Here is a 56,265-nt window from a genome sequence, read left to right on the forward strand (position 1 = left end):
ACCCGGCGGGCAAACTGCTGCGCGACGCCCGCGTGATGACCCTCTACGAGGGCACCAGTCAGATCCAGAAGCTGCTCATCGGCCGGGCGCTGACGGGGGTTTCCGCGTTCTGAGTACCGACCTGAGTACCACGGCGGATGTGGCACGGGCCACGTCCGCCGAAGCTTGTCCCCATGAGTGACACATCGGTCAAGCAGCAGAGCACGGCCGCGTTCTACGGCCAGGCCGTCGCCTCCTTCGCGCTCGCCATGATGGCGACCACCGTCGGCATCTTCCGTCTGGATGCCAACGCCTGGGTGCGGGGTTTCCTCGGCATCGCCGTTCTCTACCTGGTCACCTCCGCCTTCACGCTCGCCAAGGTGATCCGGGACCGCCAGGAGGCCGGGCAGATCGTGAGCCGGGTGGACCAGGCCCGGCTGGAGAAGCTCCTCGCCGAGCACGACCCTTTCGAGAAGCTCTGAGAAGCTCTGGATGGGGCCCTGAGAAGCCCCGAGCGGGCACACTAAGCGCTCGCTCAGCTTCGGCGGTATGGTGGAGCTCCTGTACCGAGAGGGGCGAGCGAGCGATGAGTACGGCTCAGGAGACGACCGGCGGCGAGATCGAGCCGTGGGAAGAGGTCACCCCTGACGCGGCACGGCGACTGCTCGTCGCCGCCGTGGAGGCCTTCGCCGAGCGCGGCTACCACGCGACGACGACCCGCGACATCGCCGGCCGCGCGGGCATGAGCCCGGCCGCGCTCTACATCCACTACAAGACGAAGGAAGAGCTCCTTCACCGCATCAGCCGGATCGGCCACGACAAGGCCCTGGAGATCCTGCGCACGGCGGCCCGGGGCGAGGGCAGCGCCACGCAGCGGCTCGCCGAGGCGGTGAGTTCCTTCGTGCGCTGGCACGCCGGACGGCGGACGACCGCCCGGGTCGTGCAGTACGAACTGGACGCGCTCGGGCCGGACGCCCGCGCCGAGATCCTCGCGCTGCGCCGCCAGGTGGACGCGGAGGTGCGCGGGATCATCGACGAGGGTGTGGCGTCGGGCGAGTTCCAGGTGATCGACGTGCACGGCACCACCCTCGCGGTGCTGTCCCTGTGCATCGACGTCGCCCGCTGGTTCAACGTGGACGGTCCCCGCACGCCCGAGCAGGTCGGCGCGCTCTACGCCGACCTCGTGCTGCGGATGGTCGGGGCCGGGTAGGACAGCCCGGCCCGCTCAGAGGTAGTAGCGGGACACCGACTCCGCGACGCAGACCGGCTTGTCGCCGCCCTCGCGCTCCACGGTGAAGCCCACGGTGACCTGGACGCCGCCGGTGACGTCCTCGACGCCGGTGATCTGCGCGGTGGCGCGCAGCCGGGAGCCGACGGGTACGGGGGCGGGGAAGCGGACCTTGTTCGTGCCGTAGTTGACGCCCATCTTCACGCCCTCGACCTTGATCAGCTGGGGGCCGAAGAGGGGCAGCAGCGACAAGGTCAGATACCCGTGCGCGATGGTCGTCCCGAACGGGCCCGCGGCGGCCTTCTCCGGGTCGATGTGGATCCACTGGTGGTCGCCGGTGGCGTCCGCGAAGAGGTCGATCCGCTTCTGGTCGACCTCCAGCCAGTCGGTGTGGCCCAGCTGCTCGCCCACGGCCGCCTTCAGCTCGTCGGGGGAGGTGAAGATCCTCGGTTCCGCCATGTCCAGGGCCTCTCGCGTCACGGTGTCGATGGCATGCCTAAGCGACTGCTTAGCATGGTCGGTGCGGGGGTCGATGTCAACGACAGGCGGTCGGTAGGGTCGGCGGGGTGCCCCAGATCCCCGAGAAGATCCACGAGCTGACCGTCGGCCAGTTGTCCGCGCGCAGCGGTGCCGCCGTCTCCGCCCTGCGCTTCTACGAGTCCAAGGGCCTCATCAGCAGCCGGCGCACGCCTGGCAACCAGCGCCGCTACACCCGCGACGCGCTGCGCCGCGTCGCCTTCGTGCGTGCCGCCCAGCGCGTCGGCATCCCGCTGGCCACGATCCGCGACGCCCTCGCCGAACTCCCCGAGGAGCGCACCCCCACCCGCGAGGACTGGGCCCGCCTCTCCGAGGCCTGGCGCTCCGAACTCGACGAGCGCATCACACACCTGAGCCGCCTCCGCGACCACCTCACCGACTGCATCGGCTGCGGCTGCCTCTCCTTCAGCGCATGCGTCCTGTCCAACCCGAACGACACCTTCGGCGAACGGCGGGCGGGTTCCCGGCTGCTGGTGGAGTCTCCCCAGGGCTGAGGAGGGCATGGGCCGGGGCCGCCCGCGTGGCCGCGGGCCGCCGACCTGCTCACTCGTACTCCGTCCCGCCCTTCCGTGTCAGATAGGCCGGGCTGACCGCCTTGGCGATCGCCCGTCCCCCGGTCACGGGGCTGTACCGCTCGACCGCGGGCCGGATCACGACTCCCTCCCGCAGGTGCAGCTCCCGCCTCGACACGGTCTCCCGTCCGCCGGCCAGCTCCAGCACCCGCTCGATGTCGTACGCCCCCTCGAACAGCCGTGGCACCAGAGGCAGTTCCCCCTCCAGCAGCTCCACCGCGTCGAGCCAGCGCACCGCCCCGTCGACCTCGGCCGACACGTCGAACACCGCGTACCCGAGCGTCTCGCGCCGCCCGTCGGCCCCGTACGTCAGGTCCTGCACGCCCGCGCCGTACACCTCCCCGAAGATCCCGATCCGCCGCGCCCCCAGCCGCCGGGCGAGCCCCGCGGCTGCCTCGGCGACGCCGTGTCCGCGCACGGCCCGCCAGTACAGGTTCCGCGGGTCTTCCTTGAGGGCCAGGGACTTGGCTCCGAAGCCCTTGGAGGACACGTACACCCGGTCGTCGTCGGCCACGTACGTCAGCAGGCAGGCCGAACCGTGCAGCTTCTCGGTGAGCACCACCGGCTCGCCCGGCGTGAAGATGTCCGGATAGCGCTGGATGTTCTCGATATCCACCCAGGGCAGCAACTCGGGCGCGGACTCCACATCGCCGTCCATGGTGGGCGGCACCGGCGGCACCCACTTGGTGATGCCGAGCAGCTCCGCGAAGTCGGTGCCCTCGGCCGCGGCCCGCGCCAGATCGACGCCGGTCAGCGCCTTGGGCCGGCACACGATGCCCTGCGACACCTCCCCGCGCAGCCGCACCGCCTTGACCCGGTCGTGGTCGCCACCCGCGAGCCGCCCGGTCAGTCCCAGCTCCTCGATCAGCGGGGCCGGGAGCACGGACTGCTCGGGGATGTACACGGCGGCCTCACCGGTGCGGTACGCGCCCTTGGCGACGACGGCCCGGTACAGGCCCACCTGGGCCAGCTCGAGCGCGTCGGCATTGGGGTGCTCGTGGACGGTCAGCACTTCGGCGGTGACGCGGTGGGGGTCCCCCCGCTCGAGCGAAGTCGAGAGTGGGGGAGTCGACATGGGGACTCCTGGGGTGCTCAGAAGGATTTCATCGACCCCAACTGTCCCCACGGCAAAGGGGTGGAGCGACCGGATTTGGGACTGCTAGGGTCCCGGCCCCGACGCCCCCCCCCGCCACCGACCTGGCGTAGACGGGGGTGCGGCATCCCCTGCGCACCCCGCTTGGGTCAGGCCGATATGAGCAGTCGTCCGCGCCTGACGTACGCCAGGGACTCGGGGGTGAGGACGGGTCGGGGGACGAGGATGCCGCAGTCCGTGCAGACCGGGCCCGACGAGGGTTCGTGGTCCAGGTCGTACCTCCAGACGAGGCGTTCCCCGTCGCACACCGGGCAGGCCGAGCCCGGTTCGCGCTCCAGGGCGGCGATCAGGCGCCGCAGCACCTCCGCGAGGGGTTCATCCGGGTGGACGCGGGGGTCGTCGCACCAGGCGACCCCGAAGCCGCCCCAGGTCAGCCGGTGCCAGTCGTCCACGCTGCCCGGCCGGCGCAGCCCGTCGTGCTTCTCCTTCTTGCGGCGCTCGGCGAACTCCACCTCGTAGGCGAGCCAGACCGCCCGGGCCTCCTCCAGCTCCTCCAACGCGGCCACGAGCCGCGCCGGATCGGGGGAGCGGTCCTCGGGACCGAACCCGGCCCGGGAGCACAGATGGTCCCAGGTCGCCCTGTGCCCGTAAGGCGCGAACCGCTCAAGGCACTTGCGCAGCGAGTAGCGCCGCAGCGCCAGATCGCACCGCGGATCGCGCACCTGTCTCGCCAGACTCCGGAAACCGGCCATCGCCCTGCACCTCCGTCACACCTGTACCTGTACTTCGGTCACTTCGGCGTCGTCGTACGGAGTCCTCGTACCGACGTCGACGAGTAGACGTATCGACACGCCATCCGGCTCCATACGTTTTCCGATGCCCTCCCATAAGACGCCCCGGGTTGACTGCCCGGCCAAACCCGAAAGCCTCTGTAAAAAGTGACGCATGTTCATCTTCACTCCCGGGGATACCGGCGGTAACGTCTGCGCACCCCCACTCCCCAGGAGCTGCCATGGTCCGGCGCGTCCCACGCACCACACTCGACAGACTGAGAACTCCCCGCAGGTTCTCCGGGTTCCTGAAGTCGGCATCGATATGCGTCCTCATCGCCGGTCTTCTGTCTCCGCTGACCCAGGTGACCGCCAGCGCGGCCACGGCCTCCAACGACTACTGCGGCGGCCAGTGTTCCGACATCCTGCCGCCCGGCGAGAACGGCAACGCCACCCTCGCCCAGGTACTGCTCAACCAGGCGTTCGGCACCCAGCCCAGCCATGCCGAGGACCAGCTCGGCCCCTACGCCAACCTCGCCACCGGCTACTCGACCCTCACCGACTCCACCATCAATACGTTCTTCAACGACGCTTCGTTCGGCGTGCCCTCCGACCAGGTCGCCTCCACCGAGAAGCCGGCCGGCCGCGGCGACGTGACGATCGTCCGCGACAAGAAGACCGGTGTGCCGCACATCACCGGTACCACCAGATACGGGACCGAGTTCGGTGCGGGCTATGCCGCCGCCGAGGACCGGCTGTGGCTCATGGACGTCTTCCGGCACGTCGGCCGCGGGCAGCTGACCACCTTCGCGGGCGGCGCCGCGTCCAACCAGGGCCTCGAGCAGGAGTTCTACCGCAACGCGCCCTACACCGAGGCCGACCTCCAGGCGCAGATCGACAACGCCGTCGCCAAGAACGGCGCCCGCGGCCAGCAGGCCCTCGCCGACGCCAACGCCTATCTCGCCGGCATCAACTCCTACATCGACGCCTCCGACAGCGGCCGTTATTTCCCCGGCGAGTACGTCCTGACCGGCCACAAGGACTCCATCACCAACGCCGGCACCATCGACCACTTCAAGATCACCGACCTGGTGGCGCTGGCCTCGGTCATCGGTTCGCTGTTCGGCTCCGGCGGTGGCGGCGAGGTCAACAACGCCCTGTCCCTGATCGCCGCCCAGTCCAAGTACGGCGTGGAGGAGGGCACCAAGGTCTGGGAGTCCTTCCGTGAGCGCAACGACCCCGAGGCCGTCCTCACCGTCCACAACGGCGAGAGTTTCCCGTACGCGTCCAAGCCGGACGACGCCCAGGGCGAGGCACTGCCCGACGCGGGCTCGGTGACCCAGGAGCCCCTGGTCTACGACCGGACCGGCAGCGCGGCCACCGCCAGTGCCACCAGCACCTCCGCCACGGCGGCGAAGACGACCCTGAGCTCCGCCAAGCGCGGCATGTCCAACGCCCTCGTGGTCAGCGGCAAATACACCAAGAGCGGCCACCCGATCGCCGTGTTCGGACCGCAGACCGGCTACTTCGCCCCGCAGCTGCTCATGCTCCAGGAGATCCAGGGCCCGGGCATCAGCGCCCGCGGCGCCTCCTTCGCGGGCTTGAGCATGTACGTCGAACTCGGCCGCGGCCAGGACTACTCCTGGAGCGCGACGACCTCCGGCCAGGACATCATCGACTCCTACGCGGTCGAGCTGTGCCAGGACGACTACCACTACCTGTACCACGGCACCTGCACCGCCATGGACAAGGTGGAGCAGGCGAACGCCTGGAAGCCGACGACCGCCGACGGCACCGCGGCCGGCTCGTACACGATGCGGGTGTGGCGGACCAAGTACGGGCCGGTGGAGTACCGGGCCACGGTCGGCGGCAAGAAGGTCGCCTACACCACCCTGCGCTCCTCCTACCTGCACGAGGCCGACTCGATCATCGGCTTCCAGATGCTGAACGACCCCGACTACGTCAAGGGCCCGGCCGACTTCCAGAGCGCGGCCCAGCACATCAACTACACCTTCAACTGGTTCTACGCCGACTCCCAGCACACCGCGTACTACAACAGCGGCGACAACCCGGTGCGCGCGAGCGGAGTCGACGCCGAGTTCCCGGTGTGGGGACAGGCGGCGTACGAGTGGAAGAACTGGGACCCGGCCACCAACACGGCCGACTACACCCCGGCCTCCGCCCACCCCAACTCCGTCGACCAGGACTACTACGTCTCCTGGAACAACAAGCAGGCCAAGGACTACACCACCGCCTCCTGGGGCGACGGGTCCGTGCACCGCGGCAACCTGCTCGAGGACCGGGTGAAGAAGCTGGTCGCGGCGGGCGGGGTGACCCGTACCGCGCTGGTGAAGGCCATGGCGGACGCGGCCCTCGCCGATCTGCGGGCCGAGGACGTGCTGCCGAAGCTGCTGAAGGTGGTCAACAGCAGTACGGTCACGGACTCCACCGCGGCCGCGGCGGTCAGCAAGCTGCAGGCCTGGGTGACCGCGGGTGCCAAGCGCACGGAGACCTCGGCGGGCTCCAAGACGTACGGCAACGCCGACGCCATCCGTATCCTCGACGCCTGGTGGCCGCTGCTGGTCAAGGGCGAGTTCCAACCCGGCCTCGGCAGCGACCTCTACACCGCCGTCACCAACAACCTGCCCGTCGACGAGGCGCCGTCCGCCGGGCACGGCCCCACCGGTTCGCACGCCGGCAGCTCCTTCCAGTACGGCTGGTGGAGTTATGTCGACAAGGACATCCGGGCGGTGCTCGGGGAGTCCGTGCAGGGCGGCCTCGCGCAGAAGTACTGCGGTGGCGGCAGCCTCAGCTCCTGCCGGGACATCCTCATCAGCACGCTCAAGACGGCGGCCGGAATGACCGCGGCCCAGGTCTACCCCGGCGACGACCAGTGCTCGGCGGGCGACCAGTGGTGCGCCGACTCGATCGTCCAGCGCACCCTGGGCGGCATCAAGCACGGCAAGATCAGCTGGCAGAACCGCCCGACCTTCCAGCAGGTCGTGGAGTACACCTCTCACCGGTGACACCGGGGTGCCGGCGGCGGGGTCAGGTGACGCGCCCCGCCGCCAGCACCACCCGGGCCAGCTCCGGGTGCACGATGTCGCTGTGCGCGCCGGCCGGCGGGCCGCCGTTCCGGACGACCGCCGCCGCGTCGACGTTCACGCATCCCGAGCCGGGCAGCCGGCCGCCCAGCGCCTCGGCCAGCGTCAGCGCGCGCGTGCCCGGCACCGCCTGCACCCCGTCGTGGCCCATCGCGCCCCACTCGGGGCCCAGTACGTGCCCGATGTCGAAGCACGCCACCGACCGCGGATCGTCCGCCATGCGGGAGGCCAGCGGGTAGAACGTGCCCAGGGCCGCGTCGTAGTGCGAGTAGCAGCACACCACCGGTCCGTCGACGCGCCGGTGCAGATCCCGCAACGCCCCGGCCGCACGCGGGTCGTGCGGCAGCTCGGCCGCGAAGGCGTAGTGCGAGAAGGCCCCCTGGAGCAGCGTCACGGACTTCACCGCCCGCACCCCCTGGGGCAGTCCGCGCAGCGCGAAGGACACCAGCCGGCCGCCGAAGCTGTGCCCCACCAGGTGCACCCGCACCCCGGGCGCCGCACCGGCCAGCCGCCCGATGGCCGGGCCAAGGCCGTGCTCCCCGACGGTGCCGGCCCGCCGCTTCATCGCGTAGTACGTCGCCTGGCGCAGCAGCTCACGTGCCCCGTGCCACGGGTTGGGCAGCGAGAACCCCTCGGCCGGGCCCGGGGACTCGAGCGCCGCCAGGGCCTGCCCGAACTCCTCGCAGGCCGCCGCCGTGTCCCCGCAGAGCATGCCGGGCTCGCCGTCCGCGGCGGTGTCCGTCGCGCACCGCGCCTGCGGCCCATCCGGGGCCACCTCGACCAGGAGCCGCACCAGCCGCCCGAACTCCTCCAGCGCCGCCTCCTCGGGTGGCTGCCGGTCCAGCAGCCCCGCGATCCGGTCGACCACGGTGGTCCGGTCGGGGAAGGTCCGCAGCAGCGCCTGCCGGGTGTCCTTGTCGAGCGCGGGGCGCGGCGCGGCCTCGGCCTCCACAGCTGCCACGGACCTGGGGAAGTCCGGGATCGGCTCGTCCGAGAACCGCATCGAGGGCCACACCACACCCACGTACCCGATCCGGGCCTGCGGCGCGAGCCCGGGGATCGGTGCGAAGAAGCGGCGGTAGAGCGCGGTCGCCTCCGAGCGGTCGTTGTTCCAGCCGTGCGAGAAGACGATCAGGTCGTGGACGCCGTGGCCCGGGACCTCCCTGAGCAGCCGGTCCCGTTCCCGGCCGTCCACGTCCCCGTCCGCGTCGAAGGTCAGCTCCCAGTAGGGAGTCACACTCATCGCAGGATCCGCCATGACAGGCCCCCTCGTCCCCCGAAGTGGTGCGATGTGGACGCATCGTCCTACCGGGGGACGGAGTTGGCCATACGTCGCGTCTCACCGGTAGCGGAGGTACTCCTTCCGGATCTGTCGGAACGCCGCCAGTTCCTCCTGCCAGGCACCGGCGACCTCGTCCGTGCCCGCGCCGGCGTCGATCATCGTGCGGACCCGCGCGGAGCCCGTGAGCTTGTCGATCCAGTTGTCGGAGCGCCAGCCGAAACCGCTCCAGACCCGCTTCGCGGTCGCCAGGAGCGCGATCCCGGTGCGTACGGGGTCGTACGCGGCCCGGTCGTGCACATGGATCTGCACCCCGCCGACGGTCTTCCCCTGGAACTTGGAGAACGTCGGCGCGAAATACGCCTCCCTGAAGCGCACCCCCGGCAGCCCCAGCCCGTTCACCGCCTCGGCCCACCGCCCGTCGATGCCGTCCGCGCCCAGCAGCTCGAAGGGCCGGGTCGTGCCGCGCCCCTCCGAGAGGTTGGTCCCCTCGAACAGGCAGGTCCCCGAGTACACCAGCGCGGTGTCCGGTGTCGGCATGTTCGGGCTCGGCGGCACCCAGGGCAGCCCGGTGGCGTCGAAGAACTCCGGCCGCCGCCAGCCCGTCATGAGTACGGTCTCTGGCGCGACCCGGCCGCCCAGGAACTCCGCGTCGAACAGCAGCGCGAGCTCGGCCACCGTCATCCCGTGCGCCTGCGCGATCGGCTGCCGGCCGACGAAGGTGGCGAACTCCCGGTGCAGCACCGGCCCGAGGGCCGACCGCCCGGTCACCGGGTTCGGCCGGTCCAGTACGACGAACCGCTTGCCCGCGAGCGCGGCGGCCTCCATGCAGTCGTACAGGGTCCAGATGTACGTGTAGAAGCGCGCCCCGGCGTCCTGGATGTCGAAGACGACGGTGTCCACACCCGACGTGGTGAAGACGTCGGCCAGCGGCTGCCCGCTCTTGAGGTAGGTGTCGTAGACCGGCAGCCCGGTCGCCGGGTCGTCGTAGCGGCCCTCGGAGCCGCCGGCCTGCGCGGTGCCCCGGAACCCGTGCTCGGGCCCGAAGACCGCCGTCAGCCTGACGCGGGGGTCGGCGTGCATGACGTCGACGATGTGGCGGACGTCCCGGGTGACGCCGGTCGGGTTGGTGACGATGCCGGCCTTCTGGCCGGACAGGAGGGTGTAGCCGTCGGCCGAGAGGTGGTCGAATCCGGTTCGCACACGCTTGCCGGGTTCCGTCGTCGCGACGGGTGCCGCGGGCACTGCTGCCATCGTGGCCGATGCGAGAAGACTCCGTCTGGCCAGGCGCATGGGGGACCTCCGTGAGTGTGGAAGGCGCATGCCGAGTGTGGCCGGGTCACCCTTCCTTTTACACATACCGACTGGTTAGTCTGGCGAGGCAGAGCCGAGTCGCGTCGTGTCGAAGGAGACCGTGGTGGAAGCCGTGCAGGATGCGGGAGTGGTCGTCACCGGGGCGGGTGGCGGCATCGGGGCCGCGCTGGCCCGCAGGTTCGCCGCCGAGGGGGCCAGGGTCGTGGTCAACGACCTGGACGCTGGGCGGGCCGAGGCCGTCGCCGAGGAGATCGGCGCGATCGCGGTGCCGGGTGACGCCTCCGGAACCGTCGGCGACGCCCGGGACGCGCTCGGCGGCACGATCGACGTCTACTGCGCCAACGCGGGCGTGGCGTTCGAGGACGCGGGCGCCGGCGAGCCCCTCGACGAGCGGTCCTGGGCGCTGTCCTGGGACGTCAACGTGATGGCCCACGTCCGCGCGGCCCACGCGCTGCTGCCCGACTGGCTGGAGCGCGGTCACGGCCGGTTCGTCTCCACCGTCTCGGCCGCCGGTCTCCTCACCATGATCGGCGCACCCTCCTACAGCGTCACCAAGCACGGTGCGCTGGCCTTCGCCGAATGGCTGTCGCTCACCTACCGCCACCGGGGCCTGAAGGTGCACGCGATCTGCCCGCAGGGCGTCCGCACCGACATGCTGGCCGCGACCGGCAGCGCGGGCGACATCGTCCTGAAGCCCACCGCGATCGAACCGGATGACGTCGCTGACGCCCTGTTCAAGGGCATCGAGGAGGACCGCTTCCTGATCCTGCCGCACCCCGAGGCGGCCGACTACTACCGGGCACGGGCCACCGACCCCGACCGCTGGCTCCGCGGCATGAACCACATCCAGCGCCAGTGGGAGGAGACCCGGTGACCGAGTCCCGTTACGCGGCCAAGCCCTGGCTCGGCCTCCTCGACGACGCCCAGCGCGCCCCGATCCACCCCGACGCCTCCCTCGTGCACGCCCTGCGCCGCGTGGTCACCGAGACCCCGGACCGCACGTTCCTGACCTACTTCGACGGCCGCCTGACCTACCGCGAGGCCGACGAACTCAGCGACTCCCTCGCCGGGCACCTCGCCGCCCGCGGCCTCGTGCGCGGCGACCGGGTCGCCATCCTGCTGCAGAACTCCCCGCACTTCGTGCTCGCCCTGCTCGGCGCCTGGAAGGCGGGCGCGACCGTCGTCCCCGTCAACCCGATGTACAAGTCCGGCGAGGTCTCCCACGTCCTGCGGGACGCCGAGGTGACCGCACTGGTCTGCGCCGACCGGGCCTGGGAGTCGTACCTGCGGAACACCGCCGCCGGCTCCACCGTGCGGATCGTGCTCACCGCCTGCGAGCTGGACCTCCAGACCCGCGACGACGCACGCGTGCTCTCCTTCGAGCGGCTGCCCCAGGCCGCGGACGCCGACGACCTCGCGACCGTCGCCCGGCAGGGCGACAAGGCACCCGACAACCGTGCCCCGGCCCCGGACGACACCGCCCTGATCAGCTACACCTCGGGCACCAGCGGCACCCCCAAGGGCGCCACCAACACGCACGCCAACATCATGTACAACGCCGAGCGCCAGCGGACCGGCCTCGACCTGCCCGACGCGCCGGTCTACTTCGCGCTGGCACCCCTGTTCCACATCACCGGGATGGTCTGCCAGCTCGGTGCCTGCCTGGACAGTGCGGGCACGCTGGTGCTGGCCTACCGCTTCGAACCCGGGGTCGTCCTGGACGCGTTCGCCGAGCACCGGCCGCACTACACGGTCGGCCCCTCGACCGCCTTCATGGCGCTGACCGCCCAGCCGGCCGTCACCCCGGACCACTTCTCCTCCTTCCGCGTCATCTCCTCGGGCGGCGCGCCCCTGCCGCCCGCGCTGGTGGAGAAGTTCCGGGCGGGCTTCGGGCCTTACATCCGCAACGGCTACGGGCTGACGGAGTGCACCGCGCCCTGTGCGAGCGTGCCGCCCGGCCGGGAAGCACCCGTCGACCCGGTCTCCGGGACGCTGGCGGTCGGCGTGCCCGGCCCCGACACGGTCGTACGCATCGTCGACGACCAGGGCGCGGAGGTGCCCTTCGGCGAGCAGGGCGAGATCGTCGTACGCGGCCCGCAGGTCGTACCCGGCTACTGGCGCCGGCCCGACGCCACCGCCGAGACCTTCCCCGGCGGCGAACTGCGCACCGGCGACATCGGCTTCATGGACGAGCAGGGCTGGCTGTACGTCGTCGACCGCAAGAAGGACATGATCAACGCGTCCGGCTTCAAGGTGTGGCCCCGCGAGGTCGAGGACGTCCTCTACACCCACCCCGGAGTGCGCGAGGCGGCCGTGGTCGGGGTGCCGGACGGCTATCGTGGCGAAACCGTCAAGGCGTACATCAGCCTCCGTCCCGGCGCGGAGGCGGACCCGGACGCACTGGCCGCCTACTGCAAGGAGAGACTGGCGGCCTACAAATACCCGCGCCAGGTGGAGATCCTGCCCGACCTGCCCAAGACGGCAACTGGCAAGATCCTGCGTCGGGAACTGCGCTCCCGCGCGCACGACAGTCAGTAGAACTACAGAAAGGCAGGTGGCGGCAGTGCCCAGGACGACGGACTCAGACGGCACCCCCGTCCCCCAGCGGTTGCTCGCCGCCGCCACCCGGCTCTTCGCCGAGCACGGCTATGACCGCACCTCGGTGCAGGAGATCGTGGAGGCGGCCGGCGTCACCAAGGGGGCGCTGTACCACTACTTCGGCTCCAAGGACGACCTCCTGCACGAGGTGTACTCGCGCGTGCTGCGCATCCAGCAGGAGCGCCTCGACGCCTTCGCGAACGCCGACGAGCCCATCGAGAAGCGGCTGCGGGGGGCGGCGGCCGACGTGGTGGTCACCACCATCGAGAACCTCGACGACGCGATGATCTTCTTCCGCTCCATGCACCACCTGAGCCCGGAGAAGAACAAGCAGGTGCGCGCCGAGCGCCGGCGCTACCACGAACGCTTCCGTGCGCTGATCGAGGAGGGGCAGCGGGAGGGCGTCTTCTCCACGGCCACCCCGGCCGACCTCGTGGTGGACTACCACTTCGGTTCCGTCCACCACCTGTCGACGTGGTACCGCCCCGACGGGCCGCTCAGCCCCCAGGAGGTCGCCGACCACCTCGCCGACCTGCTGCTGCGGGCGCTGCGCCCCTAGCAGCGCACTGGTAAGGGGCGGCCGCCCTGGCGACCGCCCCTTACCCATGCCTGGTGCCTTACAGGTACTTCTTCAGTTCCCGCCGCGCCAGCGACCGCTGGTGCACCTCGTCGGGGCCGTCCGCGATCATCAGGGTGCGGGCGCTCGCGTACAGCTCGGCGAGCGGGAAGTCCTGGCTCACACCGCCCGCGCCGTGCAGCTGGATCGCACGGTCGATGATGTCCACGACCGCACGGGGCGTGGCGATCTTGATGGCCTGGATCTCCGCGTGGGCGCCCTTGTTGCCGACCGTGTCCATCAGCCAGGCCGTCTTGAGCACCAGCAGCCGCAGCTGCTCGACCGTCACCCGGGCGTCGGCGATCCAGTTGTGGACCACGCCCTGCTGGGCGAGCGCCTTGCCGAAGGCCGTGCGGGAGACGGCCCGCCTGCACATCAGCTCGATCGCCCGCTCCGCCATGCCGATCAGCCGCATGCAGTGGTGGATACGGCCGGGACCGAGCCGGGCCTGCGCGATGGCGAAGCCGCCGCCCTCCTCGCCGATCAGGTTGGACACCGGCACGCGCGCGTGGTCGAAGATCACCTCGGCGTGGCCGCCGTGGGAGTGGTCCTCGTAGCCGAACACCTGCATGGCCCGCTTGACCGTGACACCAGGCGTGTCGCGCGGGACCAGCACCATGGACTGCTGGCGGCGGATGTCCGGCCCGTCCGGGTCGGTCTTGCCCATCACGATGAAGATCTTGCAGTCCGGGTTCATCGCCCCGGAGATGTACCACTTGCGGCCGGTGATGACATACTCGTCCGCACCGTTGGAGGCTCGCTCGATGAGCGTGGTGATGTTGGTGGCGTCCGAGGAGGCCACCTCCGGCTCGGTCATCGCGAACGCCGAGCGGATCTCACCGGCGAGCAGCGGCTCCAGCCACTGCTTCTTCTGCTGCTCGTCGCCGAACTGCGAGAGCACCTCCATGTTCCCGGTGTCCGGCGCCGCGCAGTTCGTCGCGGTCGGCGCGAGGTGCGGGGAGCGGCCGGTGATCTCGGCGAGCGGCGCGTACTGGAGGTTCGTCAGCCCCGCCCCGTACTCGGCGTCGGGCAGGAAGAGGTTCCACAGGCCCTGCCTGCGGGCCTCCGCCTTGAGCTCCCCGACCACGGCCGGGGTGTCCCACGGCGAGGCCAGCGCGGCCCGCTGCTCCTCGGCGACCGGCTCGGCCGGGTAGACGTACTCGTCCATGAAGGCGAGGAGCTTGGCGCGCAGTTCCTCCGTGCGCGCGTCGAACGCGAAGTCCATGCCGGTCAGCCTTCCTGAAGAGTGGTCAGTCCGTGGTGGATGAAGACGGGGACGAGCTCGCCGATCCGGTCGAAGCCGCGCCCGACCGTCTGGCCCAGTGTGTACCGGTAGTGGATGCCCTCCAGGATCACGGCCAGCTTGAACCAGGCGAACGCCGTGTACCAGGAGACGGCCGAGACGTCCCGGCCCGAACGCGCGGCGTACCGCTCGATCAGCTCGGCCGGGGACGGGTGCCCGGGAGCCTCGGCGGTGGTGGAGACCGGCGACTCGGGCATGCCCAGCGGCTGGCTGTACATCACCAGCAGGCCCAGGTCGGTGAGCGGGTCGCCGAGGGTGGACATCTCCCAGTCGAGGATCGCCTTGATCTGGTCGTCGGCGCCGATCAGGACGTTGTCGAGGCGGTAGTCGCCGTGCACGACGGTGGGCGCGGGGGAGTCCGGCAGCCGCCGGCCGAGAGTGGCGTGCAGCTCGTCGATGCCGGCCAGTTCGCGGTTGCGCGAGGCGTCCAGCTGCTTGCCCCAGCGGCGCAGTTGCCGGTCCAGGAAGCCCTCGGGCCGGCCGAAGTCCGCCAGGCCCACCTCGGCGGGGTCCACCGCGTGCAGCTCCACCAGGGTGTCGACGAGGGACAGCACGGCGTTCCGGGTACGCTCCTCGCCCAGCGGGGCGAGCTGGTCCGCGGTGCGGTAGGGGGTGCCCTCGACGAACTCCATCACGTAGAACGGGGACCCGAGTACGTCCTCGTCCTCGCACAGCAGCACCGGGCTCGGCACCGGTACGTTCGTCGGGTGCAGCGCGCTGATCACGCGGTGCTCGCGCTTCATGTCGTGCGCGGTGGCCAGTACATGGCCGAGCGGGGGCCGGCGTACGACCCACCGGGAGGTCCCGTCGGAGACCGCGTAGGTGAGGTTCGACCGTCCGCCCTCGATCAGCCGGCCCGTCAGCGGGCCGGTCACCAGTCCGGGCCGTTCCCGGTCGAGCAGGCCGCGCAGCCGGTCGAGATCGAGTCCGGGCGGATGGTCGGGGCTCATACGTCGCTCCTACGAACGGTGAACAGGATACGACTCATGATGCCGACCGGTCGGTATGTCGTCCAGTAGGAGGACCAAACGTGATCGGTGCCACGATAGGCCGACGGCTCCCCGGGCGCTTGCCGGGGAGCCGTCGGCCGCTGCCTGCCGGCCGGTCAGTGGTCGTCCCAGTGGCCGTCGTGCTCGGCGTGGCGGTGGCCGTCGTGCACGTAGTCGACGTGGTCGCCGTGCCGTACGCGCGCGTGCCCGCAGCCCGCGCCGTGCCGGTGGTCGTGTCCCTCGTGGGTGACGTGCCCGGCGGGTTCGCACTCGTCCCAGTGGCTCTCGTGCTCGCGGTGCAGGTGCCCGTCGTGCGCGTAGTCGGTGTGGTCGCCGTGCGGCACCGCCGTGTGACCGCAGCCCGGGCCGTGGGCGTGTGTGCCGTGGAGGGTGTGTTCCTGGTGAAGGACGGTCATGGCGCTCACCTTCGGGGGGTACGGGGACGTGAACGTCGACGACGCCGGTGACAGTGACAGTGACGACACTGACGGCGGCGGCGACACCACAGGCTGCCACGTAAACGACTCATATCGGGTCATCCCGCTTGCGTGGCGTCCGCGTACCCCGGAGGGTCGGTGACATGAAGGGCATCCACTACAGCCGCTACGGCGGAGCAGAGGTCCTCGAGTACGGCGAGCTGCGCGATCCCAAGGTCGGCCCCGACTCGGTGCTGGTGAAGGTGCGCGCGGCGGCCGTCAACCCCGTCGACTGGAAGTGCCGCGAGGGCTATCTGGACGGCCTCCTGGACGCCGTCTTCCCGGTCGTCCCCGGCTGGGACGTCTCCGGCGTCGTCGTGCGACCGGGGGCGGCCGTCACCGAGTTCGCCGTCGGCGACGAGGTCATCGGCTACGTCCGCGAGGACTTCCTGTCCCGGGGCACCTTCGCCGAGTACGTGGCCGCCCCCGTGCGCACCCTGGCCCGCAAGCCGCGCAACCTCACCCACGAGGAGGCGGCCGGGCTGCCGCTGGCCGGACTCACCGCCTACCAGGTGCTGGTCAAGACGCTGGAGGTCAAGCGGGGCGAGACCGTTCTGGTGCACGCGGCGGCCGGCGGGGTCGGATCGATCGCCGTCCAGCTCGCCGCCCACTTCGGGGCCCGGGCCATCGGTACGGCGAGCGAGCGCAACCACGACTTCGTGCGCGGCCTGGGCGGCGAACCGGTGACGTACGGAGACGGCCTGGCCGAGCGGGTGCGAGGCCTCGCCCCGGAGGGGGTGGACGCGGTCTTCGACACCGTCGGCGGCGACGCGCTCAAGGCCTCTGTGAACCTGCTCGCCCCCGAGGGCCGGCTGGCGTCGATCGCCGACCCGGACGTGGTCGGCTCCGGCGGCCGCTACTGCTTCGTACGCCCGGACGCGGAGGACCTGGGCCGCCTGTCCGAGCTCGCCGAACAGGGTGCGGTGTCGGTGCATGTGTCCGAGACCTTCCCGCTGGAGCGGGCGGCGGACGCGCACCGGGCGAACCAGGAGGGCCGGACCCGGGGCAAGATCGTGGTGACCGTGGATTGGTCGAAGGAGACGGAAGCGGATTCCGGGCAGTAGCGGACTTAGGGGTCCTTGCACTATGAGCGCCCGATCAGGTCGCGTGGTCTGGTGCCGTGCATCGCAAGGCGCCGGAAAGCCCTCGTAGCGGAGCTACTAGGGCTTTCCGGCAACGCGGCGAGGTGCGGTGCCAGGCCGCGTGACCCGGGCGGGCATAGTGCAAGGACCCCTTAAGGGCCCACCGGCCCTACACGACGAGCGCGGCGGCGCACACCGCCATCGCCACCGTGCACAGCACCGCCGCCAGGGCGTGGCGCGGGGCGAGCGCGGCGATCCGCTCGGCCGGGCTCGCGAGCGCGCGGATGCGGTGGTGGGCGACCAGCAGGAAGCCCACCCAGAGGCCGCCGCACAGGGCGCAGGCCACGATCCCGGTGGCCGATACCCCGCCGTGCAGCGCGGCCCGCAGCGCGAGCACGGAGGCGACCGCGTACGACAGCGTGGTGCGCCGCCAGGCGAGCCGGGTCCGCTCCGGCTGCAGCCCTGGATCACGGCCGGGGTCACGGCCGGGGTCCCGATCGGTCGTCACCCGGCCCACCCGGCCAGCACGACCACGACCATGGCGATGGCGACCACCGCGACGACCAGGCTCAGCACGGCGGGGAACCGGGAGGCGGGCAAGTCCTCGCCCCGGCGCATGGCCCGCTCGCAGCGCACCCAGTGGTTCACCGCCCTGAGCGAGCACAGCACACCCGCCGCGAGCAGGGCCAGCGCCAGCCCGACGCGCCAGCCCCAGCGCAGCTCGGGCAGGAACTGGTCCACCGCGAACCCGCCGCCGATCAGCGCCAGCGCGGTCCGCAGCCAGGCCAGGAAGGTGCGCTCGTTCGCCAGCGAGAACCGGTAGTCGGGCGTACTGCCCTCCTCCCGCACCCGCTCCGGCGCGAACCACAACCGGACGTTCCGTACGAACTCGATCACACGGCCGACCCTACCGGGGCGTCACGGGGCCGCCCGGAACGCCCTCAGCCGCTCGTACGCCGCCAGCCCGTCCGGCACCCACGCCCACGCGCCGAGCCGCCGCTCCACCTCCTCCTCGGGCAGGAAGTCGTACCAGGCCACCTCCTCCACCTGCGGCCGCACCGGCGTCTCGCAACGGACCTCGTACACCGCCGACCACCAGCTCTGCCCGGCACCGTTGTCGTAGAGGAACTTGAACAGGAACGCCGGCCGGGGCAGCCCGCTCACCCCCAGCTCCTCCTCCGCCTCCCGCAGCGCCGCGTCGTCGTAGGACTCGCCCGCCCCGACGACGCCCCCGACGAACATGTCATGCAGGGAGGGGAACACCAGCTTGGTGGGCGTACGCCGGTGCACGAAGAGCCGGCCGGCACCGTCCCGGGCCTGGATGAACACGCATCGGTGGCGCAGTCCGCGCGCGTACGCCTCCCCACGCGGGGACCGCCCGATGACCTGGTCGTTCTCGTCGACGATGTCGAGGATCTCGTCAGCAGCGCTCATGGCCCCATCAAAGCAGGGCGGCCCCGCCGGGGAGCCGGGCCGGGTCAGTGCGGCTGGAGGTCCCGCGCCCGCTCCTGCTCCGCCGTACCGCGCGGCATCGCCGGGTGCAGCCCCAGCAGCATGATCCCCGTGACGATCGCCGCGAGGCCCGCCGCCTCCCAGGCCAGCGCGCCGGTGTCGGTGCGCAGCCGGTCGCCGAGGAAGCCCACCCCGCACAGGATCCCGGCCAGCGGCTGGGTCGCGGTGAGCGCGGGCAGCGACATACGCAGCGGGGCGGTCTCGAACGCGCTCTGCACGAGGAGCAGCCCGGTCACGCCGAGCGCGACCACCCCGTACGGCTGCCAGCCGGTGAACACCTCGGCGAGCCCGCCCTCGGAGAAACGCTCCCCGCTGACCCGGGTCAGCGCGTCCTGCACGCCGTACAGAAGCCCGGCCGCGCAGGCCAGCAGGACCGGGCCCCAGCTCAGTCTCGAACGTTTGGCGTACGTCGTGAGCACCAGGGCGACGCCGACCATGGCGCCGATGATCAGCCAGTGCCGGAACGGGTCGGCGACGGCGGTCCCGCCGCGCGGCTGCCCGGCCACGATGAACGCGGTCACGCCGCCCGCGAGGAGCGCGAGCCCGGCCCAGCCCTGGTGGCCGAGGACCTGCCGGGTCCGGTACCGGGACAGGGCGAGGGCGAACAGCAGGTTCGTGGCGAGCAGTGGTTCCACCAGGGAGATCTCGCCCTGGCCCAGGGCGATCGCGCCCAGGACCATGCCGGCCACCATCAGGCCTATGCCGCCCAGCCAACTGGGCACTCTCATCAGGTCGAGCAGCAGCCGGAACGACAGGAAGTCGCCGAGCGGTGCCTTCTGGGCGGCGGCCTGCTGGAGCACGAACCCGAAGCCCAGACAACAGGCCGCGCTCACGGCGAGAATCAGAACCAGAACCGACACGCTGCGTACCTCGATCATCCGGCCGGGCCACGGAGTGCGTAGTGGCCGACTGTAGCGCTCCCGGGTCGGCGTTGCCCCTGGGAGTACCCGGAACTGGGCAGTTGACTCGGTCACGCTGCCCGGGGGGACGCGTGGGCGGCGGCGGACCGTACTGCCATGGTCCGTTGGCCGGGCCGGTGGCGCCATGGCACACACCACAGGGTGACCTGCGACGCGGTGTCCCCGGGGGCGCTCGCGGGGCCGAGTGGATCACAACTGGCCCATGGGGAAAGGTGGTTGACGCGTATAACACCTCGCCTTCGCTTGACGGAAACTGTTGGCTGAGGGTTTGCTGTGCGTGATCGGCCGATACCGGCCCGCCACCCGCCCGGACGCCGACACCCAGCCCCGCCCCCGAGGAAGGCCCCCCGCTGTCCCCAAGCCGCTCCCGCACCCCCCGGGCCACCACCGACACGCGGTCGGCCGACCGGCCCGATCCCGCGCCCGACCCGCCCGTTCCCGCGCCGGGGATTCCCTGCGGGGGCGCGCCTGTTCCGGTGTCCCGCACGGCGGGCACCGCCGCGTCCGGGGCGGGGACGGCCGACGCGGCCGAGCCTGTGCCTGGCAGCGAGCCGGGCGCCGCGCCTGTGCCGGCGGTCGACGGTGAGTTGGGCCGCGGGCCCGGGGCTGCGGCCGGTGGCGGACGGCGCGTCGGGAACGCGGCCAGGTGGGGCGGGTTGGGCGCCGGGGCCGTGCCGGAGGTCGGCGGCGGGTGGGACTTCGGTGACGTACCCGTGGGCGGTGGCGTGTCGGGCGGCGGGTCGAGGAGCGCGGCGGAGTCCGCCCCGGTGCCTGACCGAAGCACCGTCCCCGCCTTCGATCCCGCCCACGACGACGCCGAACTGGTCGCCGCCCGCGCAGCGCTGGCGCAGGGCCGTCGGCAGGCCGCCCGCGCGCTTCTGCAGCGCACCGGGGACGACTGGGACCGGCGGGGACACCGTATCGCCGTCCTCGCTCAGCACCCGTACGCCGCCGCCTGGGCCCGCGACTGGCTGGGCGCCGAGCCCCGGTCCGCCGACGCCGCCGCGCTCCTCGCCCTGGCCTTCGTCCATCGTGCCCGGCGTGGGAAGGAGGGGCGCGGCCCGGCCCGGGACGCCTGCCGTGCCGCGGCCGCGCTGGCGCCCGCCGACCCCACCCCGTGGCTCGGCCTGCTCTTACTCGAGCGGGCCGCCGGCAACGACGACACGGTGGCCCGGATCTTCGGCGAGGTGCGCGACCGGCACCCCGAGCACCACCACGCCCACCACTTGATGGTCGCCCGGCTCGCCGAGCGTGACGCCGGCCGCGGCCCGGACCCGCTGCACGAGGTGTACGACTTCGCCGACCGGACAGCCGCCCGGGCCCCCGCCGACTCCCCGCTCGCCCTCCTGCCCGTCATCGCCCGCGCCGAGCGCTACCGCGTACTGGCCACGGCCGGCTTCGAGCCCGCCGACCCGGCCGGCTCCGCCCACTGGACGGGGAGCCGCGCCCGGCAGGCGACCCGGGCCGCGTTCGACTGGTGGCTGGAGTGGGAGCACGACGACCACCCGCGCCGGCACGTCGACCTGAACTTCCTCGCCCACGCCATGGCCTGCCAGGAGCGGACCGCCGAGGCCGCCGCCCTGTTCCGGCGCATCGGCCGGCACGCCACCGAGGCCCCCTGGTCGTACCCGCACCACGACCCGTGCACCGCCTTCCGCACGGCCCGCGGCCGGGTCCTCGGCAGCTGACCCGGCCCGCGTCCGACGCCTCGCCATGCGACGGACAGACGCCTCTCCATGAGACGGACATGAGAAGTGATTACGGAATCCTGACGGGAATCCGTGATCACTGGCCCGCCGGGCCGCAAGAGTGCTCGAATGAAAAGGTGAACCCCGAACAACCCGAGTCCGAACAACCCGAGGACGAGGGCCGCCCCATCGGCCGCCGCGTCTTCCTCGGCACTCTCGGCCTGGGCGCCCTGGGCGTGGTCGCCGCGCCCGCCCTTCAGCGTGGCATGGAGTCCTTCCTCGGCACGGTCTCCGGCAAGGACCCGACGGGCCTGACCGGCCTCCTGCCGAACGGCGGCGGCTTCCGCTACTACTCGGTGGCCGCCTCCGTCCCGCACAAGGGCCCCGCGGACTACCGGCTCAAGATCGACGGCCTCGTCGACCATCCCCGCACCTACACCCTGGCCGACCTGCGCGCCCAGCCGCAGACCCGGCTGGTCAAGGACGTGCAGTGCGTCACCGGCTGGCGCGTCCCGGGCACCCCCTTCCAGGGCGTCCGCCTCGCGCACCTGCTGGACACGGCAGGCGTGCGCGAGGGCGCGAAGGCGATCCGCTTCACCTGCTTCGACGGCACGTACACCGAGAGCCTCACCCTGGACCAGGCCCGCCGCCCCGACATCCTGGTCGCCCTGCGCATGCAGGACAAGGACATCGGCCACGACCACGGCGGCCCGGTCCGCCTGTACGTGGCGCCCATGTACTTCTACAAGTCCGCCAAGTGGCTCTCCGGCATCACCGTCACGGACCGCGTCCAGGAGGGCTACTGGGAGAGGCTGGGCTATGACGTCGACGCCTGGGTGGGCCGCTCGAACGGACGGACAGATGAGCCTACGAGCTGAGACCCCCGCCCCGCCGAGCGCGCGGATCCACCGCTTCAGCCGGGCCGAACGGTGGGTGCACCGGACGACGGCCGTGCTGATGGGCGTGTGCGTCGCCACCGCGGCCTGCCTCTACATCCCCCAGCTCGCCATTCTCGTCGGCCGTCGCGAACTGGTCGTACGCATCCACGAGTGCGCCGGCCTCGCCCTGCCCGCACCGGTCCTGCTCGGCCTCGCCTCCCGCGCCTTCCGCGCCGACCTCGGCTTCCTCAACCGGTTCGGCCCGCACGACCGGCTCTGGCTGCGCGCCGCGCTGCGCCGCGACCGGCGGCCCGTAGCCCGCCCGGCGGCCAAGTTCAACGCCGGGCAGAAGGTCTACGCCGCCTGGATCGCCGGGGCGACGCTGGTGATGCTCGGCACCGGCCTGATGATGTGGTTCACCCACCTCACCCCGCTGATGTGGCGCACCAGCGCCACCTTCGTGCACGACTGGCTGGCCCTGACCATCGGCGTCGTCCTCGGTGGTCACATCGGGATGGCCCTGGCCGACCCCGAGGCCCGCCGCGGCCTGCGCACCGGTTCGGTGAGCCGGGAGTGGGCGGAGCGCGAACATCCGCTGTGGCGGCCCTGACGGAAGGCCGCGGCGGCCGTGCCGAGTTCCTCCCCGGGGTTCACAGCACGCTCGTCATTCCGCCGTCGACGTACAGCACCTGCCCGCTGACGAAGTCCGCCGCGGGGGAGGCGAGGAACAGCACCCCGCCCACCAGGTCCTCGGTACGGCCCCACCGGCCGGCCGGGGTGCGCCGCCGCACCCAGGCGCTGAACTCCTCGTCCTCGACGAGGGGCCCGGTCAGCTCGGTCTCGATGTAGCCGGGGCCGAGGCCGTTGACCTGGACGCCGTGCGGTCCCCAGTCGGCGCACATGCCCTTGGTGAGCATCTTCAGCGCCCCCTTGGTCGCCGCGTACGGCGCGATGCCGGGGCGGGCGACCTCGCTCTGCAGCGAGCAGATGTTGATGATCTTGCCGTGGCCGCGGGCCGTCATCCGCCGGGCCGCTTCCCGGCCCACCAGGAACGCGCTGGTGAGGTTGGTGTCCAGGATGCGGTGCCAGTCGGAGTCGGTGAACTCCAGCAGGGGCGCGCGCAGTTGCATGCCCGCGTTGTTGACCAGGATGTCCAGCGGGCCCACCCGCTCCTCGGCCTCGGCGATTCCGGCGGCCACCGACGGGCCGTCGGTCACGTCGAACGCGGCCGTGTGCACCCGGTCGCCGGGCAGTGCGGCTGCGGCCTCGGCGAGCCGGTCGGTGTCCCGTCCGTTGAGGACCACCGTGCACCCGGCCTCGACCAGCCCGCGGGCGAGGGCGAGTCCGATGCCCCGGCTGGAGCCGGTGACCAGGGCCGTGCGGCCGCCGATGTCGAAGAGGGGGTGAGCCGTCATCGCCGTACTCCTAGATCACGAGGGACAACAGCAGGACCAGTCCGCCGGCGACCACGGAGATGATGGTCTCCATGACCGACCAGGTCTTGACGGTCTGCCCGACGCTCAGCCCGAAGTACTCCTTGACCAGCCAGAACCCGGCGTCGTTGACATGGCTGAAGAACAGCGAGCCGGCGCCGATGGCGAGGACGAGCAGCGCGGTGTGCGTGGTCGACATGTCGGCCGCCAGCGGGGCGACCAGGCCGGCCGCCGAGACGGTCGCCACCGTCGCCGAACCGGTCGCAAGCCGGATCGCCACCGCGATCAGCCAGGCCAGCAGCAGCGCCGGGATCGACCAGTCCTTGGAGATGTCCAGGATCATCTGACCCACACCGCAGTCGATCAGGGTCTGCTTGAAGCCACCGCCCGCACCGACGATGAGCAGGATGCCCGCGATCGGCATCAGACCCTTCTCGACGGTCTGCGAGATCCGCTCCCTGGAGAACCCGGCCGGCCGGCCGAGCGTGAACATGCCGACGAGGACGGCCGCGAGCAGGGCGATCAGCGGGGAGCCGACGACGTCGAAGACCCGCTGGGTGGTGTTCGCGGGGTCGTCCACGACGAGGTCGACCAGCGCCTTGACGAGCATGAGGACGACCGGCAGCAGCACGGTGGCCAGCGTGGGCCCGAAGCCGGGACGCTTCTCCAGCTCCTCGGAGGCGCGCGGCGGCAGCATCCGGTCCGGAACCGGCACGTCCACCCAGCGGGCGGCGACCTTGGAGAACAGCGGGCCGGCGATGATCACCGTGGGGATCGCGACGAGGATGCCCAGCGCCAGCGTCACACCGAGATTGGCCTTGACCGCGTCGATCGCGACCAGCGGGCCGGGGTGCGGCGGCACCAGCCCGTGCATCACGGACAGGCCGGCCAGCGCCGGGATGCCGATCCGCATCAGTGAGTAGTTGCCGCGCTTGGCGACCATCAGCACCACCGGGATCAGCAGCACGATGCCGACCTCGAAGAACAGCGGCAGGCCGATCACCGAGGCGATCAGCACCATCGCCCACGGCATCGCCCGGCCGCCCGCCTTGGCGAGGACCGTGTCGACGATCTGGTCCGCGCCGCCGGAGTCGGCGAGCAGCTTGCCGAGTATCGCGCCGAGCGCGATCAGGACACCGACACCGGCCACCGTGGTGCCCAGGCCGGTGGTGAAACTGAGGATGGCCTTGTCCAGGGGCGCCCCGGCGACGGCCCCCAGCGTCAGCGACCCGATGGTCAGCGCCAGGAAGGCATGGAGCTTGAACTCGGTGATGAGCAGGACGATGACGGCGATGCCCACCAGGACGGCGATGCCCAGCTGTGCGTGGCCGGCCGAGGTGATCGGCGCAGGCGCGTCCGCTGCCAGCATCTCGACACTGAGTCTGGTCACGGTTTCCCTTGCGGTTACGGGGGACGGGGGACGGGGGAGGGGTGTGGGGGTGTGGGGGTGTGAGGAGGTGGCGGGTGGCCGGGTTACCGGGCGGCCGGATCGGGGAGCTCGTCGAGCGCCGCCACGGCCCGTTCGGTGATGGCCTCCGGACCGCCGGAGACGTCGACGACGACGCCCGCCTCGTCCGCCTGGAGGGGTTCGAGGGTGGCGAACTGCGAGTCGAGCAGCGCGGTGGGCATGAAATGGCCCTGACGGTGCGTCATACGATCCTCGATCAGCGACCGTTCGCCCGCCAGGTGCACGAACACGATGCCGGGAGCCGCCGCCCTGAGCCGGTCACGGTACGACCGCTTCAGCGCCGAACAGCTGACCACCCCGCCGAGCCCGGCCCGCCCGTGCGCCCACGCGCCGATGGCGTCGAGCCACGGCCACCTGTCGGCGTCGCCGAGCGGGATGCCGGCCACCATCTTGTCGATGTTGGCCTGCGGGTGGAAGTCGTCGGCCTCGGCGTAGGGAACGCCGAACCGGGCGGCGAGCAGCGGACCGATCGTGGTCTTGCCCGTGCCGGCGACGCCCATCACCACGACGACGTGGGGGGTACGCATCTCTGCCTCGCTGTCTTCGTCGACATCTGGCGCCTTCACGGACGCCGACGACACTGAAACCGATTAGGTACGACTAATTCAAGAGTCTGTGACAAATAAGTCTGACTTTTTGGCCCAGTGATCCACCGCGTACGCTGAGTGCATGAGCACACCGGGCCGGGGGCTGCACGGCCATGTACTGGACACCCTCGGTCCCGCCATCACCGCGGGCGAGTACCCTCCGGGCAGCGTTCTGCGCACGGACGAACTCGCGCAGAGCTTCGATGTGTCACGGTCCGTGATGCGCGAGGCGGTGCGCGTGCTGGAGTCCATGCATCTGGTCGAGTCCCGCCGCCGGGTGGGCGTGACGGTCCGGCCCAAGGCCGAGTGGAACGTCTACGACCCGCAGGTCATCCGCTGGCGCCTGGCGGGCGCCGACCGCCCGCACCAGCTGCGCTCGCTGACCGTCCTGCGTTCCGCGGTCGAACCGGTGGCGGCGGCCCTCGCCGCGAAGAACGCCACGGCCGAGCAGTGCGCCGAGCTCACCGAGTGCGCCCTCGGCATGGTGGCCAACTCACGCGGCCGGCGGCTCAAGGGGTACCTCGTCCACGACGTCGCCTTCCACCGGGTGATCCTCACCGCCTCCGGCAACGAGATGTTCGCCCGCCTCGGCGACGTCGTCACCGAGGTCCTCACGGGCCGCACCCACCACGAGGTGATGTTCGAGGACCCCGACCCGGCCGCCGTCACCCTCCACGTCCAGCTCGCCGAAGCGATCCGCGCCGGCGACGCGACCCGTGCCGAACAGCTGACCAGGGAGATCACCGTGGGCGCCCTCCACGAACTGGACATCCTGGCGCCCTGATCCGGTGCCTGCCGCGCATTTCTCAGGAGTGATGCGCGGCCACCACGATCACGACATACGCGCAGGCGACGACCGCGCCCAAGAAGGCGACGACGTCGGCGATCACCGCGCAGCCGAGCAGCCCTGAGACGCCGGCGATCGCCGCCCAGCCGAACCGCGTCGCGCGTTGGGCCCGCCGGACCGCGTCGCGGTGGTCAGCGTCGTCGTACCAGTCGCGGCCGTCGTACCAGTCGCGGCCGTCGTCGCACCGGTCGCGCTCAGTCATCCGGGAATTCCCCGTCGACGTACACCCACGCCCCGTCCACCCGCTCGAACCGGCTCCGCTCGTGCAGCGAACCGCCCCGGTAGGAGGCCCGGAACGTCACCGTCCCGGTGGAGTGGAAGGCCGACCCGTCCGCGGTGTCCAGCACCTCCAGGGCCGTCCACCTCATCCCCGGATCGAGGTCCAGCCGCGCGGGCCGCGTCCGCGGATGCCAGGTGCGCAGCAGGTAACCCGCGTCACCCTTCACGAACGCGCTGTACCGCGACCGCATCAACGCCTCCGCACTCGGCGCGGCGGCACCGGCGTGATAGCGGCCGCAGCACTTCTCGTACGGCTCGGACAGCCCGCACGGGCAGAAACGCGAGGTCATGGACGCCATTGTCGCAGCACCCGTCAGCACCCGTCAGCACCCTTCAGCACCCGTCAGCACCCTTCAGCACATCTCAGACGGCGACCCGTGCGTCGGGCCGGGGCAGCGGCGGCAGCCGGGTCTCGTGCAGCCAGGCGGTGAACAGATCGTGCAGCGGCTCGTCCGCGAACCGCGCGGCGTGTGCGGTGAATACCGCCGTCGACGCGGAACCGCCGCGGTGCAGCCGCGTCCACTCGCGCAGCATCCGGAAGAACGCCTCGTCACCCAGCGCACAGCGCACCGCGTGCACGGCGAGGCCGCCGCGCTCGTAGAGCCGGTCATCGAACATCAGCTTGCGCCCCGGGTCGGCGAGCCGCAGGTCCTGCGGCAGTGAGGACAGCAACCGGTGTGCGGAAGAGGCGTGTTGGTGGGCGCTGCGGCCGCCCGAACGCTCCGACCACAGCCACTCCGCGTACTTGGCGAAGCCCTCGTTCAGCCAGATGTGCCGCCAGTCGGCGATGGACACGCTGTTGCCGAACCACTGGTGCGCCAGCTCGTGCGCCACCAGCCGCTCCGAACCCCGCGCCCCGTCCACGTGGTTGGCGCCGAACAGCGACAACCCCTGTGCCTCGACGGGCACATCGAGCTCCTCCTCCGTGACCACCACGGCGTACTCGTCGAAGGGATACGGGCCGAACAGCTCCTCGAACAGCTCCATCATCGCGGGCTGGCGGGCGAAGTCCCGGGAGAAGTGGGGCAGCAGCTGCGCCGGTATGTGCCCGTGCTGCGGGACGCCCCCCGGGCCCGGGTCGCCGAGCAGCACCGTCTGGTACTTGCCCATCGCCAGCCCGACGAGATAACTGGACGTGGGCGCGGACTGCTCGTACACCCACGTGGTCGTCGAGGCCTTCGTCGTACGGGTCAGCAGACGCCCGCCCGCGACCACCGCGTACGCCGACGGCGTGGTGATCGAGATCTGGTACGACGCCTTGTCGGAGGGCCGGTCGTTGCACGGGTACCAGGACGGCGCGCCCACCGGCTGGCTCGCCACCAGCGCCCCGTCCTCCAGCTCCTCCCAGCCGATCCCGCCCCAGGGGCTGGTGACCGGCTTGGGGTTGCCCGACCACTGCACCTCGACCGTGAACGCGGCCCCGGCACGGACCGGCTTCGCGGGACGCACACGCAGCCGGCCGGCCCGGCGCGTGTAGTGCGGCTGGCGGCCGTCCACCCGGACCCGGCCCACCCGGAAGTCGGCCAGGTTCAGCTGGAACTCGGTGAGCGGCGAACGCCCCGCGATGGCGTTGATACGGGCCGTGCCCGACAGCCGGTTCGGACCCGGGCGGTAGTCCAGCGTGAGCTCGTAGCGGTGCACCCGGTACCGGAAGTCACCGTTGTCCGGGAAGTACGGGTCCTGCCCCGCCGACTGCTGAACCGCCACCGCTGTTTCCGCTCCCTGCGCCGCGCTGCCACTCCGTGCCGGTACCTCGCTCACCGGTCCCGAGTGGCCCGCGTTCAGGGACGCCATGCCTCGATCGGGTTGCCGAGCCAGCGGGTGCCGTCCGGAACGGACTCCGCGGCCATGACGAGCGACGCGGGACCCAGCGTCGTACGGGCCCCGACCGTGCTGCCGGGCAGCACGATCCCGCCAGGGCCCAGCGTCGCGCCCTCACGGAGGACCACAGTATCCGTCCGCAAGATCCGGTCGTGGAAGAGGTGCGTCTGCAGCACACAGCCACGGTTCACGGTGGCCGCGTCCTCCAGGGTCACCAGGTCGGACTCGGGCAGCCAGTAGCTCTCCACCCACACACCGCGCCCGATCCGAGCGCCCAGCCCGCGCAGCCACGCCGTCATCACCGGCGTACCCGGCACCGAACCGGCCAGCCACGGCACGGCCACCACCTCGACGAAGGTGTCCGCCAGCTCGTTACGCCACACGAAGCCGCTCCACAGCGGGTGCTCCCCGCTGCGGTGCCGGCCCACGAGCAGCCACTTCGCGACGACCGACACGAGCCCGGCCGCCGCACCCGCCGCGAGCAGCATCAGCCCGGACAGCAGCGGAGCCCAGCCGCCCAGCAGGCACAGCGCCGCCACCGTCAGCACGGCCAGCGCCGCCGAGCACAGCACCGGCACGATCCGGCACAGCTCCACCAGACCCCGCGCCCACAGCAGCCGGGCCGGCGGGTCGTACGTACGGCTCTGGTCGCCGTCGCTCGCGCTGCGCGGCAGCTTCACCGGCGGCAGCCCCAGGTAGGAGCTGCCCTTCTTCGCCTTCTTCGGGGTCGCCGACAGCACCCCCACCAGCCCGCCGTCCGGCACGGACCGGCCCGGCGCGGTCATCCCGGAGTTCCCCAGGAAGGCCCGCCGCCCGATCTCCGCGCGCCCGATCCGCAGCCAGCCGCCGCCCAGCTCGTACGGCGCGGTCAGCGTGTCGTCGGCCAGGAACGCGCCCTCGCCGACGGTGGTCAGGCTCGGCAGCGCGAGCACCGTCGACACCTCGGCGCCCCGCCCGATCCGCATCCCGAGCAGCCGCAGCCACACCGGCGTGACCAGCCCGGCGTACAGCGGGAACAGCGTCTCCCGGGACCGGTCCATCAGCTGCGTGACGGTCCACGCCTGCCAGCCGATCCGGCCGTGCGTCGGATACGTGCCCTCGCGCAGGCCCAGGCTCAGCAGCCGCACGCAGACGAGGATCAGCAGCGCGTACGCCAGCCCGAAGGCGAGCGTGGCCGGGACCAGCGCGAGCGCCGCACCCCGCAGGGCCGCGCCGAGACCGGCGCCGGGCGCCACGAACAGCGTGGCCACGGCGAGCGCGGCGGCACCCGCGACCACCGGCAGCAGGGACAGCGCGGCACCGGAGACGCCGTACATGAACCGCCAGAAGGCTCCACGCCGGGGCCGGTCCTTCGGCCAGTTCCGCTTGGCCTTGCCGAGCTTCACGGCGGGCGCGCCCGCCCAGCGCTGACCGGTCGGAATCTGGCCGGTGACGGCCGAACCGGGCGCCACCTCGGCCCGCTTGCCGACCCGAGCGCCCGGGAAGAGCATGCTGCGGGTACCGACGACGGCGTGCGCGCCGACCCTCACCGGGCCGATCTCCAGGCGGTCGCCGTCCAGCCAGTACCCGGACAGATCGACCTCGGACTCCACGGCCGCGCCCCGGCCCAGCTTGAGCATGCCGGTGACCGGCGGCAGCGAGTGCAGGTCGACGTCCTGCCCGACCTTGGCGCCCAGCGCCCGCGCGTACCGCTGCAGCCAGGACCCGGTCAGCGAGGTCGCCCCGCTGAACTCGGCCAGCCGCTCGGCGGTCCACAGCCGCAGATGCACCCCGCCACCGCGCGCGTAGCGCCCGGGCCGCACACCGCGCAGCAGCAGCCGCGCCCCGCCCGCGGCGATCGCCAGCCGGCCGGGCGGGCTGAACAGCAGGACGGCACCGGCCGCGACCAGCCACCACGGGGCGGTCGGCAGCCAGGAGTATCCGGGCAGCAGATCGCCCAGCGCGGTCAGCGCCACCGTCCAGCGCAGCCCCAGCAGCGTGAACAGCGGCACGAGCAGCAGCAGCTGGATCACCTTGGCCCGCGTCGGCACCGGGGCGACGGTGCGGCGGGCGCCGTCGTCCTGCGCGGACTTCTCCAGGCGGCGGGCCAGCTTGCGCAGGGTGGGCTGCTGGTAGAGGTCGAGGACGGCGGCGCTCGGGTAGCGGGTGCGCAGCCGGGTCGTGAGCTGGGCGGCGGCCAGGCTGCTGCCGCCCATCGCGAAGAAGTCGTCCGAGGCGCTGGTCACCGGGATGCCGAGGACCTCCGTCCACTGCTCGGCGAGCCAGGCCTCGGTGCCGTAGAGCTGCTCGGCCGGACCGCCGGTCTCCAGGCCCTCCAGCGGCCAGGGCAGCGCGCCCCGGTCCACCTTGCCGCTGGTCCGGGTGGGCAGGTCCGCGACCGGCGCGAGCAACGGGACCAGCGCCGCGGGCAGCTCGGCGCGCAGCTTCTCGACGGCCGCCGCGTGGTCCCAGCCCTCCTGGGTGACGACGTAGCCCACCAGGAGCTGGTTGCCGCTGCGGGCGGTGCGCACGGCGGCGGCCGCCCCCGCGACCCCGGGCAGCGCCTGGAGGGAGGCGTCCACCTCGCCGAGCTCGATGCGCCGCCCGCCGAGCTTGATCTGCTCGTCGGCCCGCCCGAGGAACACCAGCCCCTCGGGGTCGGCCTTGACCAGGTCACCGCTGCGGTACGCCCGCTCCCAGCCCAGCGACTCCAGCGGCGCGTACTTCTCCGCGTCCTTCTCGGAGTCGAGATACCGGGCGAGCCCCACCCCGCCGATCACCAGCTGTCCGCTGCCGCCCATCGGCACCGGCTCCCCAGCCTCGTCGACGACCGCCAGCTCCCAGCCGTCCAGCGGCAGCCCGATCCGGACCGGCTCCTCGCCCGACATCAGCGAGGCGCAGGCGACGACGGTCGCCTCGGTGGGCCCGTACGTGTTCCAGACCTCGCGCCCCTCCGTCACCAGCCGCTGCACCAGCTCGGGCGGGCAGGCCTCACCGCCGAAGATCAGTAGCCGTACGTCGTTCAGTGTCTCCGGCTCCCACAGGGCCGCCAGCGTCGGCACCGTCGAGACGACGGTGATCTCCTGCTCGACCAGCCAAGGCCCGAGGTCGGCACCGCTGCGGACCTGCGACCGGGGCACCGGGACCAGACAGGCCCCGTACCGCCACGCCAGCCACATCTCCTCGCACGACGCGTCGAAGGCCACCGAAAGCCCCGCCATGACCCGGTCGCCGGGCCCGATCGGCTCCTCCGTGAGGAACAGCGCGGCCTCGGCGTCCACGAAAGCGGCGGCGCTGCGGTGGGTGACGGCGACGCCCTTGGGCTTGCCGGTGGAGCCGGAGGTGAAGATGATCCACGCGTCGTGCCCGACGCCCGGCCGGGCGGCCGGGACGTCACCGCGGCCGGTGACCGCCAGCTCGTGCCCGGCCCCGACGACGGCCCGCACCTGAGCCTCCCCGAACACCAACTCGGCCCGCTCGTCCGGGTCCTCGGCGTCCACGGGAACATAGGCGGCACCCGCGGCGAGCACGGCGAGGATCGCGACGTACAGATCGTTGGTGCCGGACGGGACCCGGACACCCACCCGGTCACCGCGGCCGACCCCGGCGGCGGCCAGCCGGCGCCGCAACCGCTCGACATCCGCGGCCAGTTCACGGTAGGTGAGCTGCGTCGTGCCGTCGTCCAGGGCGAGTTCGTCCGGGTACGACCGCACGGACGCGTCGAAGATGTCCACGAGCGTGCGCGGGGAGGCCGCCTGGCCCCCGGAGAAGCGTGCCGTGTCGCCGAACCGTTCGCGGATCTCTTCGTCGAGCAGGCCAAGAGCATTGCTCTCGTGTATGGCTGCCATCGGTCCTCGCGTCTCGATCCCGGAAGCCTCCGGGGCGCTGGCGGGCCCGCAGGTCTGCCTGGGGTTGTCCGGCTCCAGCTCCGTAACAAGCCGGAAATATTAGTACGACGGTAGACTTCGGGCCTGTTCACGGCCACTCGGGTGGGCTGTTCGGGGGATGCGTGAGGGCCGGCCGGAAGCCGGTGACCTGGCGGTCTTCGGACGGGACGAGAGATGGCCCACACGGGGCGTCCGGGACCGCGGAATTCCCGTCGCGCGGCCCGGGAACGGACCACGACAATGACGCGATGATCGGCAGACGCATCACCTATCGCACGGCGGACGGCAAGCGAGTACCCGGGACCTGGCGACATGCCTTCATCCGCAATTTCGACTACCACCTCACCGACTTGTTCATCTACGCGGACGGACTCGTCGACTGCTGGGGCCTGGTGACCCTCGAGGAGTTCGAGGAGAAGCTGCGCAGCGGCTGGGTCGCCACCGAACTCCCCGAAGGCGCCCGGGCGTCCGGGCACGAGCTGGCCGCCTGGAGGTTCAGCGATCCGCAGACCTGGCTGACCCCCGAACTGCTGCTCGCCGAGATACGCGACACCATCGACCAGCTCAACGGCCGCCCGGATTCGACGGATCGGTGCCTCGCGGCCGTCGACGCGTTCCTGGCCGACCGGACCGAGGAGAAGCGGGCCGCGGCACGGGCCGCCTACCTCGCCATCCCCGAGACGCGGCGGCACTACGCGCTCGGGGACATGGACCGCAAGGACCAGCCGCTCCAGGCTCTGGTGGCTGGGCCCGGCGGGCGCATGGAATGGCCCGACGCCGTGGTCACGCGGGAGCTGTACGACGAAGCGGTCGCCTACTTCGAGGACCGGGCGAAATGGATCGCCGAACGGCCCTCACGCGTCCCGGCGGACGGACCCGCGACCCCGGTCGCCCCCGCGATCCACCTCTACCAGAGCTACCCGGTGAAGGCATCGGACGATCCGGGTGTCAAAGCCCTCCGCAACGACTACCCCGCACCGGTCGACATCGAGGGTGTCACCTATCCCTCCGTCGCCCACGCCTACTGGGCCCTGTCGACCGACGACACCGAAGCACGCGCGGCGATCACCGAGGCCGACACCTCGTTCACCGCCAAGGACCTGGCGTCCCGCGCCGGCCGGAGCGACGGCTGGGAGCAGGCCCGCACGGCCGTGATGGCCGGCCTGCTGCGGGCCAAGTACACCCAGCACCCCGCCTTGGCCCGGATCCTCCTGGCCACGGACGACGCGACCCTCGTCTACGACGACAGTGACTCCGGCTTCTGGGGCGACAACGCCGGCCGCGGCCGGAACTGGACCGGCCGCCTGCTCGAACTCGTCCGCTCGGAACTGCACGCCGCGCGGATGGCCGCGCCACAGCCCTGACACGCGAAAGACCCCTGCTCAGCAGGGGTCTCAGCTGGTGTCCGAGGGGGGACTTGAACCCCCACGCCCGATAAAGGGCACTAGCACCTCAAGCTAGCGCGTCTGCCATTCCGCCACCCGGACAAGGTGTCTGTCGTGCGGGGTTTCCCCGCGGCGACGAGGGAAACATTACCAGGCTTTCAGGGGTGGCCGATCACACCCCGTCCCCGGTCGCGCCGGGCGTGAACGGCGTGTGACGGGCCGGGACCGCTCTTGGGGCCGCGCCGGGCGGGGAGGCAGGATGAGGAGGACCGACCAGCAGGCACAGCGGGAGGAAGCAGCGTGAGCGAGACGGACACGGCCAAGGCCGTCACCGGCGAGGACGAGGTCGTGGACCTCTGCCGCGAGCTGATCCAGATCGACACCAGCAACTACGGAGACCACTCGGGCCCGGGCGAGCGCAGGGCCGCCGAGTACGTCGCCGAGAAGCTCGCCGAGGTGGGGCTGGACCCGAAGATCTACGAGTCGCACCCCGGGCGGGCCTCGACGGTGGCCCGCATCCAGGGCGAGGATCCGTCCCGGCCCGCGCTGCTGATCCACGGGCACCTGGACGTCGTACCGGCCAACGCCACCGACTGGACCCACGACCCCTTTTCCGGGGAGGTCGCCGACGGATGCGTGTGGGGGCGCGGCGCCGTCGACATGAAGGACATGGACGCGATGACGCTGGCGGTCGTGCGCGACCGGCTGCGCAGCGGGCGCCGGCCTCCCCGGGACATCGTGCTGGCCTTCCTCGCGGACGAGGAGGCGGGCGGCAGGTTCGGGGCGCGGTGGCTCGTCGACAACCACCCCGACCTCTTCGAGGGCGTCACCGAGGCGATCAGCGAGGTCGGCGGGTTCTCGTTCACGGTCAGCGAGCAGCGGCGGCTGTACATGATCCAGACCGCCGAGAAGGGCCTCCACTGGATGAAGCTGACCGTGGCCGGCACCGCAGGGCACGGCTCGATGATCCACCGTGACAACGCGATCACCGAGCTGACGGAGGCCGTGGCGCGCCTGGGCCGGCACACGTTCCCGGTGCGGGTCACCAAGACCACCCGGGCCTTCCTCGACGAACTCGGCGACGCGCTCGGCACCGAGCTGGACCCGGAGGACATGGAGTCCACGCTCGCCCGGCTCGGCAGCATCGCCAAGCTGATCGGCGCGAGCCTGCGCAACACGGCCAACCCCACGCAGCTGGGCGCCGGGTACAAGGTCAACGTCATTCCGGGCGAGGCCACCGCGGGCGTCGACGGACGCTTCCTGCCGGGGTACGAGAAGGAGTTCCTCGCCGACCTCGACCGGATCCTCGGGCCGAAGGTGAAGCGGGAGGACGTGCACGCCGACAAGGCCGTCGAGACCAGCTTCGACGGGGCGATCGTCGAGGCCATGCAGTCCGCGCTGCTGGCCGAGGACCCGGCCGCCAAGGCGATCCCGTTCATGCTCTCCGCCGGCACGGACGCCAAGTCCTTCGACGACCTCGGCATCCGGGGCTTCGGCTTCGTGCCGCTGAAGCTGCCGCCGGAGCTGGACTTCGCGGGCATGTTCCACGGCGTGGACGAGCGGGTGCCGGTGGACGGGCTGAAGTTCGGCGTGCGGGTGCTGGACCGGTTCATCGACGCGTCGTGAGGCAATGGGCCCGGCTATTCGGGCGCCCGTGCGAGATCGACTGAGAAGAGTGAATGCGACCATAAGCTCGTAGCTCCATTACTCCCTCCTCGTTACAGGTAATGCGATCAGCAACACGGGATCGCTTTTGCCAACAAGGAGGAATAATGCTCAAGAAGGTCGTCGCTGCTGCGGCTGCCACCGGTGGTCTGGTTCTCGCGGGCGCGGGTCTGGCCGTCGCCGACTCGGGTGCTCAGGGTGCCGCCGTGCACTCCCCGGGTGTCGTGTCCGGCAACGTCGTCCAGGTGCCGGTGCACGTCCCGGTGAACGTGTGCGGCAACACGGTTAACGTGATCGGGCTCCTGAACCCCGCCTTCGGCAACACCTGCATCAACAAGTGACGTCGTCTCTCTGAGGGACGTCCGTACGGTCGGCCCCGGAGCGCGCGCCATGCGCTCCGGGGCCGACCGGTCTTTTCGTGAAATGCAGGATGTGAAGGCAGGGGGGAATTCAGTAATGCGACAGGGCACCCGTAAGGGCCTGATGACCGTGGCGGCCGCGACCGGCGTCATCGCCGCGGCGAGTGGCTACGCCCACGCGGACGCGGGCGCGAGCGGCTCCGCGTCCCACTCGCCGGGCGTACTGTCCGGCAACACCGTCCAGGCGCCGGTGCACGCGCCGGTGAACGTCTGCGGCAACACCGTGAACGTCGTCGGGCTGCTCAACCCCGCGATGGGCAACCACTGCGTCAACCACGGCGGTTCCGGCGGCGCTCACGCGAGCGGACACACCGGCGGCTCGCCGGGCGTACTGTCCGGCAACACCGTGCAGGCGCCGATCGACGCGCCGGTGAACGCGTGCGGCAACAGCGTCGACGTCGTGGGGGCGTTCAACCCGGCGGTGGGCAACCACTGCGCCGACCACGGCGGCTACGGTCACGGCGGCTCCGGCGGTTCTCACGCGGGCGGTCACACCGGGGGCTCGCCCGGTGTCGGCTCGGGCAACCATGTCCAGGCGCCGGTCGACGCCCCCGTGAACGTGTGCGGCAACAGCGTCAACGTCATCGGCGCCGGCAACGCCACCGCGGGCAACGACTGTGCCAACGGCGGGAGCCACGGTGGCGGCCACGGGACCCCTCCGGGAGGTGGCGGCGGTACGACTCCGCCGGGGCAGCCGGGGCAGCCGGGGCAGCCGGGGCAGCCGGGGCAGCCGGGGCAGCCGGGAAACCCGGGGCAGCCGGGAAACCCGGGGCAGCCGGGAAACCCGGGGCAGCCGGGAAACCCGGGCCAGCCGGGCCAGCCGGGAAACCCAGGCCAGCCGGGCCAGCCGGGAAACCCAGGCCAGCCGGGCCAGCCGGGAAACCCGGGACACCCGGGCACCCCGGGACAGCCCGGTCACCCCGGGGCACCGGGCGGCTCCTCGCACGTCGGCCAGCAGGGTGGACGTACCCCCGCCCAGCCGTCGGACGCCGCGCAGCTCGCCCACACCGGCGGCGACCTGCCGCTGGGCATCGCCCTGCCCGCGGGCGCGGGCATGCTGCTCGCGGGTGCGGTGCTCTACCGCAAGGCGCGGGCCTCGGCGTGACGCACGTCCGGTGACCCCACCGGCCGGGAAACGGAGCGGGCCCCGTCGATGCGGGGCCCGCTCCGTCTCAGTCGCCCTGCCTCACCACGTGGCGCGCACCTGGCGGATGATCCGCCGGCGCAACCGCACCTTGCGGCTGCCGTCGCGCAGCAGGCTCAGTCGGTCCAACTCCCAGTTCCCGTACTCGGCATGGTCCGTCAGCAGGCGTGTCGCCTCCTTGCGGGAGACCCCGCGAGGCACGTACACGTCGACAAATTCGTATTCCGGCATCGCATCTATTGTGCGGGCTGGGGCCCGGTACGGATAGCGTCTGCACTATGTCTGATGCTGCGCAGCCCACCGCTGCCGAGGTACGCGCCGCCGCCGAGGCGGTCAAGACCGCGCTCGACCGCCACCTGGCGGCGGTCGAACGCAGGTCGGGTGAGGACGACCCGGCCGTCTACGAGGCGTTCAACCAGCTGGCGGCGGCCGCCGAGGCGTACGACGAGCTGCTTTACGACCGCTACGACGAGGTCACCCCCTTCGAGATCCCCGCCGCGGAGGACTCGCTGCCGCCGTACACGGGCCCCGAGGAGCCGAACGCGATCAGCGTGCTGATCCGCCGTGACTACGCCGTCGCGGAACCCCAGCGGCTGCAGGCGCAGGCCCAGCGGGTCGAGGCGGCGGACTACGACGACGGCATGGATGCCTCCAGCACCGTCCACGGCGCGCTGGGCGTCCTGTTCGGCGAGTTCGAACCGGACGAGATCGCCTCCCGTCACAAGGAGTTCGGCCTGGAGGAGGGCGACTCCACGCTCTGGGTCACCGCCGCCGACGAACCCGCCGAGCCCGGCGAGTGGCTCGAGGCACCCTTCGAGCAGATCGATCCGCAGCGGGTGGTCTGCCGGTTCGACGTCAGCGCGGTGTTCGACGAGGAGACGGACGACGACCACGACGACGCCGACGACAACGACGAGGCCGACGACTTCGAGGACGCCCTCGACCTCGACGGGGACGAGGACCTCGAACCCCTGGACGCCGAACGCTGACCCGGGCGGCGGTGCCGTACGGCCCTCGGGCCGGTCCGGCACCGCCCCGACCGCTCAGTCCGCCGCCGGGACCTGCGTTCTCAGCAGCACCGGCAGCCGCGTCGTCCGCGGCTTGGCCGGGATCTCGGCGACGGCCCTGGGCAGCGCCTGCTCGACGCCGTGCACCACGGACAGATGCCGGCTCGCCCGGCCGAAGGCCGTGTACACCCACGGCCGGCTGAGGGCCTGGGCGGCGTCGCCGGGCAGCACGACGACCACCGCGGGCCACCGCACACCGACCGCCTGGTGCGCGGTCAGCGCCCACCCGTGCCGCACGGACTGCTCCACCCGTTCCCTCGGTACGACGACGGGGGCGCCCGCGCACGACAGGTGCAGGCCGTCGGCGTCGGCCTGCACCACGTGGCCGGGCAGCGTTCGGCCCGGGGCGGGGGAGTAGGCGATCCGGTCGCCCGGGTCGAAGCCGCCGAAGCGGCCGGGGCCCGGGTTGAGCCGCTCCTTGAGCGCCGTGTTCAGCGCCCGGGTGCCCGCTGCGCCCGAGTGGCCCGGGGTGATCACCACTGTCTGCTCGGGCGGTACCCCGATGGCCCGGGGCACGGAGTCCGCGACCAGCTGCACGGCCCGGTGCACGGCCTCGCCCGCGTCCCGGACCGGCACGATGACGATCTCCTTGCCGGGCGCCTCGACCTGGTTCAGCTCGCCGACGCCGACGCCGGAGACCAGCTCGCCGAGCGGGCCCGGGTCGGGGACGCGGGAGGCGACCTGCGGGCACACGCGCGCGGCGAGCAGATCGGCGAAGACCCGGCCGGGCCCGGCCGACCACAGCACCCCCGGGTCCCCGGTGAGCACGAGGCGGGCCCCGTCGGGCAGCGACTCCACGATCATCGCCGCGCTCTCCACATCGAGCTGCGGGGCGTCCAGCATGATCAGCAGATCCAGGTCCAGGCTGCCCTCGGCGTCCCGGCCGGGTCCCTCGGCACCGGCCAGCAGACCGGGAACGGTGACGACGGACTCGACGCCCTCTCCCTCGTCCCCGGCGTCGAGCAGGGCCGCGAACCGGTGCCGTCCGTCCGGCGTGTGGCAGGCCGCCACGGCCCGCAGCCCGGCCGCCCGGGCCGCGGTCAGCAGGGCCGCCGGTTCGGCGCGCGCAGCCTCACCGCCCGTGTGCAGCACCAGCCCGTGCCCGGCGACAGCCCGCACCAGCTCCGCGGCGCCGCCGGACGCGGCCACCGCCTGCCACTCCTCGGCGGCCTCCTTGGGCAGCGAGTTGACCAGACGGGCCAGACCGTCGGCGAGGCTCTCCTCGGCGAGCGCGTACCGCTCCAGGCCGACGAGCACGCGCACCGGCCGCTGCTCGTCGCTCTCCTCCCCGTCCTCGCCCTCCACCGGCCGGGCCGGGGCGCCGGGCTCCTCCAACGCGTCCTGGAAGACCAGGGCCTCGCCCTCCGCGAGTGCGCTCTGCACGGCCGCGTCCGGATCGGGCACACCCTGCCGGCCCAGCGCGTCGGTGAGCGCGGGCAGTTCCAGGGCGGTGTGTCCGGCCAGGGCCGCCTGCTCCAGCAGCCAGCCGGTCACCGCACGGCCCCGCCGCTCGTCGTCCGGCCCGCACTCCGCGCCGAGCAGCGCCCGGGCGAATCCGTCGGCCTGCTCGGGACGCACCCCGGCGACCCGCAGCAGCTGCCAGGGGTCCTCGCGCAGCACGGCATCGGCAGCCTCGCCGAGAGCCGCGGCGACCTGCGGCGCGAGCGCCTCGGGTGCGCCACCCTCGGCGAGCACGCCCCGTACGGCCGCGACGGCGTCCGCCGCGGGACCGGCGGCGGCCGGGGCGGCCTGCGGACGCCGCACGGGCTCCGGGGCCGGCCGCCGCGGCGCCGGCGCCGGCTCGCCGAACACGGTGGCCGCGGGCTTCTCGCCGCCCTCCACCGCCCGCACGGCCGCCAGCAACTCGGCGGCCTTCCCACTGAGCTTGCCCCCGCCGGCGACCGGCCCCGCCTTCTCGGCCTTCCGCCGCGCGATCCGCTCCCGCTCAACCCGCTGCGCCGCCAACTCGGCCTCGGCCTCGGACACCTCGGGAGCGGCGTCCCCGCCTTCCCCGCCCGACTCAGCCGGCCCTTGGGCCTCGGCTGCGGACGCGTCGCCCTCGCCGGCCGGCTCGCCCGGGCCGGCCCCATGGGCGTCTTCGGCAGCTTCGCCGGGCGCGGTCTCACCGGCCGCCTCGTCCGCTCGTCCGGCGGTCAGGGCGGTTTCCGCGCCCTCCCCGACCGGCTCACCCCGGCCCGCCGGGCCGGTCTCACCTGCCGTACCGGCCGCGGTGCCCGCGGCGCCCGTTCCTCCGGTGGGCCCGGCGGTCTTCCCGGCCCCTCCCGCCGATCCGTCGGAGATCGCCGTGGTCTCAGGGTCCGTGCTCACAGCGTGCTCCAGTCGTGATCGGGATAGCGGTGCACGGGCGCCGACACGTCGTCGAGCGCCCGGCAGATCTCGTCAGGAAGACTAAGGGCCTCCACTGACAACGCGGCCGTGAGCTGCTGCGCGGTGCGCGCGCCGACGATCGGGGCGGCCACGCCCGGCCGGTCGCGGACCCAGGCGAGGGCGACCTGGAGCGGGGTCACCGCGAGCCCGTCCGCCGCCGTGGTCACCGCCTCCACGATGCGGGTCGCCGTGTCGTCGAGGTACGGCGCGACGAACGGCGCCAGGTGCTCCGAGGCGCCCCGCGAGTCCGCGGGAGTGGAGTTGCGGTACTTGCCCGTCAGCACCCCCCGCCCGAGCGGCGAGGACGGCAGCAGCCCCACACCGAGGTCCAGCGCGGCCGGCAGCACCTCGCGCTCGACTCCGCGCTGGAGCAGCGAGTACTCCAGCTGCGTGGCCGCCAGCCGGGTCCGCGTCCCCGGCGCCGCGAGCTGCCAGGTCGCCGCCTTCGCCAGTTGCCAGCCGCAGAAGTTGGAGACGCCCACGTAGCGGGCGCGCCCACTGCTCACCGCCAGGTCCAGAGCCTGGAGCGTCTCCTCCAGCGGAGTCTCCGGGTCGAAGGCGTGGACGTGCCACAGGTCGACGTAGTCCGTGCCGAGGCGGGCCAGGGAGGCGTCGAGCGCGGCGAGCAGGTGACCGCGCGAGCCGTCGAAACGGCGGTCGGGGTCGGGCACGCTCCCCGCCTTCGTCGAGATGACCAGGTCGCGGCGCGGCACGAGCCCTTCCATGAGCTGCCCGAGCAGATACTCGGCCTCGCCGGCGCCGTACACGTCCGCGGTGTCGACGAGGGTCCCGCCCGCCTCCCAGAACGCCTTCAGCATGTCCGCGGCGTCGTGCTCGTCGGTGTCCCGGCCCCAGGTGAGGGTGCCCAGCCCGATCCGGGACACGCGCAGGCCGGTACGGCCCAGATGCCTCTGCTCCATGCTGGCCGAGATTACTGGCCAGAACTGGGCCGTGGGTTGCCTGTGGATAACCGATTTCCCACCCCGGCCGGAGCCCACGGGCCCCCGCGCCGCCCCATCGTCCGCCCACCCGCGCTAGGGTCGCTCCCACAAGGACGTTACTGATGGGTAAGGGGAATCGGCCATGCAGCTCGGGATCAACCTCGGCTACTGGGGCGCGGGAATGGACGCGGACAACCTGGCCGTCGCGCAGGAGGCCGACCGGCTCGGCTACGCCGTCTGCTGGGCCGCCGAGGCCTACGGCTCCGACGCGGCCACCGTGCTCTCCTGGGTCGCCGCGCAGACCGAACGCATCGACGTGGGCTCCGCCATCTTCCAGATCCCGGCCCGGCAGCCCGCGATGACCGCGATGACCGCCGCGACGCTCGACTCGCTCTCCGGCGGCCGCTTCCGGCTCGGCCTCGGCGTCTCCGGGCCGCAGGTCTCCGAGGGCTGGTACGGCGTCAAGTTCGACAAGCCGCTGGCGCGGACCCGCGAGTACGTGGAGATCGTACGGAAGGCGATGACCCGCGAGCGGCTGTCGTACGAGGGCGCGCACTGGACCCTCCCGCTGCCCGGCGGCCCGGGCAAGCCGATCAAGCTGACCGTGCACCCGCAGCGCGAGCACATCCCCCTGTACATCGCCGCCATCGGGCCGAAGAACCTCGAGCAGACCGGTGAGATCGCCGACGGCGCGTTGCTGATCTTCCCCTCGGCCGAGCACCTCGAGGACACCACGATCACGTACCTGCGCGCGGGCCGGGAGAAGGCGGGCAAGACCCTCGACGGTTTCGACGTCTGCCCGACCCTGCCGCTCGCCGTCGGCGAGGACAAGGACGTGCCTCAGCTCGCGGACGTCTTCCGCCCCTACACCGCGCTGTACGTCGGCGGCATGGGCAGCGCCAAGCAGAACTTCTACAACCAGCTCGCCCGGCGCATGGGTTACGAGAAGGAGGCCGCCGAGGTCCAGGAGAAGTACCTCTCCGGGGACAAGCAGGGCGCAGCGGCGGCGATCCCGCACGACCTCATCGACAAGACCACTCTGCTGGGCTCCGTCGACCGCATCGCCGACCGGATGAAGGCCTACGCCGCCGCCGGTGTCACCACGCTCAGCCTCGCCCCCGCCGGCTTCACCCTGGAGGAGCGACTCACCTCCCTGCGCGCCGGCGTCGAGGCCCTGGAACGCGCCGGTCTCGCCTAGGGGGTGTTTCGAAAGTCCTGTGCGGTGCCCGCGGTGTCCGGTGCGTGCTCTCGGCGTGCCGGACGAAAGCCCTCGTACTGGACGTACTTGGGTTTTTGGCCGGTGCGGCGAGAGTGCGTGCCGGGCGCCGTGGGTGCTGTGCGGGACTTTCGAAACACCCCCTAGCGGGCTCCGCGGCCGTGGTGGGGGCTCGGGGGGTCTTCCCCGCCACGGCCGTCAGTAGAAACAACGCGCCCGGGCCCGCGCGGTTACGCTCCCGCCGCGACCCCGATGCTCCTTCTTCCGGCCCAGTCGGCCGCCGTAAGTGTTGCAGCACCCGCGATGCCGCATTTGACTCGTTCTTTGCGGAAACCTTCGGAAAGGTGCCCTCATGCTTTCGGCGAAGCGTGTGTTCCAGGAGATCCTCGACGACGAGTCCTTCCGGCTCTTCTGCTCCATCGCGGCCGGCGGCGAGGCACAGGGCGGCTGGGAGAACGGACGGATCGCCGCGCTCGTCCCCGAGGGCGAACAGGCACTCGTTCCCAAGATCACCCGGCACGGCGCCGACGAGGACAAGCACGGGCGGATCTTCCACGCCCTGATGCGCAAACGCGGCCTGGAACCGGTCCCCGTCCCGCCCGAGACCGACTACACGATGCTCCTGGAGCGGCGCGGCATCGGCCTAGCCCACGACCGGCTCCGGCGGGACGAAGCGCTGAGCGTGCGGGACATCATCGTCTACCTGGCGCACAGCCGGGTCACCGAACAGCGCGCCGCCGAGCAGATGCTGCTGCTCCGCAAGCACTTCGCCGCCGACCCGGAGGTGGGCAGGGCCGTCCGCATGATCTCCCACGACGAGGACGACCACCTCGCCTACACCCACGAGGAACTGCTGCGCTTCGCGGCCTCCGGCTACGGCCGGCTGATCCAGCGCACCCTGCGCGAGTGCGCGCTCGCCGAGATCCGCGTCCACCGGGACGTCAGTCTCGCCGTCATGGCCCGGATGGGCCGCGTCCTCGGCTGGTCCAGGACCAGGCGCGCGGTGCTCGCGGCGGGCATCCGCGCCGTGTACCGCTACGAGCGCGCAGCGGGCTGGCGGCGCATGGTGTCCCTGCGCATGCCCGAGCGCCGCAACCCGCTCGGCGGCCCCGCGACCACCGCCCCCGAGTTCGCCTGAGACGCCCGGTCACAGCCACTCGCGCCGCTTGAACAGGCGGAACATCATGACTTCCAGAGCGGCCATCACCAGGATCACGACCGGGTACGACCACGCCCAGTGCAGCTCGGGCATGTCGTCGAAGTTCATGCCGTAGATCCCGGCGATCAGCGTGGGGACCGCGGCCATCGCCGCCCACGCGGAGATCTTCCGCATGTCGTCGTTCTGCCGGACGCCGGTCTGCGCCAGATGGGCCGACAGGATGTCCGAGACCAGCCGGTCCAGGCCCTCCACGGACTCGTTCACGCGCGTGAGATGGTCCTGCACGTCCCGGAAGAAGGGCCGGGCCCTGTCGTCCACGAAGGGCACCCCGCCCTCGCCCGCCGGCACGGTGCCGGCCAGCCGCGTCATCGGCAGGGCCAGCGGACCGGTCGCCCGGCGGAACTTCAGGATCTGCCGCTTGAAGGTGTAGATCCGGGAGGCCGTGTTGCGCGAGCTGCCCGGGTCCGGCGAGAACACCTCGGTCTCCAGCTCCTCCATGTCGGTCTGCAGCTCGGTCGCCACCTCCAGGTAGTGGTCGACGGTCGCGTCGCAGATCGCGTACAGCACCGACGTCGGACCCTTCTCCAGCAGCTTCGGCTCCTCCTCCAGCCGGCGCCGCACGGCCGCCAGCGGCGAACCCTCGCCGTGCCGGACGGTCACCACGAAGCCGTCCCCCACGAAGATCATCACCTCGCCGTTGGAGACGGCGTCGCTCTCCGGCTCGTACACGACCGGCTTGAGCACCACGAACAGCGAGTCGTCGAACACCTCCAGCTTGGGCCGCTGGTGGGCGTTGAGGGCGTCCTCCACCGCCAGTGGGTGCAGCCCGAACTCCTCGGTGACCCGGTCGAACTCCTTCTCCGACGGCTCGTGCAGCCCGATCCAGACGAACCCGCCCGCCGCCCGCGCCGCCGCCAGCGCGTCGGACAGGTCCTCGGGCCCCTCGCTGCGGAGCCCGTCCCGGTAGATGGCACAGTCGATGATCAAGAACCCCAACCTCCCGTCGCCCGCGCGCCGCGGCCCAGCCGCGTGCGCCTACGCTGGTCCGCATGCCCACGTTGATCCTCGTAAGGCACGGACGGTCCACCGCCAACACCGCCGGACTGCTCGCCGGCTGGACGCCCGGCGTCGCCCTGGACGAGCGCGGGGCCGCGCAGGCCGCCGCGCTGCCCGGGCGGCTCGACGGGCTGCCCCTCGCGGAAATCGTCAGCAGCCCCCTGCAACGCTGCCAGGAGACCCTTCAGCCGCTGCTGGACGCCCGGCCGGGCCTGCGCCTTCACACCGACGAACGGATCGGGGAGTGCCACTACGGCGACTGGTCCGGCCGCAAGCTCGCCGAACTCAAGGACGAGCCGCTGATGGAGGTGGTGCAGGCGCACCCGTCGGCCGCCGCGTTCCCCGGCGGCGAGTCCATGCGCGCGATGCAGACCCGCGCGGCCGAGGCCGTACGGGAGTGGAACGCGCGCGTGGAACGCGACCACGGCGCCGACGCCGTGTATCTCATGTGCTCTCACGGTGACATCATCAAGTCTCTCGTCGCGGACGCGCTCGGACTGCATCTCGACCTGTTCCAGCGGATCTCCGTCGAACCGTGTTCCATCACCGCGATCCGTTACACCCGTCTCAGGCCGTTTCTCGTTCGTCTCGGGGACACCGGGGATTTCGCCTCCCTCGCGCCGCGTGCGGAACCCGCCGGGGATGACGCACCGGTGGGAGGTGGTGCGGGCGCACCGTGATCGTCGGGCGCAGTAGGGTGAAGCGTCGCGTTCGCGCACAGCCCCCCTCACGCACTTCCGATTCGCACTCTCGATCCAATGGAGACAGGACGTGTCCCGTCAGGTGTTCCTCTACGACCCACCGGACCGCTTCGTGGCCGGCACAGTGGGGCTGCCCGGGCGCCGTACGTTCTTCCTCCAGGCCTCCGCCGGCCCCCGGGTGACCAGCGTGATCCTGGAGAAGACCCAGGTCGCCGCGCTCGCCGAGCGCATGGACGAGCTCCTCGACGAGGTCGTACGCCGCAGCGGCGGCCAGGCCCCGGTCCCCGCGATGGCCCCGTCCGAGGTCGCCGACACCGAACCGCTGGAGACTCCCGTCGAGGAGGAGTTCCGCGTCGGCACCATGGCGCTGGCCTGGGACGGCGAGGAACAGCGGATGATCGTCGAGGCCCAGGCCCTGGTGGAGCTGGACGCCGACTCCGAGGAGGACCTCGCGGAGGCCGAGGAGCGGCTGCTCCAGGACGAGGAGAACGGCCCCCCGATGCTGCGGGTCCGGCTCACCGGCGCGCAGGCCAGGGCCTTCGCCAAGCGCGCCCTCGACGTCGTGAACGCCGGGCGGCCGCCGTGCCCGCTGTGCAGCCTCCCGCTCGACCCGGAAGGACACGTATGTCCGCGCCAGAACGGATACCGCCGCGGAGCGTGACCGGCGCCGCCCTCCTCGCCGAGGGTGAGCTGACCGTGCGCGGACGCATCCGCGACGCCTCCAACGCGGCGCTCTACTGCACGGTGGCCCACGACGGCCAGGAGGCAGCCTGCGTGTACAAGCCAGTCGCAGGGGAACGCCCGCTGTGGGACTTCCCCGACGGCACCCTCGCCGAGCGCGAGGTGGCGGCGTACGCGGTCTCCGAGGCGACCGGCTGGGGCCTGGTGCCGCCCACCGTGCTGCGCGACGGTCCGTACGGCGAGGGAATGGTCCAGCTGTGGGTCGAGGCGGCCCCCGACGCCGAACTGCTCGCCCTGGTGGACGGCGAGGAGCCGGAGCCGGGCTGGAAGGCCATCGGCTTCGCCGAGGCCGACGAGGGACGGACCGCGCTGCTCGTGCACGCCGACGACGAGCGGCTACGGCGCCTCGCGGTGCTGGACGCCGTGATCAACAACGCGGACCGCAAGGGCGGCCACCTGCTGCCCACCCCGGACGGACAGCTGTACGGGATCGACCACGGGGTCACCTTCAACGTGGAGAACAAGCTGCGGACCCTGCTGTGGGGCTGGGCGGGGGAGCCCCTGACCGCCGAGGCCGTCGGTGTCCTCAAGGGTCTCAAGGACGGCATGGCCGACGGAGGCGTCCTCGGCGCCCGCCTGGCCGGGCTGATCACGTCCGCCGAACTGGACGCCACACGCGCGCGTGTCGACGCGCTGCTCACCGCGGGCAAGCACCCGGAGCCGAGCGGCGAGTGGCCGGCGATTCCCTGGCCGCCGGTGTGAGCACACCGGCGGCCGGAACACAAGATCGCCTTTCCGGCCGTCCGGCCCGGTCCGGTTCGTTCACGCCACTTGCGGGCGGTTAGGCTCATGTACATGCATGCCTGGCCCGCTTCCGAGGTCCCCGCCCTGCCTGGTCAGGGTCGCGACCTGAGGATCCACGACACCGCGACCGGTGGTCCCGTCACCCTCGACCCCGGTCCCGTCGCCCGTCTCTACGTCTGCGGCATCACCCCGTACGACGCCACGCACATGGGGCACGCGGCGACCTACAACGCGTTCGACCTGGTGCAGCGCGTGTGGCTCGACACCAAGCGGCAGGTTCACTACGTCCAGAACGTCACCGACGTCGACGACCCGCTACTGGAGCGGGCCGAGCGGGACGGCGTCGACTGGGCCGCCCTCGCCGAGAAGGAGACGGCTCTCTTCCGCGAGGACATGACCGCCCTCAGGATGCTCCCGCCCCGGCACTACATAGGCGCTGTCGAGGCGATACCCGGCATAGTCCCGCTCGTGGAGCGGCTGCGCGATCTGGGCGCGGCCTACGACCTCGAGGGCGACATCTACTTCTCCGTCGAGTCCGACCCGGACTTCGGCAAGGTCTCGAACCTCGACGCCGCGGCGATGCGGCTGCTGTCCGCCGAGCGCGGCGGCGACCCCGACCGGCCGGGCAAGAAGAACCCGCTCGACCCGATGCTGTGGATGGCCGCCCGCGAGGGCGAACCCAGCTGGGACGGCGGCTCGCTGGGCCTTGGCCGGCCCGGCTGGCACATCGAGTGCGTCGCCATCGCCCTGGACCACCTCGGCATGACCTTCGACGTCCAGGGCGGCGGCTCCGACCTGGCCTTCCCGCACCACGAGATGGGCGCCTCGCACGCCCAGGTGCTCACCGGTGAGTTCCCCATGGCCCGGGCGTACGTGCACGCCGGCATGGTCGCCCTGGACGGCGAGAAGATGTCGAAGTCCAAGGGCAACCTGGTCTTCGTCTCCCAGCTGCGGCGCGACGGCGTCGACCCCGCCGCCATCCGGCTCACCCTCCTCGCCCACCACTACCGGGCCGACTGGGAGTGGACCGACCAGGTGCTGGCGGACGCCCAGGACCGGCTCGCGCGGTGGCGTGCCGCCGTGTCCCGGCCCGACGGACCGCCCGCCGAGGCGCTCGTCGAGGAGATCCGCGAGGCCCTCGCGAACGACCTGGACGCCCCGGCCGCCCTGGCCGCCGTCGACCGGTGGGCCGCGCTCCAGCAGGAGCAGGGCGGCACCGACACCGGCGCCCCCGGCGTCGTCGCCCGGGCCGTGGACGCGCTGCTGGGTGTGGCCCTGTAGCGCTCACGGCGTTAGTGGACGAAACTGCGCACCACGCCAGGCCCGGCGTGGCTCCTCCTGGCCACCGCGACCGTCACCGTGGCGCTGGCCGCCGTGGTGTCCGTCCTCGCCACCTGCCCGCGGGCCGACTGCGGCACCGACGTCACCCGGCTCGCGGGCAGCGGCGTGTACCTGGGACAGGCCCCCGTCGCGGTGCTGGCCGTGCTCACTGTCGGCGGCGAGTACAGCACCGCGCTGATCCGCACCACCCTGGCCGCTGTCCCGGGCCGCCCGACGGTGCTGGCCGCCAAGGCGCTGGTGCTCACCGTCGCGGTGGCCGCCATCGGGACTCCCACCCTGCTCGCCTCGCTGCTGGTCGCCCGGATCGTCGTGCCCCGTCACGGATACGCGCTCGCGCTTGCCGAGGGGCCCGTCCTGCGGGCCGGCGCCGGCTCGGTCGCCTACCTGGTGCTCATCGCGATCCTCGGCCTGGGCGTCGCGGCGGTCGTGCGTGACTCCGCGGCCGCGATCGGAGCCGTTCTCGGACTGCTCTACCTCCCGCCGGTCCTCACCCGGATGGTGACCGACCCGCGGCTGCACCGCCTGCTCGAACAGGTCGCACCGATGACCGCCGGACCGGCCGTCCAAGCCACAACGGACCTGCACCGGCTGCCCATCGGCCCCTGGGCCGGCCTGGGCGTGCTCGCCGCGTGGTCGGCCGGCGCACTCCTCACCGGCACGGTTCTGCTCCGAGTGCGCGACACCTGACCCGCACCGGGCGGCGCGGCCGCGTTCAGTCCTCCGACGAGTCGTCGTCCTCGGCGCTCGGCTTGGGCGGCTTCGGCGGCCGGGTGCGGCCGCCGGGGTTGTCCCTCCGGTACGAGGACGGCGACCCGTCCCCACCGTCCGCCGTCGCGTGCCCGCCGGGCGGGTTGACGTCCCGGCGCCGCAGATACCGCTCGAACTCGCGGGCGATCGCCTCGCCCGAGGCCTCCGGCAGCTCGGCGGTGTCCCGGGCCTCCTCCAGCGTCTGCACGTACTCGGCGACCTCGCTGTCCTCGGCGGCCAGCTGGTCCACACCCACCTGCCAGGCACGCGCGTCCTCCGGCAGCTCGCCCAGCGGGATACGCAGGTCGAGCAGGTCCTCCAGCCGGTTGAGGAGGGCCAGTGTCGCCTTCGGGTTCGGCGGCTGCGACACGTAGTGCGGGACGGCCGCCCACAGGGACACCGCCGGGACACCGGCGTGCGTGCAGGCCTCCTGCAGGACACCGACGATCCCCGTGGGGCCCTCGTACTTGGTCTCCTCCAGGTCCATCCGCTGGGCCAGGTCCGCGTCGGACGTGACCCCGCTGACCGGGACCGGACGCGTGTGCGGGGTGTCACCGAGCAGCGCGCCCAGGACGACCACCAGCTCGACGCCCAACTCGTGCGCGAAGCCCAGCAGCTCGTTGCAGAACGAGCGCCAGCGCATGGACGGTTCGATGCCGCGGACCAGCACCAGGTCGCGCGGCTTCTCGCCGCCGACCCGCACCACCGACAACCTTGTCGTCGGCCAGGTGATCTTGCGCACTCCGCCGTCCATGAACACCGTGGGGCGGTTCACCTGGAAGTCGTAGTAGTCCTCGGCGTCCAGCGCCGCGAACACCTCGCCCTTCCATTCCCTCTCCAGATGCGCGACCGCGGTGGAGGCGGCGTCGCCGGCATCGTTCCAGCCCTCGAACGCGGCCACCATGACCGGGTCGATCAGCTCGGGAACCCCCTCGAGCTCGATCACCCAGTGCCTCCTTCCGACGTGCCCTCGCGTACGTCCCAACCTTACGGCGTCCGGCGGGGGCGCCCGCAGCCCCCTTACGAGGGGGAGTGAACGGATCACTGCCCCGATCGCCACCCCGGAACACCCCTGGGCCGAGGGCATCCTCACCACTTTCCCGCGGGTTGTGCACAGGGACTTCACAAGGGCGCGTCACAGGGTGCTGCGCAGCCACTGCTCCACGCTCGCGATGTGCACGGTCGCCCACGAGCGGGCCGCCTCCGCGTCCCGGTCGCGCAGGGCCGCCAGGATCGCGCGGTGCTCGCGCAGAGTGCGGCTGACCGCGTCCTCCTGGGTCAGACCGCGCCAGATCCGGGCCCGGGTGGTCGGCCCCGACAGACCGTCCAGCAGCGAGCACAGCACCGAGTTGCCGGAGCCGCGCACGATGCTCCGGTGGAACTCCAGGTCGCAGGCGACGAGTTCCTCCACCGAGGGCGCGGCGCCCAGGGCGTCCAACTGTGCGCTCAACGCGTCCAGTTGCTGCTCACTGATCCGCGAGGCGGCCATCGCCGTCGCGGCGGGCTCCAGGATCCGGCGCACCGCCAGGAACTCCAGGACCGTGTCGTCGCGGTGGAAGTCGACGACGAAGCTCATCGCCTCCAGCAGCAGTTGGGGATCCAGACTGGTGACGTACGTCCCGTCGCCCTGCCGCACGTCCAGGATCCGGATCAACGACAGCGCCCGCACGGCCTCCCGCAGGGAGTTGCGCGACAGCCCCAGCTCGGCGGCGAGCTCGCTCTCCTTCGGCAGCCGGTCGCCGGGCCGCAGCGCACCGGAGACGATCATCCCCTTGATCTTCTCGATCGCCTCGTCGGTGACCGCCATGGTGGGCCTCCCTGTCGCTCAGACCTCCGATGTGTCACCACATTATGGGGGCAGACCGCCAGGCCCGGCGGTCGCTGCCGGCGCACGCGAAAGGGGCGGCCCCATCGGCGTGGAGCCGCCCCTCTCGGTTCCCGGCCCCGGTGCGGCGGGGGCCGGTCGACGATGCCGGCCCTGGTCAGGGGAAGAGCCGGTCACCGTGGCCTTCTTCTTGTGCGCCTTGCTTGTGCCGTCCTACTTCTTGTCGAGCAGGTCCTGCACCTTCGCGCGGACCTCGTCCGTGGCCAGGCCGCGGATCGTCAGCGTCGTACGGCGGCGCAGCACGTCGTCCGGCGTCTCGGCCCACTCGTGGTCGCGGGCGTAGACGACCTGCGCCCAGATCTCCGGGGCGTCCGGGTGGACGCGCTCGGCCAGCTCCGGGTTGTCGTTGGCCAGCCGGGCGATGTCGAAAGCCAGCGAGCCGTAGTGGGTGGCCAGGTGCCTGGCGGTGTCCGCGGCCATGCGCGGGCCCGGCGCCGGGTGGTCCACCAGCAGGCGGTGGGCCACCGCGCGCGGGTTGGCGACGCCCGGCAGCGGCAGCTTCTTCGGCAGGGAGGAAATCGGCTCGAAGTCGTCGCCCAGCGGCTGACCGGGCAGCGCCTCCAGCTTCTGCATGACCGTACGGCCGATGTGCCGGAAGGTCGTCCACTTGCCGCCCGCGACCGACAGCATGCCACCCTTGCCCTCGGTGACGACCGTCTCCCGCTTCGCCTTCGCGGTGTCGCCCGGGCCGCCCGGCAGCACCCGCAGTCCGGCGAAGGCGTAGGTGATCAGATCGCGGCTGAGCTGCTGGTCCCGGACGGAGAACGCGGCCTCGTCCAGTATCTGGGATATGTCCTTGTCGTTGACCGCGACATCCGCCGGGTCGCCCTCGTACTCCTCGTCGGTGGTGCCGAGCAGCAGCATGTCCTCCCAGGGGAGGGCGAAGGTGATGCGGTACTTGTCGATCGGCGTGGCGAGCGCGGCCTTCCAGGGGGAGGTGCGCTTGAGCACCAGGTGCGCGCCCTTCGACAGGCGGATGGACGGCGCCGCGTTCGGGTCCTCCATCCTGCGCAGGTGGTCGACCCACGGGCCGGTCGCGTTCAGCACGAGACGGGCGTTGACGCCGAACTCGTCACCGGAGGTGCGGTCGCGCAGGTCGGCGCCCGTCACCCGGCCCTTGGTGAAGCGCAGGCCGGTGACCTCGGCGTGGTTGAGGACGGCCGCGCCCGCCTCGACGGCCGCGCGGACCGTCATCAGCGCCATGCGCGCGTCGTTCATCTGGTCGTCGCCGTACACGGCCACGGCCTTGAGGTTCTCGGTGCGCAGCTCGGGCACGTCCTGCGCGGCCTTCGCCGGGCTCAGCAGGTGGCCGACGCCGTCACCGAAGGCGGAGAGCGCGGAGTAGGCGAACACGCCCGCGCCGAGCTTCGCCGCGCCGTGCGGGCCCCCCTTGTACACGGGGAGGTAGAAGGTGAGCGGGTTCGCCAGGTGGGGGGCCACCTGACGGGAGACCGCACGGCGCTCGAGGTGGTTCTCCGCCACCAGCTTCACCGCGCCGGTCTGCAGGTAGCGCAGACCGCCGTGGAGCAGCTTGGAGGAGGCGGAGGAGGTGGCGCCGGCGAAGTCGCCGGCGTCGACCAGTGCCACCCTGAGGCCGGACTGCGCGGCATGCCAGGCGGTGGAGATGCCCAGGATGCCACCGCCGATCACGAGAAGGTCGTACGACGCCTTGGAGAGCTGCTCCCTGGTCTCGGCCCGGCTCGGGAGGGAGCCGGAGGCCGGGTGTGTCCCCAGGGCAGGTACGGACTGCAGGGTGGACTGACTGGTCATTTCTGGTACTTACTCCTCGTCAGAGCTGTCTGGGCCGTGTGGAGCCGCTCAGCCCTCGTCCTCGATCCAGCCCATGGTCCGGTCGACGGCCTTGAGCCAGTTCTTGTACTCGCGGTCGCGGATGTCCGCGTCCATCTGGGGGGTCCACTCGGCGGCCCGGCGCCAGTTGGCGCGCAGTTCGTCCGTGCTGGACCAGAAGCCGACGGCCAGGCCGGCGGCGTAGGCGGCGCCGAGGCAGGTGGTCTCGGCGACCATCGGGCGCACCACCGGTGCGTCCAGAACGTCGGCGAGGGTCTGCATCAGCAGGTTGTTGGAGGTCATGCCGCCGTCGACCTTCAGGGCCACCAGCTCGTCGCCGGAGTCCTTGACCATGGCGTCGGCGATCTCGCGGGTCTGCCAGGCGGTCGCCTCCAGCACCGCACGGGCGAGGTGCGCCTTGGTGACGTACCGGGTCAGGCCGGCGATCACACCACGGGCGTCGGAGCGCCAGTGCGGGGCGAACAGACCCGAGAAGGCCGGTACGAAGTAGGCGCCGCCGTTGTCCTCGACCGAGAGCGCGAGCGTCTCGATCTCGGCCGCGGTGGAGATCAGGCCCATCTGGTCCCGCATCCACTGCACCAGGGAGCCGGTGACGGCGATCGAGCCCTCCAGCGCGTAGACCGTCGGCTGCTCGCCGATCTTGTAGCCGACCGTGGTCAGCAGGCCCGCGTAGGAGTTGATGATCTTGTCACCGGTGTTCATCACCATGAAGGTGCCGGTGCCGTAGGTGGACTTGGTCTCGCCCTCGGAGAAGCAGGTCTGGCCGAACAGGGCCGCCTGCTGGTCGCCGAGCGCGGAGGCGACCGGGATGCCGCCCAGCAGGTCGCCGAGCTTGCCGCCGGTGACCTCGCCGTAGATCTCGGCGGAGGAGCGGATCTCGGGCAGGATCTGCAGGGGCACGCCGATCGACTCGGCGATCTTGTCGTCCCACTGCATCGTGTGCAGGTTCATCAGGAGGGTACGGGAGGCGTTGGTCACGTCGGTGACGTGCTTGCCGCCGTTGACACCACCGGTCAGGTTCCAGATGACCCAGGTGTCCATGGTGCCGAAGAGGATGTCGCCCGCCTCGGCGCGCTCCCGCAGGCCGTCGACGTTGTCGAGCAGCCAGCGGGCCTTGGGGCCGGAGAAGTAGGAGGCCAGCGGCAGACCCGTCTCGCGGCGGAAGCGGTCCTGGCCGACGTTGCGGCCGAGCTCCCGGCACAGGCCGTCGGTACGGGTGTCCTGCCAGACAAGGGCGTTGTGGACGGGCTCGCCGGTGTTCTTGTCCCACAGCACGGTGGTCTCGCGCTGGTTGGTGATGCCGATGGCCTTGATGTCGTCGCGGGTGATGCCGGCCTTCTGGAGGGCTCCGGCGACGACCTCCTGGACGTTGGTCCAGATCTCGTTGGCGTTGTGCTCGACCCAGCCCGGCTTCGGGAAGATCTGCTCGTGCTCCTTCTGGTCGACGGAGACGATACGGCCGTCCCGGTCGAAGACGATGCAGCGCGAGGAGGTCGTGCCCTGGTCGATGGCGGCGATGAACGGGCCGGCAGTGTGAGCGTCGGTCACTGTGTGCTCCTGGGGAATCCGTGGTTGAGGGGCGTTACGTACGGCGCGTGCTCATGGATCGGGGCCCGGGCCGCCCGGAGGCGGCCCGGAGCTCCTTAAGCGAATGCGACGTTGTAGATGCCTGCAGCGATCGCGCCGCCGATCAGCGGACCGACCACCGGGATCCAGGCGTAGCCCCAGTCGGAGCCGCCCTTGTTGGGCAGGGGCAGGAGGGCGTGCACGATACGCGGACCGAGGTCACGGGCGGGGTTGATCGCGTAGCCCGTGGGGCCGCCGAGGGACAGGCCGATGGAGACGACCACCAGCGCGGTGATCAGCGCACCCAGGGTGCCCAGGCCGTTGCCCTTGTCGTTCAGGCCCTGTGTGAGGACGGCGAGCACCAGCACGATGGTGCCGATGATCTCCGTCGCGAGGTTCTGCACCGCGTGCCGGATCTCCGGACCGGTGGAGAAGATGCCCAGGACCGGGCCGGCGCCCTTCTCCTGGGCCTCGACGGCCTTGGCCGCCGTGGCCTGCGCACCCGGACCGCCGACGATCTCCTTGTCGGTGAGGTGCGCCTGGAACTGGCCGTAGTAGGCCACCCAGACCAGGCTCGCGCCGATCATGGCGCCGAGCAGCTGACCGCCCCAGTAGGTGGGGAGGTTGCTGAAGTCATGGTCCTTGATCGCGAGCGCGAGGGTCACGGCCGGGTTGAGATGGGCGCCGGAAAGCGGCGCCGAGGTGTAGACAGCCGTCAGAACGGCGAAACCCCACCCGAAGGTGATGGCGAGCCAGCCGGCGTTACGGGCCTTTGAGGCCTTCAGCGTCACGGCGGCGCAGACGCCACCGCCGAGCAGGATGAGTATGGCGGTACCGATGGTCTCGCCGATGAAGATGTCGGAGCTGGACACCCGCGACTCCTTTGTCCTTCGTCCAGGGAAGCCGAACCCCGGGTCCCTCCGGGGGTTCAGCGCCCTCGGGGGTGAGAGCGATGCCGGCCCTTGGCGTTGTCACACTCTAGCGCGTATTGCCGGTAGGTGTTCGACAATGCCGACCGATGGACGGGAGTCTTGCTCCGGCCTCAGGCACGCGTCAAGAGTTCTGTTATCGAATATGCGATCGTTATTGATCGCGGCGAGTTATCGATCTGCGGGCGCGTGAAGCGCGGGTATGCCTGTTATGTCCCTTTCAGGGTATGGCGAGAGCCGGAACGCCGCTCAGCGTCCCGGTCCATGTCCCGCGTACCCCGCCGGCGCCCTCCCGGCGCTCAGAACCGCCCGGCGCCCAGGTCCCGTGACACCGCGCGGGCGCAGTCCCGCACCGCGGCGATCAGCTCGGGACGCAACTCCCCGTCACGGCACATCCGCTCCACGGCGCCGGTGATCCCCACCGCGCCCACCGGCATCCGCCGCCGGTTGTGGATGGGCGCGGCCACCGAGGCCACGCCGTCCCAGGTCTCCTCCACGTCGGCCGCGTAGCCACGCGCGCGCGTGAGGTCGAGGATGTGCTCGAAGTCGGCCCACTCGCAGGTCGTGCGGTCCGTGAAGGCCTTGCGGTCGGCCTCCAGCGCCTCGCTGTGCGCGACCGGGTCGTACGCCGACAGCACCTTGCCCAGGGCCGTGGAGTGCAGTGGCTGCATGGCCCCGATCTCCAGCACCTGCCGGCTGTCGTCGGGCCGGAAGACATGGTGCACGATCAGGACGCCCTGCTGGTGGAGCACGCCCAGGTAGACGCTCTCCCCGCTGGAACGGGCCAGGTCGTCGGTCCACACCAGGGCGCGCGCCCGCAGCTCGTGCACGTCCAGATACGTGGTCCCCAGGCGCAGCAGCTCCGCGCCCAGCTGGTAGCGCCCGGAGGCGTCGTCCTGCTCCACGAAACCCTCCTGCTGGAGGGTGCGCAGGATGCCGTGGGCGGTGCCCTTGGCGAGGCCCAGCGAGGAGGCGATGTCCGACAGGCCGAGCCGTCGCTCGCCGCCCGCGAGCAGCCGCAGCATCGCGGCCGCCCGTTCGAGCGACTGGATGTTCCGTGCCATCGCCGTACAGCCTCCGTCCCCTTCATCCGTCACCGCTCGCGTCAACTGACGCCGTTCGG

Annotated in this window: 54 protein-coding genes and 1 tRNA gene (1 of these 55 only partly in view); 25 read left to right on the top strand and 30 right to left on the bottom strand. The window is 71.9% G+C overall.

Going from position 1 to position 56,265, the window contains the following annotated elements; genetic code table 11:
• The 3 genes from ACH45E_RS17305 to ACH45E_RS17315 form a co-directional block, all read left to right on the top strand.
• Positions 1–113, top strand: partial view of an acyl-CoA dehydrogenase family protein gene (locus tag ACH45E_RS17305; protein WP_361441459.1) — the 3' portion only. Its footprint begins 1,039 nt before the window's first position; only the last 113 of its 1,152 coding nucleotides appear in the window; its start codon lies off the left edge, out of view; it ends in the stop codon at positions 111–113.
• 60 nt (positions 114–173) lie between these two features.
• Complete coding sequence (locus ACH45E_RS17310) at positions 174–461, top strand: YiaA/YiaB family inner membrane protein (protein ID WP_361440551.1); 288 nt, start codon at positions 174–176, stop codon at positions 459–461.
• 104 nt (positions 462–565) lie between these two features.
• Complete coding sequence (locus tag ACH45E_RS17315; RefSeq protein WP_361440554.1) at positions 566–1,189, top strand: TetR/AcrR family transcriptional regulator; 624 nt, start codon at positions 566–568, stop codon at positions 1,187–1,189.
• A 15-nt stretch (positions 1,190–1,204) separates the two neighbouring features.
• Here the strand turns inward: ACH45E_RS17315 and ACH45E_RS17320 are convergent, their stop codons facing one another.
• Positions 1,205–1,666 carry a MaoC family dehydratase gene (locus ACH45E_RS17320; RefSeq protein WP_361441462.1) on the bottom strand — a complete coding sequence of 154 codons (462 nt, stop codon included), beginning with the start codon at positions 1,664–1,666 and terminating at the stop codon, positions 1,205–1,207.
• A gap of 107 nt (positions 1,667–1,773) precedes the next feature.
• On the opposite strand from ACH45E_RS17320, the gene soxR reads away from it, so the two are divergent.
• Entirely contained in the window at positions 1,774–2,238 is a 465-nt protein-coding gene (gene soxR, locus ACH45E_RS17325; RefSeq protein ID WP_361440557.1) for a redox-sensitive transcriptional activator SoxR, read from the top strand.
• A 49-nt stretch (positions 2,239–2,287) separates the two neighbouring features.
• Here the strand turns inward: soxR and ACH45E_RS17330 are convergent, their stop codons facing one another.
• Complete coding sequence (locus tag ACH45E_RS17330; RefSeq protein WP_361440560.1) at positions 2,288–3,391, bottom strand: RNA ligase (ATP); 1,104 nt, start codon at positions 3,389–3,391, stop codon at positions 2,288–2,290.
• 167 nt (positions 3,392–3,558) lie between these two features.
• Positions 3,559–4,161 (bottom strand): hypothetical protein, encoded by a 603-nt coding sequence (locus tag ACH45E_RS17335; protein WP_361440563.1) that lies wholly within the window; start codon positions 4,159–4,161, stop codon positions 3,559–3,561.
• A 260-nt stretch (positions 4,162–4,421) separates the two neighbouring features.
• On the opposite strand from ACH45E_RS17335, the gene ACH45E_RS17340 reads away from it, so the two are divergent.
• Positions 4,422–7,205, top strand: a complete 2,784-nt coding sequence (locus ACH45E_RS17340) for a penicillin acylase family protein (protein WP_361440566.1) — start codon at positions 4,422–4,424, stop codon at positions 7,203–7,205.
• Positions 7,206–7,227: 22 nt separating this feature from the next.
• Here ACH45E_RS17340 and ACH45E_RS17345 read toward each other — a convergent pair whose 3' ends face one another.
• Together ACH45E_RS17345 and ACH45E_RS17350 are read right to left on the bottom strand one after the other, a co-directional pair.
• Positions 7,228–8,541: a serine-threonine protein kinase gene (locus ACH45E_RS17345; protein WP_361440569.1), complete on the bottom strand. Its 1,314-nt coding sequence runs from the start codon at positions 8,539–8,541 to the stop codon at positions 7,228–7,230.
• A gap of 81 nt (positions 8,542–8,622) precedes the next feature.
• Positions 8,623–9,855, bottom strand: a complete 1,233-nt coding sequence (locus ACH45E_RS17350; protein WP_361440572.1) for a DUF1343 domain-containing protein — start codon at positions 9,853–9,855, stop codon at positions 8,623–8,625.
• A gap of 121 nt (positions 9,856–9,976) precedes the next feature.
• On the opposite strand from ACH45E_RS17350, the gene ACH45E_RS17355 reads away from it, so the two are divergent.
• Genes ACH45E_RS17355 through ACH45E_RS17365 form a run of 3 tightly spaced genes read left to right on the top strand, consistent with a single transcriptional unit; the run spans position 9,977 to position 13,033 of the window.
• On the top strand, positions 9,977–10,750 hold the full coding sequence (locus ACH45E_RS17355; RefSeq protein ID WP_361441465.1) for an SDR family NAD(P)-dependent oxidoreductase: 774 nt from the start codon (positions 9,977–9,979) through the stop codon (positions 10,748–10,750).
• Positions 10,747–12,414 (top strand): AMP-binding protein, encoded by a 1,668-nt coding sequence (locus tag ACH45E_RS17360; protein WP_361440575.1) that lies wholly within the window; start codon positions 10,747–10,749, stop codon positions 12,412–12,414. Before ACH45E_RS17355 ends, ACH45E_RS17360 begins: the two co-directional genes overlap by 4 nt.
• 25 nt (positions 12,415–12,439) lie before the next feature.
• Positions 12,440–13,033 carry a TetR/AcrR family transcriptional regulator gene (locus tag ACH45E_RS17365; protein WP_361440578.1) on the top strand — a complete coding sequence of 198 codons (594 nt, stop codon included), beginning with the start codon at positions 12,440–12,442 and terminating at the stop codon, positions 13,031–13,033.
• Positions 13,034–13,091: 58 nt separating this feature from the next.
• Here the strand turns inward: ACH45E_RS17365 and ACH45E_RS17370 are convergent, their stop codons facing one another.
• From ACH45E_RS17370 to ACH45E_RS17380, 3 genes are all read right to left on the bottom strand, one after another.
• The gene (locus tag ACH45E_RS17370; RefSeq protein ID WP_361440581.1) at positions 13,092–14,315 is read right to left on the bottom strand and encodes an acyl-CoA dehydrogenase family protein; all 1,224 of its coding nucleotides are present in this window, start codon (positions 14,313–14,315) and stop codon (positions 13,092–13,094) included.
• Between the two features lie 5 nt (positions 14,316–14,320).
• Positions 14,321–15,343, bottom strand: a complete 1,023-nt coding sequence (locus tag ACH45E_RS17375; RefSeq protein WP_361440584.1) for a phosphotransferase family protein — start codon at positions 15,341–15,343, stop codon at positions 14,321–14,323.
• A 155-nt stretch (positions 15,344–15,498) separates the two neighbouring features.
• Complete coding sequence (locus ACH45E_RS17380; RefSeq protein ID WP_361440587.1) at positions 15,499–15,798, bottom strand: hypothetical protein; 300 nt, start codon at positions 15,796–15,798, stop codon at positions 15,499–15,501.
• A 164-nt stretch (positions 15,799–15,962) separates the two neighbouring features.
• Here ACH45E_RS17380 and ACH45E_RS17385 point away from each other — a divergent pair, with 164 nt between their 5' ends.
• Positions 15,963–16,922 (top strand): NADP-dependent oxidoreductase, encoded by a 960-nt coding sequence (locus tag ACH45E_RS17385; protein WP_361440590.1) that lies wholly within the window; start codon positions 15,963–15,965, stop codon positions 16,920–16,922.
• Between the two features lie 187 nt (positions 16,923–17,109).
• On the opposite strand, the gene ACH45E_RS17390 is transcribed toward ACH45E_RS17385, so the two are convergent.
• From ACH45E_RS17390 to ACH45E_RS17405, 4 genes are read right to left on the bottom strand one after another with little or no spacing between them, the layout of a single operon-like run.
• A complete protein-coding gene (locus ACH45E_RS17390; protein ID WP_361440593.1) occupies positions 17,110–17,448 on the bottom strand; it encodes a DUF202 domain-containing protein in 339 nt (112 codons plus the stop codon).
• On the bottom strand, positions 17,445–17,837 hold the full coding sequence (locus tag ACH45E_RS17395) for a DUF202 domain-containing protein (RefSeq protein WP_361440596.1): 393 nt from the start codon (positions 17,835–17,837) through the stop codon (positions 17,445–17,447). Before ACH45E_RS17395 ends, ACH45E_RS17390 begins: the two co-directional genes overlap by 4 nt.
• A 21-nt stretch (positions 17,838–17,858) precedes the next feature.
• A complete protein-coding gene (locus ACH45E_RS17400) occupies positions 17,859–18,374 on the bottom strand; it encodes an NUDIX domain-containing protein (RefSeq protein WP_361440599.1) in 516 nt (171 codons plus the stop codon).
• 44 nt (positions 18,375–18,418) lie between these two features.
• On the bottom strand, positions 18,419–19,330 hold the full coding sequence (locus tag ACH45E_RS17405) for a DMT family transporter (protein WP_361440602.1): 912 nt from the start codon (positions 19,328–19,330) through the stop codon (positions 18,419–18,421).
• A gap of 809 nt (positions 19,331–20,139) precedes the next feature.
• Here ACH45E_RS17405 and ACH45E_RS17410 point away from each other — a divergent pair.
• The 3 genes from ACH45E_RS17410 (at position 20,140) to ACH45E_RS17420 (ending at position 22,548) form a co-directional block, all read left to right on the top strand.
• On the top strand, positions 20,140–21,060 hold the full coding sequence (locus ACH45E_RS17410; RefSeq protein ID WP_361440605.1) for a hypothetical protein: 921 nt from the start codon (positions 20,140–20,142) through the stop codon (positions 21,058–21,060).
• Between the two features lie 137 nt (positions 21,061–21,197).
• Entirely contained in the window at positions 21,198–21,938 is a 741-nt protein-coding gene (locus tag ACH45E_RS17415) for a molybdopterin-dependent oxidoreductase (RefSeq protein WP_361440608.1), read from the top strand.
• Positions 21,922–22,548, top strand: coding sequence for a cytochrome b/b6 domain-containing protein (locus tag ACH45E_RS17420; RefSeq protein WP_361440611.1), 627 nt, complete (start codon positions 21,922–21,924; stop codon positions 22,546–22,548). Before ACH45E_RS17415 ends, ACH45E_RS17420 begins: the two co-directional genes overlap by 17 nt.
• Positions 22,549–22,588: 40 nt before the next feature.
• Here ACH45E_RS17420 and ACH45E_RS17425 read toward each other — a convergent pair whose 3' ends face one another.
• The 3 genes from ACH45E_RS17425 to ACH45E_RS17435 form a co-directional block, all read right to left on the bottom strand.
• Positions 22,589–23,353 carry a glucose 1-dehydrogenase gene (locus ACH45E_RS17425; protein ID WP_361440614.1) on the bottom strand — a complete coding sequence of 255 codons (765 nt, stop codon included), beginning with the start codon at positions 23,351–23,353 and terminating at the stop codon, positions 22,589–22,591.
• Between the two features lie 10 nt (positions 23,354–23,363).
• Positions 23,364–24,761 carry a gluconate:H+ symporter gene (locus ACH45E_RS17430; protein WP_361440617.1) on the bottom strand — a complete coding sequence of 466 codons (1,398 nt, stop codon included), beginning with the start codon at positions 24,759–24,761 and terminating at the stop codon, positions 23,364–23,366.
• Positions 24,762–24,844: 83 nt separating this feature from the next.
• Positions 24,845–25,366, bottom strand: a complete 522-nt coding sequence (locus ACH45E_RS17435; protein ID WP_361440619.1) for a gluconokinase — start codon at positions 25,364–25,366, stop codon at positions 24,845–24,847.
• 142 nt (positions 25,367–25,508) lie between these two features.
• Here ACH45E_RS17435 and ACH45E_RS17440 point away from each other — a divergent pair, with 142 nt between their 5' ends.
• Entirely contained in the window at positions 25,509–26,210 is a 702-nt protein-coding gene (locus tag ACH45E_RS17440) for an FCD domain-containing protein (protein WP_361440622.1), read from the top strand.
• Between the two features lie 22 nt (positions 26,211–26,232).
• On the opposite strand, the gene ACH45E_RS17445 is transcribed toward ACH45E_RS17440, so the two are convergent.
• The 4 genes from ACH45E_RS17445 to ACH45E_RS17460 all read right to left on the bottom strand — a co-directional run bounded on the left by ACH45E_RS17445 (position 26,233) and on the right by ACH45E_RS17460 (position 32,200).
• Complete coding sequence (locus tag ACH45E_RS17445; RefSeq protein WP_361440625.1) at positions 26,233–26,475, bottom strand: hypothetical protein; 243 nt, start codon at positions 26,473–26,475, stop codon at positions 26,233–26,235.
• Positions 26,468–26,842: a YchJ family protein gene (locus ACH45E_RS17450; protein ID WP_399040927.1), complete on the bottom strand. Its 375-nt coding sequence runs from the start codon at positions 26,840–26,842 to the stop codon at positions 26,468–26,470. The genes ACH45E_RS17445 and ACH45E_RS17450 overlap by 8 nt, the downstream gene beginning before the upstream one ends.
• 73 nt (positions 26,843–26,915) lie before the next feature.
• Positions 26,916–28,259, bottom strand: a complete 1,344-nt coding sequence (locus ACH45E_RS17455) for a M1 family metallopeptidase (RefSeq protein ID WP_361440631.1) — start codon at positions 28,257–28,259, stop codon at positions 26,916–26,918.
• A gap of 74 nt (positions 28,260–28,333) precedes the next feature.
• Positions 28,334–32,200, bottom strand: a complete 3,867-nt coding sequence (locus ACH45E_RS17460; protein ID WP_361440634.1) for a Pls/PosA family non-ribosomal peptide synthetase — start codon at positions 32,198–32,200, stop codon at positions 28,334–28,336.
• Positions 32,201–32,487: 287 nt separating this feature from the next.
• Here ACH45E_RS17460 and ACH45E_RS17465 point away from each other — a divergent pair, with 287 nt between their 5' ends.
• Positions 32,488–33,603 carry an NADAR family protein gene (locus tag ACH45E_RS17465; protein ID WP_361440637.1) on the top strand — a complete coding sequence of 372 codons (1,116 nt, stop codon included), beginning with the start codon at positions 32,488–32,490 and terminating at the stop codon, positions 33,601–33,603.
• A gap of 35 nt (positions 33,604–33,638) precedes the next feature.
• On the opposite strand, the gene ACH45E_RS17470 is transcribed toward ACH45E_RS17465, so the two are convergent.
• Positions 33,639–33,726: transfer RNA gene (locus ACH45E_RS17470), tRNA-Leu, on the bottom strand.
• Positions 33,727–33,924: 198 nt separating this feature from the next.
• Here ACH45E_RS17470 and ACH45E_RS17475 point away from each other — a divergent pair.
• The 3 genes from ACH45E_RS17475 (at position 33,925) to ACH45E_RS17485 (ending at position 36,813) form a co-directional block, all read left to right on the top strand.
• The gene (locus ACH45E_RS17475) at positions 33,925–35,250 is read left to right on the top strand and encodes a M20/M25/M40 family metallo-hydrolase (protein ID WP_361440640.1); all 1,326 of its coding nucleotides are present in this window, start codon (positions 33,925–33,927) and stop codon (positions 35,248–35,250) included.
• 146 nt (positions 35,251–35,396) lie between these two features.
• Positions 35,397–35,630, top strand: a complete 234-nt coding sequence (chpH, locus tag ACH45E_RS17480) for a chaplin ChpH (protein WP_320773918.1) — start codon at positions 35,397–35,399, stop codon at positions 35,628–35,630.
• A gap of 115 nt (positions 35,631–35,745) precedes the next feature.
• On the top strand, positions 35,746–36,813 hold the full coding sequence (locus ACH45E_RS17485) for a chaplin (protein ID WP_361440644.1): 1,068 nt from the start codon (positions 35,746–35,748) through the stop codon (positions 36,811–36,813).
• A gap of 81 nt (positions 36,814–36,894) precedes the next feature.
• On the opposite strand, the gene ACH45E_RS17490 is transcribed toward ACH45E_RS17485, so the two are convergent.
• Entirely contained in the window at positions 36,895–37,083 is a 189-nt protein-coding gene (locus tag ACH45E_RS17490; protein WP_361440647.1) for a DUF5703 family protein, read from the bottom strand.
• A 47-nt stretch (positions 37,084–37,130) separates the two neighbouring features.
• On the opposite strand from ACH45E_RS17490, the gene ACH45E_RS17495 reads away from it, so the two are divergent.
• Positions 37,131–37,841, top strand: coding sequence for a hypothetical protein (locus ACH45E_RS17495; RefSeq protein WP_361440650.1), 711 nt, complete (start codon positions 37,131–37,133; stop codon positions 37,839–37,841).
• A 54-nt stretch (positions 37,842–37,895) separates the two neighbouring features.
• On the opposite strand, the gene ACH45E_RS17500 is transcribed toward ACH45E_RS17495, so the two are convergent.
• Both ACH45E_RS17500 and ACH45E_RS17505 read right to left on the bottom strand, forming a co-directional pair.
• The gene (locus ACH45E_RS17500) at positions 37,896–40,247 is read right to left on the bottom strand and encodes a helix-hairpin-helix domain-containing protein (RefSeq protein ID WP_361440653.1); all 2,352 of its coding nucleotides are present in this window, start codon (positions 40,245–40,247) and stop codon (positions 37,896–37,898) included.
• The gene (locus ACH45E_RS17505) at positions 40,244–41,227 is read right to left on the bottom strand and encodes an aldo/keto reductase (protein WP_361440656.1); all 984 of its coding nucleotides are present in this window, start codon (positions 41,225–41,227) and stop codon (positions 40,244–40,246) included. Before ACH45E_RS17505 ends, ACH45E_RS17500 begins: the two co-directional genes overlap by 4 nt.
• Before the next feature lie 163 nt (positions 41,228–41,390).
• On the opposite strand from ACH45E_RS17505, the gene ACH45E_RS17510 reads away from it, so the two are divergent.
• Both ACH45E_RS17510 and ACH45E_RS17515 read left to right on the top strand, forming a co-directional pair.
• Entirely contained in the window at positions 41,391–42,446 is a 1,056-nt protein-coding gene (locus tag ACH45E_RS17510; protein WP_361440659.1) for an LLM class F420-dependent oxidoreductase, read from the top strand.
• 370 nt (positions 42,447–42,816) lie between these two features.
• Complete coding sequence (locus tag ACH45E_RS17515; protein WP_361440662.1) at positions 42,817–43,602, top strand: ferritin-like domain-containing protein; 786 nt, start codon at positions 42,817–42,819, stop codon at positions 43,600–43,602.
• Positions 43,603–43,611: 9 nt separating this feature from the next.
• Here ACH45E_RS17515 and corA read toward each other — a convergent pair whose 3' ends face one another.
• Positions 43,612–44,610, bottom strand: a complete 999-nt coding sequence (gene corA / locus ACH45E_RS17520; protein ID WP_361440665.1) for a magnesium/cobalt transporter CorA — start codon at positions 44,608–44,610, stop codon at positions 43,612–43,614.
• A 62-nt stretch (positions 44,611–44,672) separates the two neighbouring features.
• Between corA and ACH45E_RS17525 the strand changes: the two genes are divergently transcribed.
• The 5 genes from ACH45E_RS17525 to ACH45E_RS17545 all read left to right on the top strand — a co-directional run bounded on the left by ACH45E_RS17525 (position 44,673) and on the right by ACH45E_RS17545 (position 48,893).
• Entirely contained in the window at positions 44,673–45,359 is a 687-nt protein-coding gene (locus ACH45E_RS17525; protein ID WP_361440668.1) for a histidine phosphatase family protein, read from the top strand.
• A 91-nt stretch (positions 45,360–45,450) separates the two neighbouring features.
• Complete coding sequence (locus tag ACH45E_RS17530) at positions 45,451–46,041, top strand: DUF3090 domain-containing protein (RefSeq protein WP_361440671.1); 591 nt, start codon at positions 45,451–45,453, stop codon at positions 46,039–46,041.
• Positions 46,005–46,823 (top strand): SCO1664 family protein, encoded by an 819-nt coding sequence (locus ACH45E_RS17535; protein ID WP_361440674.1) that lies wholly within the window; start codon positions 46,005–46,007, stop codon positions 46,821–46,823. Before ACH45E_RS17530 ends, ACH45E_RS17535 begins: the two co-directional genes overlap by 37 nt.
• A 93-nt stretch (positions 46,824–46,916) precedes the next feature.
• A complete protein-coding gene (gene mshC, locus ACH45E_RS17540; RefSeq protein ID WP_361440677.1) occupies positions 46,917–48,146 on the top strand; it encodes a cysteine--1-D-myo-inosityl 2-amino-2-deoxy-alpha-D-glucopyranoside ligase in 1,230 nt (409 codons plus the stop codon).
• A gap of 78 nt (positions 48,147–48,224) precedes the next feature.
• Complete coding sequence (locus tag ACH45E_RS17545; RefSeq protein WP_361440680.1) at positions 48,225–48,893, top strand: ABC transporter permease; 669 nt, start codon at positions 48,225–48,227, stop codon at positions 48,891–48,893.
• A gap of 25 nt (positions 48,894–48,918) precedes the next feature.
• Here the strand turns inward: ACH45E_RS17545 and ACH45E_RS17550 are convergent, their stop codons facing one another.
• From ACH45E_RS17550 to ACH45E_RS17575, 6 genes are all read right to left on the bottom strand, one after another.
• A complete protein-coding gene (locus ACH45E_RS17550) occupies positions 48,919–49,899 on the bottom strand; it encodes a PAC2 family protein (RefSeq protein ID WP_361440683.1) in 981 nt (326 codons plus the stop codon).
• A gap of 189 nt (positions 49,900–50,088) precedes the next feature.
• Complete coding sequence (locus tag ACH45E_RS17555) at positions 50,089–50,760, bottom strand: FadR/GntR family transcriptional regulator (RefSeq protein WP_361440686.1); 672 nt, start codon at positions 50,758–50,760, stop codon at positions 50,089–50,091.
• Positions 50,761–50,991: 231 nt separating this feature from the next.
• On the bottom strand, positions 50,992–52,608 hold the full coding sequence (locus tag ACH45E_RS17560; RefSeq protein WP_361440689.1) for a glycerol-3-phosphate dehydrogenase/oxidase: 1,617 nt from the start codon (positions 52,606–52,608) through the stop codon (positions 50,992–50,994).
• Between the two features lie 48 nt (positions 52,609–52,656).
• Positions 52,657–54,195 carry a glycerol kinase GlpK gene (gene glpK, locus ACH45E_RS17565; RefSeq protein WP_361440692.1) on the bottom strand — a complete coding sequence of 513 codons (1,539 nt, stop codon included), beginning with the start codon at positions 54,193–54,195 and terminating at the stop codon, positions 52,657–52,659.
• 95 nt (positions 54,196–54,290) lie between these two features.
• Entirely contained in the window at positions 54,291–55,085 is a 795-nt protein-coding gene (locus ACH45E_RS17570) for an MIP/aquaporin family protein (RefSeq protein ID WP_361440695.1), read from the bottom strand.
• A gap of 356 nt (positions 55,086–55,441) precedes the next feature.
• The gene (locus ACH45E_RS17575) at positions 55,442–56,206 is read right to left on the bottom strand and encodes an IclR family transcriptional regulator (RefSeq protein ID WP_361440698.1); all 765 of its coding nucleotides are present in this window, start codon (positions 56,204–56,206) and stop codon (positions 55,442–55,444) included.
• Between the last annotated feature and the right edge of the window lie 59 nt (positions 56,207–56,265).

The sequence above is a fragment of the Streptomyces sp. NPDC020299 genome (assembly GCF_044387825.1).
Lineage (GTDB): Bacteria > Actinomycetota > Actinomycetes > Streptomycetales > Streptomycetaceae > Streptomyces.

Bases quoted from the DNA above. Each gene is read 5' to 3' on its own strand.
- ACH45E_RS17310 (WP_361440551.1), top strand. From the start codon at position 174: ATGAGTGACACATCGGTCAAGCAGCAGAGCACGGCCGCGTTCTACGGC.
- ACH45E_RS17315 (WP_361440554.1), top strand. From the start codon at position 566: ATGAGTACGGCTCAGGAGACGACCGGCGGCGAGATCGAGCCGTGGGAA.
- ACH45E_RS17320 (WP_361441462.1), bottom strand. From the start codon at position 1,666: ATGGCGGAACCGAGGATCTTCACCTCCCCCGACGAGCTGAAGGCGGCC.
- ACH45E_RS17330 (WP_361440560.1), bottom strand. From the start codon at position 3,391: ATGTCGACTCCCCCACTCTCGACTTCGCTCGAGCGGGGGGACCCCCAC.
- ACH45E_RS17335 (WP_361440563.1), bottom strand. From the start codon at position 4,161: ATGGCCGGTTTCCGGAGTCTGGCGAGACAGGTGCGCGATCCGCGGTGC.
- ACH45E_RS17340 (WP_361440566.1), top strand. From the start codon at position 4,422: ATGGTCCGGCGCGTCCCACGCACCACACTCGACAGACTGAGAACTCCC.
- ACH45E_RS17345 (WP_361440569.1), bottom strand. From the start codon at position 8,541: ATGGCGGATCCTGCGATGAGTGTGACTCCCTACTGGGAGCTGACCTTC.
- ACH45E_RS17350 (WP_361440572.1), bottom strand. From the start codon at position 9,855: ATGCGCCTGGCCAGACGGAGTCTTCTCGCATCGGCCACGATGGCAGCA.
- ACH45E_RS17370 (WP_361440581.1), bottom strand. From the start codon at position 14,315: ATGGACTTCGCGTTCGACGCGCGCACGGAGGAACTGCGCGCCAAGCTC.
- ACH45E_RS17375 (WP_361440584.1), bottom strand. From the start codon at position 15,343: ATGAGCCCCGACCATCCGCCCGGACTCGATCTCGACCGGCTGCGCGGC.
- ACH45E_RS17380 (WP_361440587.1), bottom strand. From the start codon at position 15,798: ATGACCGTCCTTCACCAGGAACACACCCTCCACGGCACACACGCCCAC.
- ACH45E_RS17385 (WP_361440590.1), top strand. From the start codon at position 15,963: ATGAAGGGCATCCACTACAGCCGCTACGGCGGAGCAGAGGTCCTCGAG.
- ACH45E_RS17400 (WP_361440599.1), bottom strand. From the start codon at position 18,374: ATGAGCGCTGCTGACGAGATCCTCGACATCGTCGACGAGAACGACCAG.
- ACH45E_RS17405 (WP_361440602.1), bottom strand. From the start codon at position 19,330: ATGATCGAGGTACGCAGCGTGTCGGTTCTGGTTCTGATTCTCGCCGTG.
- ACH45E_RS17420 (WP_361440611.1), top strand. From the start codon at position 21,922: ATGAGCCTACGAGCTGAGACCCCCGCCCCGCCGAGCGCGCGGATCCAC.
- ACH45E_RS17425 (WP_361440614.1), bottom strand. From the start codon at position 23,353: ATGACGGCTCACCCCCTCTTCGACATCGGCGGCCGCACGGCCCTGGTC.
- ACH45E_RS17435 (WP_361440619.1), bottom strand. From the start codon at position 25,366: ATGCGTACCCCCCACGTCGTCGTGGTGATGGGCGTCGCCGGCACGGGC.
- ACH45E_RS17440 (WP_361440622.1), top strand. From the start codon at position 25,509: ATGAGCACACCGGGCCGGGGGCTGCACGGCCATGTACTGGACACCCTC.
- ACH45E_RS17445 (WP_361440625.1), bottom strand. From the start codon at position 26,475: ATGACTGAGCGCGACCGGTGCGACGACGGCCGCGACTGGTACGACGGC.
- ACH45E_RS17450 (WP_399040927.1), bottom strand. From the start codon at position 26,842: ATGACCTCGCGTTTCTGCCCGTGCGGGCTGTCCGAGCCGTACGAGAAG.
- ACH45E_RS17460 (WP_361440634.1), bottom strand. From the start codon at position 32,200: ATGGCAGCCATACACGAGAGCAATGCTCTTGGCCTGCTCGACGAAGAG.
- ACH45E_RS17465 (WP_361440637.1), top strand. From the start codon at position 32,488: ATGATCGGCAGACGCATCACCTATCGCACGGCGGACGGCAAGCGAGTA.
- chpH (WP_320773918.1), top strand. From the start codon at position 35,397: ATGCTCAAGAAGGTCGTCGCTGCTGCGGCTGCCACCGGTGGTCTGGTT.
- ACH45E_RS17485 (WP_361440644.1), top strand. From the start codon at position 35,746: ATGCGACAGGGCACCCGTAAGGGCCTGATGACCGTGGCGGCCGCGACC.
- ACH45E_RS17490 (WP_361440647.1), bottom strand. From the start codon at position 37,083: ATGCCGGAATACGAATTTGTCGACGTGTACGTGCCTCGCGGGGTCTCC.
- ACH45E_RS17495 (WP_361440650.1), top strand. From the start codon at position 37,131: ATGTCTGATGCTGCGCAGCCCACCGCTGCCGAGGTACGCGCCGCCGCC.
- ACH45E_RS17505 (WP_361440656.1), bottom strand. From the start codon at position 41,227: ATGGAGCAGAGGCATCTGGGCCGTACCGGCCTGCGCGTGTCCCGGATC.
- ACH45E_RS17510 (WP_361440659.1), top strand. From the start codon at position 41,391: ATGCAGCTCGGGATCAACCTCGGCTACTGGGGCGCGGGAATGGACGCG.
- ACH45E_RS17515 (WP_361440662.1), top strand. From the start codon at position 42,817: ATGCTTTCGGCGAAGCGTGTGTTCCAGGAGATCCTCGACGACGAGTCC.
- ACH45E_RS17525 (WP_361440668.1), top strand. From the start codon at position 44,673: ATGCCCACGTTGATCCTCGTAAGGCACGGACGGTCCACCGCCAACACC.
- ACH45E_RS17535 (WP_361440674.1), top strand. From the start codon at position 46,005: ATGTCCGCGCCAGAACGGATACCGCCGCGGAGCGTGACCGGCGCCGCC.
- mshC (WP_361440677.1), top strand. From the start codon at position 46,917: ATGCATGCCTGGCCCGCTTCCGAGGTCCCCGCCCTGCCTGGTCAGGGT.
- ACH45E_RS17555 (WP_361440686.1), bottom strand. From the start codon at position 50,760: ATGGCGGTCACCGACGAGGCGATCGAGAAGATCAAGGGGATGATCGTC.
- ACH45E_RS17560 (WP_361440689.1), bottom strand. From the start codon at position 52,608: ATGACCAGTCAGTCCACCCTGCAGTCCGTACCTGCCCTGGGGACACAC.
- ACH45E_RS17575 (WP_361440698.1), bottom strand. From the start codon at position 56,206: ATGGCACGGAACATCCAGTCGCTCGAACGGGCGGCCGCGATGCTGCGG.